This is a genomic window from Pseudomonas sp. GD04091 (genome assembly GCF_029836165.1).
In the GTDB taxonomy this organism is placed as follows: domain Bacteria; phylum Pseudomonadota; class Gammaproteobacteria; order Pseudomonadales; family Pseudomonadaceae; genus Aquipseudomonas.
Window position 1 is genome coordinate 169539 of sequence record NZ_JAOEBG010000004.1, and the last position, 56015, is coordinate 225553.

52 protein-coding genes and 1 riboswitch (2 of these 53 cut by a window edge) are annotated in these 56015 nt (G+C 67.0%); of the genes, 24 read left to right on the forward strand and 28 right to left on the reverse strand.

What is annotated here, in order from left to right; translation table 11 throughout:
• The 4 genes in view from N7422_RS07345 to N7422_RS07360 are tightly spaced (at most 32 nt apart) and all read right to left on the reverse strand, a layout consistent with a single transcriptional unit that may run on beyond the window.
• Nucleotides 1-85, reverse strand: partial view of a curlin gene (locus N7422_RS07345; protein WP_279805902.1) — the 5' portion only. 1361 nt of this gene lie to the left of the window's left edge; only the first 85 of its 1446 coding nucleotides appear in the window; its start codon is at nt 83-85; its stop codon lies beyond the left edge, outside the window.
• Between the two features lie 30 nt (nt 86-115).
• Nucleotides 116-586 (reverse strand): curlin, encoded by a 471-nt coding sequence (locus N7422_RS07350; RefSeq protein ID WP_279805903.1) that lies wholly within the window; start codon nt 584-586, stop codon nt 116-118.
• Nucleotides 587-601: 15 nt separating this feature from the next.
• Nucleotides 602-2842, reverse strand: a complete 2241-nt coding sequence (locus N7422_RS07355; protein WP_279805904.1) for an Ig-like domain-containing protein — start codon at nt 2840-2842, stop codon at nt 602-604.
• Between the two features lie 32 nt (nt 2843-2874).
• Nucleotides 2875-4221, reverse strand: a complete 1347-nt coding sequence (locus N7422_RS07360; protein ID WP_279805905.1) for a hypothetical protein — start codon at nt 4219-4221, stop codon at nt 2875-2877.
• Between the two features lie 338 nt (nt 4222-4559).
• Here N7422_RS07360 and N7422_RS07365 point away from each other — a divergent pair, with 338 nt between their 5' ends.
• The 3 genes from N7422_RS07365 to N7422_RS07375 all read left to right on the forward strand — a co-directional run bounded on the left by N7422_RS07365 (nt 4560) and on the right by N7422_RS07375 (nt 8372).
• A complete protein-coding gene (locus tag N7422_RS07365; protein ID WP_279805906.1) occupies nt 4560-5408 on the forward strand; it encodes a helix-turn-helix transcriptional regulator in 849 nt (282 codons plus the stop codon).
• Nucleotides 5409-5476: 68 nt separating this feature from the next.
• Nucleotides 5477-6967, forward strand: a complete 1491-nt coding sequence (locus N7422_RS07370; protein ID WP_279805907.1) for an aldehyde dehydrogenase — start codon at nt 5477-5479, stop codon at nt 6965-6967.
• A 22-nt stretch (nt 6968-6989) separates the two neighbouring features.
• The gene (locus tag N7422_RS07375) at nt 6990-8372 is read left to right on the forward strand and encodes an aspartate aminotransferase family protein (protein ID WP_279805908.1); all 1383 of its coding nucleotides are present in this window, start codon (nt 6990-6992) and stop codon (nt 8370-8372) included.
• A 57-nt stretch (nt 8373-8429) separates the two neighbouring features.
• Here N7422_RS07375 and N7422_RS07380 read toward each other — a convergent pair whose 3' ends face one another.
• Nucleotides 8430-9212, reverse strand: a complete 783-nt coding sequence (locus tag N7422_RS07380; protein WP_279805909.1) for a helix-turn-helix transcriptional regulator — start codon at nt 9210-9212, stop codon at nt 8430-8432.
• A 197-nt stretch (nt 9213-9409) separates the two neighbouring features.
• On the opposite strand from N7422_RS07380, the gene N7422_RS07385 reads away from it, so the two are divergent.
• Nucleotides 9410-10774 (forward strand): APC family permease, encoded by a 1365-nt coding sequence (locus tag N7422_RS07385; RefSeq protein ID WP_279805910.1) that lies wholly within the window; start codon nt 9410-9412, stop codon nt 10772-10774.
• Nucleotides 10775-10791: 17 nt separating this feature from the next.
• Entirely contained in the window at nt 10792-11901 is a 1110-nt protein-coding gene (locus tag N7422_RS07390) for a P1 family peptidase (protein WP_279805911.1), read from the forward strand.
• Between the two features lie 85 nt (nt 11902-11986).
• Here N7422_RS07390 and N7422_RS07395 read toward each other — a convergent pair whose 3' ends face one another.
• Complete coding sequence (locus N7422_RS07395) at nt 11987-13318, reverse strand: MFS transporter (RefSeq protein WP_279805912.1); 1332 nt, start codon at nt 13316-13318, stop codon at nt 11987-11989.
• Between the two features lie 154 nt (nt 13319-13472).
• Here N7422_RS07395 and N7422_RS07400 point away from each other — a divergent pair, with 154 nt between their 5' ends.
• Together N7422_RS07400 and N7422_RS07405 are read left to right on the forward strand one after the other, a co-directional pair.
• Nucleotides 13473-14570 (forward strand): sugar diacid recognition domain-containing protein, encoded by a 1098-nt coding sequence (locus N7422_RS07400; protein ID WP_279805913.1) that lies wholly within the window; start codon nt 13473-13475, stop codon nt 14568-14570.
• Between the two features lie 124 nt (nt 14571-14694).
• Complete coding sequence (locus tag N7422_RS07405) at nt 14695-15834, forward strand: glycerate kinase (protein ID WP_279805914.1); 1140 nt, start codon at nt 14695-14697, stop codon at nt 15832-15834.
• 3 nt (nt 15835-15837) lie between these two features.
• On the opposite strand, the gene N7422_RS07410 is transcribed toward N7422_RS07405, so the two are convergent.
• Both N7422_RS07410 and N7422_RS07415 read right to left on the reverse strand, forming a co-directional pair.
• Complete coding sequence (locus N7422_RS07410) at nt 15838-16701, reverse strand: phosphate/phosphite/phosphonate ABC transporter substrate-binding protein (RefSeq protein ID WP_279805915.1); 864 nt, start codon at nt 16699-16701, stop codon at nt 15838-15840.
• Nucleotides 16689-19016 carry an EAL domain-containing protein gene (locus N7422_RS07415; RefSeq protein ID WP_279805916.1) on the reverse strand — a complete coding sequence of 776 codons (2328 nt, stop codon included), beginning with the start codon at nt 19014-19016 and terminating at the stop codon, nt 16689-16691. The genes N7422_RS07410 and N7422_RS07415 overlap by 13 nt, the downstream gene beginning before the upstream one ends.
• A gap of 341 nt (nt 19017-19357) precedes the next feature.
• Between N7422_RS07415 and N7422_RS07420 the strand changes: the two genes are divergently transcribed.
• The 7 genes from N7422_RS07420 (at nt 19358) to N7422_RS07450 (ending at nt 27199) form a co-directional block, all read left to right on the forward strand.
• The gene (locus N7422_RS07420; RefSeq protein ID WP_279805917.1) at nt 19358-22189 is read left to right on the forward strand and encodes a xanthine dehydrogenase family protein molybdopterin-binding subunit; all 2832 of its coding nucleotides are present in this window, start codon (nt 19358-19360) and stop codon (nt 22187-22189) included.
• Nucleotides 22182-22721, forward strand: coding sequence for a 2Fe-2S iron-sulfur cluster-binding protein (locus N7422_RS07425; RefSeq protein ID WP_279805918.1), 540 nt, complete (start codon nt 22182-22184; stop codon nt 22719-22721). Before N7422_RS07420 ends, N7422_RS07425 begins: the two co-directional genes overlap by 8 nt.
• A gap of 2 nt (nt 22722-22723) precedes the next feature.
• Nucleotides 22724-23935 carry a cytochrome c gene (locus N7422_RS07430; protein ID WP_279805919.1) on the forward strand — a complete coding sequence of 404 codons (1212 nt, stop codon included), beginning with the start codon at nt 22724-22726 and terminating at the stop codon, nt 23933-23935.
• A 3-nt stretch (nt 23936-23938) separates the two neighbouring features.
• A complete protein-coding gene (locus N7422_RS07435; protein ID WP_279805920.1) occupies nt 23939-24910 on the forward strand; it encodes an XdhC family protein in 972 nt (323 codons plus the stop codon).
• On the forward strand, nt 24907-25470 hold the full coding sequence (locus tag N7422_RS07440) for a nucleotidyltransferase family protein (RefSeq protein ID WP_279805921.1): 564 nt from the start codon (nt 24907-24909) through the stop codon (nt 25468-25470). Before N7422_RS07435 ends, N7422_RS07440 begins: the two co-directional genes overlap by 4 nt.
• 161 nt (nt 25471-25631) lie before the next feature.
• The gene (hchA, locus tag N7422_RS07445) at nt 25632-26486 is read left to right on the forward strand and encodes a glyoxalase III HchA (protein ID WP_279805922.1); all 855 of its coding nucleotides are present in this window, start codon (nt 25632-25634) and stop codon (nt 26484-26486) included.
• Entirely contained in the window at nt 26483-27199 is a 717-nt protein-coding gene (locus tag N7422_RS07450; protein ID WP_279805923.1) for a PA1136 family autoinducer-binding transcriptional regulator, read from the forward strand. Before hchA ends, N7422_RS07450 begins: the two co-directional genes overlap by 4 nt.
• A gap of 5 nt (nt 27200-27204) precedes the next feature.
• On the opposite strand, the gene N7422_RS07455 is transcribed toward N7422_RS07450, so the two are convergent.
• Nucleotides 27205-28197: an NAD(P)H-quinone oxidoreductase gene (locus N7422_RS07455; RefSeq protein ID WP_279806069.1), complete on the reverse strand. Its 993-nt coding sequence runs from the start codon at nt 28195-28197 to the stop codon at nt 27205-27207.
• Nucleotides 28198-28399: 202 nt separating this feature from the next.
• Here N7422_RS07455 and N7422_RS07460 point away from each other — a divergent pair, with 202 nt between their 5' ends.
• Nucleotides 28400-29275 (forward strand): LysR family transcriptional regulator, encoded by an 876-nt coding sequence (locus tag N7422_RS07460; RefSeq protein ID WP_279805924.1) that lies wholly within the window; start codon nt 28400-28402, stop codon nt 29273-29275.
• Here the strand turns inward: N7422_RS07460 and cydB are convergent.
• Both cydB and N7422_RS07470 read right to left on the reverse strand, forming a co-directional pair.
• Nucleotides 29269-30276: a cytochrome d ubiquinol oxidase subunit II gene (gene cydB / locus N7422_RS07465; RefSeq protein WP_279805925.1), complete on the reverse strand. Its 1008-nt coding sequence runs from the start codon at nt 30274-30276 to the stop codon at nt 29269-29271. The two genes, N7422_RS07460 and cydB, sit on opposite strands and share 7 nt — an antisense overlap.
• Nucleotides 30277-30313: 37 nt before the next feature.
• Nucleotides 30314-31720 (reverse strand): cytochrome ubiquinol oxidase subunit I, encoded by a 1407-nt coding sequence (locus tag N7422_RS07470; protein WP_279805926.1) that lies wholly within the window; start codon nt 31718-31720, stop codon nt 30314-30316.
• Nucleotides 31721-32046: 326 nt separating this feature from the next.
• On the opposite strand from N7422_RS07470, the gene N7422_RS07475 reads away from it, so the two are divergent.
• Nucleotides 32047-34320: an FdhF/YdeP family oxidoreductase gene (locus N7422_RS07475; protein ID WP_279805928.1), complete on the forward strand. Its 2274-nt coding sequence runs from the start codon at nt 32047-32049 to the stop codon at nt 34318-34320.
• A 334-nt stretch (nt 34321-34654) separates the two neighbouring features.
• Nucleotides 34655-37336 carry an AAA family ATPase gene (locus tag N7422_RS07480; RefSeq protein WP_347815260.1) on the forward strand — a complete coding sequence of 894 codons (2682 nt, stop codon included), beginning with the start codon at nt 34655-34657 and terminating at the stop codon, nt 37334-37336.
• Here N7422_RS07480 and N7422_RS07485 read toward each other — a convergent pair.
• The 3 genes from N7422_RS07485 to N7422_RS07495 are packed head-to-tail and all read right to left on the reverse strand — an operon-like array spanning nt 37333 to nt 38986.
• On the reverse strand, nt 37333-37584 hold the full coding sequence (locus N7422_RS07485) for a MoaD/ThiS family protein (protein WP_279805929.1): 252 nt from the start codon (nt 37582-37584) through the stop codon (nt 37333-37335). The two genes, N7422_RS07480 and N7422_RS07485, sit on opposite strands and share 4 nt — an antisense overlap.
• Entirely contained in the window at nt 37581-38069 is a 489-nt protein-coding gene (gene moaC / locus N7422_RS07490) for a cyclic pyranopterin monophosphate synthase MoaC (protein ID WP_279805930.1), read from the reverse strand. Before moaC ends, N7422_RS07485 begins: the two co-directional genes overlap by 4 nt.
• A complete protein-coding gene (locus tag N7422_RS07495; RefSeq protein WP_279805931.1) occupies nt 38066-38986 on the reverse strand; it encodes a LysR family transcriptional regulator in 921 nt (306 codons plus the stop codon). The genes moaC and N7422_RS07495 overlap by 4 nt, the downstream gene beginning before the upstream one ends.
• 243 nt (nt 38987-39229) lie before the next feature.
• On the opposite strand from N7422_RS07495, the gene moaB reads away from it, so the two are divergent.
• The gene (gene moaB, locus N7422_RS07500; protein ID WP_279805933.1) at nt 39230-39769 is read left to right on the forward strand and encodes a molybdenum cofactor biosynthesis protein B; all 540 of its coding nucleotides are present in this window, start codon (nt 39230-39232) and stop codon (nt 39767-39769) included.
• Nucleotides 39766-40962, forward strand: a complete 1197-nt coding sequence (gene glp / locus N7422_RS07505; RefSeq protein ID WP_279805934.1) for a gephyrin-like molybdotransferase Glp — start codon at nt 39766-39768, stop codon at nt 40960-40962. Before moaB ends, glp begins: the two co-directional genes overlap by 4 nt.
• A 187-nt stretch (nt 40963-41149) precedes the next feature.
• Here the strand turns inward: glp and N7422_RS07510 are convergent, their stop codons facing one another.
• From N7422_RS07510 to N7422_RS07530, 5 genes are read right to left on the reverse strand one after another with little or no spacing between them, the layout of a single operon-like run.
• Entirely contained in the window at nt 41150-41527 is a 378-nt protein-coding gene (locus N7422_RS07510; RefSeq protein WP_279805936.1) for a Rho termination factor N-terminal domain-containing protein, read from the reverse strand.
• 17 nt (nt 41528-41544) lie between these two features.
• Complete coding sequence (locus tag N7422_RS07515; protein WP_279805937.1) at nt 41545-41973, reverse strand: hypothetical protein; 429 nt, start codon at nt 41971-41973, stop codon at nt 41545-41547.
• 27 nt (nt 41974-42000) lie between these two features.
• Nucleotides 42001-42960: a lysylphosphatidylglycerol synthase domain-containing protein gene (locus N7422_RS07520; protein ID WP_279805939.1), complete on the reverse strand. Its 960-nt coding sequence runs from the start codon at nt 42958-42960 to the stop codon at nt 42001-42003.
• A complete protein-coding gene (clsB, locus tag N7422_RS07525) occupies nt 42960-44162 on the reverse strand; it encodes a cardiolipin synthase ClsB (protein WP_279805940.1) in 1203 nt (400 codons plus the stop codon). The genes N7422_RS07520 and clsB overlap by 1 nt, the downstream gene beginning before the upstream one ends.
• On the reverse strand, nt 44159-44932 hold the full coding sequence (locus N7422_RS07530) for an endonuclease/exonuclease/phosphatase family protein (RefSeq protein ID WP_279805942.1): 774 nt from the start codon (nt 44930-44932) through the stop codon (nt 44159-44161). Before N7422_RS07530 ends, clsB begins: the two co-directional genes overlap by 4 nt.
• 256 nt (nt 44933-45188) lie before the next feature.
• Here N7422_RS07530 and N7422_RS07535 point away from each other — a divergent pair, with 256 nt between their 5' ends.
• From N7422_RS07535 to N7422_RS07550, 4 genes are all read left to right on the forward strand, one after another.
• Nucleotides 45189-45569, forward strand: a complete 381-nt coding sequence (locus tag N7422_RS07535; RefSeq protein ID WP_279805943.1) for a low affinity iron permease family protein — start codon at nt 45189-45191, stop codon at nt 45567-45569.
• Nucleotides 45570-45583: 14 nt separating this feature from the next.
• Nucleotides 45584-46135, forward strand: a complete 552-nt coding sequence (locus N7422_RS07540) for an ATP-dependent Clp protease proteolytic subunit (RefSeq protein WP_279805944.1) — start codon at nt 45584-45586, stop codon at nt 46133-46135.
• Between the two features lie 171 nt (nt 46136-46306).
• Nucleotides 46307-46513, forward strand: a complete 207-nt coding sequence (locus N7422_RS07545; RefSeq protein WP_279805945.1) for a general stress protein — start codon at nt 46307-46309, stop codon at nt 46511-46513.
• Between the two features lie 103 nt (nt 46514-46616).
• Complete coding sequence (locus N7422_RS07550) at nt 46617-46838, forward strand: DUF6555 family protein (RefSeq protein ID WP_279805946.1); 222 nt, start codon at nt 46617-46619, stop codon at nt 46836-46838.
• Nucleotides 46839-46897: 59 nt separating this feature from the next.
• Here the strand turns inward: N7422_RS07550 and N7422_RS07555 are convergent, their stop codons facing one another.
• Together N7422_RS07555 and N7422_RS07560 are read right to left on the reverse strand one after the other, a co-directional pair.
• Nucleotides 46898-47065: a hypothetical protein gene (locus N7422_RS07555; RefSeq protein ID WP_279805947.1), complete on the reverse strand. Its 168-nt coding sequence runs from the start codon at nt 47063-47065 to the stop codon at nt 46898-46900.
• A 144-nt stretch (nt 47066-47209) separates the two neighbouring features.
• Nucleotides 47210-47824: a response regulator transcription factor gene (locus N7422_RS07560; protein WP_279805948.1), complete on the reverse strand. Its 615-nt coding sequence runs from the start codon at nt 47822-47824 to the stop codon at nt 47210-47212.
• A 107-nt stretch (nt 47825-47931) separates the two neighbouring features.
• Between N7422_RS07560 and N7422_RS07565 the strand changes: the two genes are divergently transcribed.
• The gene (locus N7422_RS07565) at nt 47932-49545 is read left to right on the forward strand and encodes a hybrid sensor histidine kinase/response regulator (protein WP_279805949.1); all 1614 of its coding nucleotides are present in this window, start codon (nt 47932-47934) and stop codon (nt 49543-49545) included.
• Nucleotides 49546-49562: 17 nt separating this feature from the next.
• On the opposite strand, the gene N7422_RS07570 is transcribed toward N7422_RS07565, so the two are convergent.
• The 7 genes from N7422_RS07570 to N7422_RS07600 form a co-directional block, all read right to left on the reverse strand.
• On the reverse strand, nt 49563-49874 hold the full coding sequence (locus N7422_RS07570; protein WP_279805950.1) for a hypothetical protein: 312 nt from the start codon (nt 49872-49874) through the stop codon (nt 49563-49565).
• Nucleotides 49875-50021: 147 nt separating this feature from the next.
• Nucleotides 50022-50750: a (2Fe-2S) ferredoxin domain-containing protein gene (locus N7422_RS07575; RefSeq protein ID WP_279805951.1), complete on the reverse strand. Its 729-nt coding sequence runs from the start codon at nt 50748-50750 to the stop codon at nt 50022-50024.
• 1 nt (nt 50751) lies between these two features.
• Nucleotides 50752-51774 carry an iron ABC transporter permease gene (locus N7422_RS07580; protein WP_279805952.1) on the reverse strand — a complete coding sequence of 341 codons (1023 nt, stop codon included), beginning with the start codon at nt 51772-51774 and terminating at the stop codon, nt 50752-50754.
• Nucleotides 51774-52736 (reverse strand): ABC transporter substrate-binding protein, encoded by a 963-nt coding sequence (locus tag N7422_RS07585; protein ID WP_279805954.1) that lies wholly within the window; start codon nt 52734-52736, stop codon nt 51774-51776. The genes N7422_RS07580 and N7422_RS07585 overlap by 1 nt, the downstream gene beginning before the upstream one ends.
• Complete coding sequence (locus N7422_RS07590; protein ID WP_279805955.1) at nt 52733-53509, reverse strand: ABC transporter ATP-binding protein; 777 nt, start codon at nt 53507-53509, stop codon at nt 52733-52735. The genes N7422_RS07585 and N7422_RS07590 overlap by 4 nt, the downstream gene beginning before the upstream one ends.
• A gap of 108 nt (nt 53510-53617) precedes the next feature.
• Nucleotides 53618-53825, reverse strand: a riboswitch (cobalamin riboswitch).
• A gap of 65 nt (nt 53826-53890) precedes the next feature.
• Nucleotides 53891-55954, reverse strand: coding sequence for a phenylacetic acid degradation bifunctional protein PaaZ (gene paaZ / locus N7422_RS07595; RefSeq protein ID WP_279805956.1), 2064 nt, complete (start codon nt 55952-55954; stop codon nt 53891-53893).
• Nucleotides 55955-55991: 37 nt separating this feature from the next.
• On the reverse strand, nt 55992-56015 hold the end of the coding sequence (locus N7422_RS07600) for an OprD family porin (protein ID WP_279805957.1). It continues 1209 nt past the right edge of the window; the window shows 24 of its 1233 coding nt (coding positions 1210-1233); its start codon lies beyond the right edge, outside the window; its stop codon occupies nt 55992-55994.

Below are 56015 nucleotides of genomic sequence, written 5' to 3' on the forward strand. Positions count from 1 at the left end.
TCTGGGTCGAGGTGCTGTCGTCGGCCATGGCCTGACCGGCAAGGGCCAGGACAATGGCGGCGCTCAGGGGGGCGAGCTTGTGCATGGTGGTGCCTCCAGGTTTGTCGGTACGGGTCTAGCGGTACTGGGTGATATGGACTTGCTGGCCATTGCCGGCTTGGGTCACGGCGCTGTTGAGCCCCGTGCCGCGCTGGTCGATGGTGGCGTTGTTGTAGTTGCCGATCTGCTCGATGGTGGCGCTGTTGCCGCTGCCGGCCTGGCGGATCGTCGCGTTGTTGCCATGGCCCTGCTGGCTGATCGCGGCCATCAGGTCGCTGCCTTCCTGCAGGATGTACGCCTCCTGCGCGCCCCCGGCCTGGACGATCCGGCCCAGCAGGGCCTGGCCGTTCTGGTCGAGGGCGGCGCGGTTGCCCGTGCCTTGCTGCTCGATCACCGCCACCTGGCCATTGCCCGCCGGGAGCAGGCGCAGCACCAGGGGATCACCCAGGTCGCTGCCGGCGGCGAGGTCGGCGTTGTCCATCAGGTCGTCGGCGCTGGCCCGACCGACGAGGGCCAGGCACAGCAGCAGCGGATACAGGCGTTTCATGGCGTCCTCCCAGGGCTATTGCACGGCCACGTTGCTGGTGCGAGTGGTACCTCGGCTGCTGGTCACGGTCACCGTCGGGCTGGCGGTCGGGATCGCCGTGGTGCTGTTGCTCACCGCCAGGCGCCAGCGTCCGGTCACCGGCACGGTGGTGGTGCCCAGGGTCTGCACGCCGCTGGTGGTGGTGACCCGCACGGTGATGGTGTTGCCGGTGGTCACCGAGGACGTGCCACTGATGTCCCAGTTGTACCGGTTGTTCGAGCGGGCGGTGACCGTCGCCGCGGTGATGGCGAAAGTCTCCTGGGCCGGCCGTGGCGACACCTGCACGGTGACCGTGCCTGGCGTCGACAATCCGCCGACCGAATCACGAGCGATATAGGTGAAGCTGGTGCTGAATGCCGAGCTGACCGTGGCCGGTGGCGTGTAGGTGATCAGGTTGCCGTCGGTGCTGACCGTGCCACGCCCGGCCGGGGTCGGCTGGGTGACGCTGGCGATGGTCAGCGGCAGGTTGCCTTCCGGATCGGTGTCGTTGGCCAGGGCGCTGATGGTCACCGGCACGCCGAGGGTGGCGACACTGTCGGCCACGGCGGTCGGCGGCTGGTTGGGCGCGACGTTGACGGTCACCGTGGCAATCGCCGACTTCAGACCCTTGGCGTCCTGCGCGCGGTAGCTGAACGTGGCCGCCAGCGGCGAGGTGGCGCCGGCCGGCGGGGTGTAGGTCACCGCCGTGGTGCCGTTGAGGACCACACCGCCCAGGCCGGTGCCGGGCTGGGTGAGGTCGGTTATCGCCAATGGCACGTGGCCGTCGGGGTCGCTGTCGTTGGCCAGCAGGTTGAGGGTCACGGGCACGCCGACACTGGTGCTGCCGGTGTCGGCCTGGGCCAGCGGTGGCTGGTTGTCGGCTTGCACCGGCGCGCTGCCGAGCACCACCACCGGCTCTTCGTCGCTGCCGCCGTGGGCGGACTTGACGGTGATGGTGGCCGGTGGCTGAGTCAGGTCGTTGACCGTCAGGCTTTGCAGCACGCCGGCCTTGGACATGCGACCGAAACCTTGCACCAGCAGATCGGGCACCAGCACTTCGTCGCTGGAGCGGGCCTCGATCACCAGCCGCTTCGCGGCCCAGTCGTAACGTGCCGTACTGACCTTCACCACATCGCTGAGCTTGCTCGACAGCGCGGTCGGCCGGGTGGTACCGGTGGGGCTGCTGGCCGTGACCACCACCACCGCCGGTGGCACTGCCTGGCTCAGCTGCTGGCTGAAGAACAACCCGTTGTTGTCGGCGAGCATGCTGAACTGGCAGGGCGACGGCGGCGTGCCGACCAGCGCCAGGCCGTTGCGCAGGCACAGGCTGGCGCTGTTCGGCGCCTTGGCGAAGACCTCGACGCGGGTGCCGGCGGCATTGCGCTGGTAAGTGGCGCGTTCGAGGGTCACCGAGGTCTGCTGGCGCTGATCGAGCAGCTTGCCGGACACGGTGAATGCGTTGGTCTGGATAGTGCCCGCCGGGCCCTGGATGCGTACGAAGTTGGTGTTGTTCGGGCTGCCGGTCACCGCCTCGGTGATGTTCGGGTCGCCGATGAAGGTCTCGGTGGCGCCGGTGTCCGGGTTGACCGCGGTGTATGGGGCGCCGACACCGCGCAGGAACGGGCCGAGGTCACCGGTCAGCGCGCCGCTGAAGTTGCCGGGGGCGCCGATGCCGATGTCACGGGTGATGTTGATGGCGCGCCGACCGACCTGGTTGGCCGCCACGGTGACCGTTTCCACGCCGTAGGGGTGAGTGACGGTGTAGGTACCGGCACGTGGCACCGAGGCACGGATGCGGATACGGGCGAAGGCCTGCTGGTCGCCGTCGACTGGGTTCTCGGCGGCGAAGGCCGCTTCCAGCGCGGCCACGTAGACTTCCAGTTCGTAGCCACTGTTGCCGGTCTCGGGGATCGCGGTCTCGGCGAGGAACCAGAACATCTCCGGCGGCCAGTTGTCCGGGAACACCAGGGGCAGGGCGTCGTCGTAGACCCCGGGTTCGGGCAGCAGGGTGCACAGGTAGGCCGGCGCCCCCGGCGCGCCCGGGGCGCGGCTGCTGGTGGCGCGTGACTGGCACAGCTCCAGGGCGAGGTTGTTGGCGTCCTTGTACCACATGGGGTAGCCCCCGGTGGCGAAGGTATAGGGGCCAGGGTCGACCTCCGACAGCGCGGCCCAGGCCGCGCTGGTCACGGTGAGGGTGAAACCGGCGGCGCACAGCGCCCGGCGGGACCACGTGTTCATGCTGCCTCCTTGAAGGCGGAGCCTTTGTCTGTTCATGGCACCAGCACCACGTCTTCGCTGTCGCTGCCGCCATTGGCGCTGGTGACGCGCACCTGCGCCGGTGGAATCGGCGACAGCCCGGTGCTGAGGGTCTTCACCGCGCCGTTGCCGCTCAGGCCGCCGATCAGCGTGCCGTTGCCGGTGTGGGCGGTGAGGGCCGGCGGGCTGGTCTCGTCGCTGGAGCTGGCGACCAGGCTCAACTGGCCGCTGGCCAGGCTGTATTCGGCGCGGCTGATGGTCACCAGATCGACCAGGGGCAGCGGTGCGCTGGTCGGCGTGCTGGTGGCGATGGCCAGGCTGTTGTCGGCGGTCACCTGCAGGGTCAGCGGCAAGGTGGGATTGAGCGCCGACTGGGCATACCAGGCGCCGGTGCCGTTGGCTTCAGTCAAAGGCAGGGTGGGTGTCTGGCTGGACAGCGTGACCGTGGCCGGCGCCGGTGGCGCCATGACGAACACGTCCTGCTGGGCGCGCAGGTCACCGTTCACGCTGTGTCGCGAATAGGTGCTGCGCAGCGGGATCAGCGGGGTCGGGCGGTTGACCGTGGACAGTTTGCCGGAGATGGCGAACAGCTCGGTGCGCAGGTCGATGCCGTTGGGGCCTTCGATACGCACGAAGTTGGTGTTGAACGGGCTGCCGGTGACCGGCTCTTCCAGGTTCGGGTCGCCGACGAAACGCTCGCTGGCGCCGGACACCGGGTTGGTCTCGGTATACGGGCCGTTGACGCTGCGCAGGAACGGCCCGACGTCGCCCTTGAGCGCGCCGCTGTGGTCGCCCGGTGCGCCGATGCCGATGTCGCGGGTCATGTTGATCGCCCGACGGCCGGCGGCAGGCACGTCGAACACCTCGACGCCGTAGGGGTGGGTGATCACGTAGGTGCCTGCCGTCGGCACATCGACGCGAATGCGTACCCGGGCGAAGCTGACCTGGTCGCCGTCGATCGGCTCCTCGGCGCTGAACGCCGCCTCGATGGCCGAGCCGAAGCTCAGGTCGATACCGCGGGCGGCATCGACGATGGCGGCATCTGCGGTGAACCAGAACGCCTCATCGGGGAAGTTGCTGGGGAAGACGATCGGCTGGGTGTCGTCGAACACCCCCGGCGTCGGCAGCAGCGTGCACATGTAGGACGGCGCGCCCGGGGCACCGGCGACCCGTGAGCTGACGGCCTTGGACAGGCACAGGTCAAGGACCCGGCCATGGCTGTCCTGGTACCAGGCCGGGAACTTGCCGGTGGGCAAGGTGTAGGGGCCGGTATCGACCGCGTACAGCGCGGCCTGGGCGGGTAGATGGAGCAGGCCGGCGAAGATGGCCACGGCCAGCGGGTGGGGTGTCGGTCGGTGCATGAGTCGATTCCTCCTGCAAACGGGCCCATGGGTTGGGGCGTCTGGGGAGGGATCGGCAACTGTTGTGCCAGGTTTGTCGGGGAGGTGAGCAGGGGCTTTGGGACGCAGGTTTCAGCGAACCGAGGAAATGTTCGGCGGGGTGTCATGGGTGGGCGGGTGGCCCCAGCATTGGGGAATGGGGTGAGTCTGTCGGCAAGCTGCAGAGGTTCAGGATGCATGAGATCAGCTGCGAGGAACTGGTCGGTGCCGACGAAGGCTCTCACCCCGAAGGGTGATGGCCGGCGTACTCCCCCCATGAAACAATCCGCCCAGTACTTGCCCTGGCGCGGACGACGACAATGAGCAAAGCCCAACTGAACTCACCCGACTGGTACGCGCACATGGCCCGCGTGGTCGATGCCATCGGCACGCCCGGCTTCGTCGATCTGCTGTTCGCCGCGCTCAACACCCTGGCACCGTGCCAGGCGATCAGCGTGTTCCTTTACCCGCGCAAGGGTCTGCCATCGGCGTTGTTCGCCAAGGATGACGAGGGCCCCTGGTTGCCCGAGGGCAATGTGCAGAAGTACCTCGAGGGCTACTACCTGCTGTGCCCGTTCTACCGCGCCTGCCTGGATGGCGTGGCCGCCGGCTGCTACCGGCTGAGCGACGTCGCCCCTGACCATTTCAAGCGCAGCGAGTACTACACCGCGTTCTACCAGCACGCCCACCTGGAAGACGAGCTCAACTACCTGGTGCCGCTGGACGACCAGGTGGCCATCGCCGTGGCCCTGGGCAGCACCCGGCGCCTGGGCAGCCGCCAGGTGGCCGAGCTCAAGTGCATCGCCGCCTGGGTGGTGGCGGTGGTGCGCCGACACTGGGCTCATCTTGGCGTGGATGCGCTGGGCGGGCGCTTCGAGAGCGCGTTGGGCCGGCAGATCAACGCGGCATTGAACAACTTCGGCGCCTCGCTGCTCACCGAGCGCGAGTGTCATGTCGCCCAGTACCTGCTGCGCGGCCACTCCACGCGCTCGCTGGCCGAACGCCTGGGGATCAGCGAAGACACGGTCAAGACCCACCGCAAGAACCTCTACGCCAAGCTGGACATCGCCACCCAGGCCGAACTGTTCTCGCTGTTCATCGCCTCCCTGGCCCAGGCCCAGGAAGGCCTGGGCAAGGACCCGCTGGAAAGCTACCTGCGAAGGCGTTGAGCCAACGCTTCACCTCATTCCGACAACGACAATGACCGGCCCCGCGTGTGGCCGGCGGGGAGACCTGCGTGCATACGAAAAGCGATTGGCAGCAGCGCGCTGCACGGCAAAGCTTCATCACCACCGCGTTGATCGACGGACGCCCGGTGGCGGCCTTCGATGGCGCGACATTCGATGCGCTCAATCCGGCGACCGGGCAACGCCTGGCGCAGGTGGCCGCCTGCGCCGACCACGAGATCGACCAGGCGGTGCGGGCGGCCCGGCGCGCCTTCGAGCACGGTCCCTGGGCGCGGATGGCGCCGACCGAGCGCAAGCGCGTGCTGCTGCGCCTGGCCGAGCTGATGCTGGCCCACCGTGAAGAACTGGCCTTGCTCGACTCGCTGAACATGGGCAAGCCGGTGATGGACGCCTACAACATCGACGTGCCCGGCGCGGCGCAGGTGTTCGCCTGGTACGGCGAGGCGCTGGACAAGCTCTACGACCAGGTGGCGCCCACCGCCGGCAGCACCGTGGCCATGATCACCCGCGAGGCGCTAGGGGTGGTCGGTGCCGTGGTGCCATGGAATTTCCCGCTGGACATGGCCGCCTGGAAAGTGGCGCCGGCCCTGGCGGCCGGCAACAGCGTGGTGCTCAAGCCCGCCGAGCAGTCGCCGTTCTCGGCCTTGCGCCTGGCCGAGCTGGCCCTTGAGGCCGGGCTGCCGGAAGGTGTGCTCAACGTCGTGCCCGGCCTGGGCGAAACCGCCGGTCGCGCCCTGGGGCTGCATCCGGACGTGGACTGCCTGGTGTTCACCGGCTCGACCCAGGTGGGCAAGTACTTCATGCAGTATTCGGCGCAGTCGAACCTCAAGCAGGTGTGGCTGGAATGCGGCGGCAAGAGCCCGAACCTGGTGTTCGACGACTGCCGCGACCTGGACCTGGCGGCCGAGAAGGCGGCGTTCGGCATCTTCTTCAACCAGGGCGAGGTGTGCTCGGCCAACTCGCGGTTGTATGTGCAGCGCTCGATTCACGACGAATTCGTCGAGCGCCTGATGGGCAAGGCCCGTGAATGGCTGCCGGGCGATCCGCTGGACCCGGCCAGCCGCGCCGGCGCCATCGTCGACGCGAGCCAGACCGCGCGCATCGAGGCGGCCATCGCCCAGGGCCGGGCGCAGGGCGCGCGCCTGCTGTGCGGCGGCGAGCGCCTGAGCGTGAACGGCTCGCAGAACTTCATCACGCCGACGATCTTCACCGAAGTGCGTCCGGACATGGCCCTGTCCCGCGAAGAGATCTTCGGCCCGGTGCTGGCGGTCACTGCCTTCGACGACGAAGCGCAGGCCATCGCACTGGCCAATGACAGCGTCTACGGCCTGGCCGCATCGGTGTGGAGCGACGACCTCAACCGCGCCCATCGTGTGGCCCGGCGCCTGAAGGCCGGCACCGTCTCGGTCAACACCGTCGATGCCCTCGACGTGACCGTGCCTTTCGGCGGTGGTCGCCAGTCCGGTTTCGGCCGCGACCTGTCGCTGCATTCGTTCGACAAGTACACCCAGCTCAAGACCACCTGGATCCAGCTGCGCTGACCTTCACCCGAGGAGAACAACAATGAACGCACCTTTCACCGCCAAGCGCGACACCCGCGACTACCAGGCCAGCGACGCGGCCCACCACATCCACGCCTTCCTCGACCAGAAGGCGCTCAACGCCGAAGGGCCACGGGTGATCACCCGTGGCGAAGGCCTCTATCTGTGGGACAACGACGGGCGTCGCTACCTGGACGGCATGTCCGGCCTGTGGTGCACCCAGCTCGGCTACGGCCGCAAGGACCTGACCGCCGCCGCCGCCGCGCAGATGGACCAGCTGGCCTACTACAACATGTTCTTCCACACCACCCACCCGGCGGTGATCGAGCTGTCCGAACTGCTGTTCAGCCTGCTGCCTGGGCACTACAGCCACGCCATCTACACCAACTCCGGTTCCGAGGCCAACGAGGTGCTGATCCGCACCGTGCGCCGCTACTGGCAGGTGGCCGGCAAGCCGCGCAAGAAGGTCATGATCGGCCGCTGGAACGGCTACCACGGCTCGACCCTGGCCGCCACGGCACTGGGCGGGATGAAGTTCATGCACGAGATGGGCGGGCTGATCCCGGATGTGGCGCACATCGACGAGCCGTACTGGTTCGCCGAGGGCGGCGCGCTGACCCCGGCCGAATTCGGCCGTCGCTGCGCCCTGCAGCTGGAGGAGAAGATCCTCGAACTGGGCGCCGAGAACGTTGCCGGCTTCATCGCTGAACCGTTCCAGGGCGCCGGGGGCATGATCTTCCCGCCCGAGAGCTACTGGCCAGAGATCCAGCGCATCTGCCGCCAGTACGACGTGCTGCTGTGCGCCGACGAAGTGATCGGCGGTTTCGGCCGCACCGGCGAGTGGTTCGCTCACCAGCACTTCGGCTTCGAGCCTGACACCTTGTCCATCGCCAAGGGGCTGACCAGCGGCTATGTGCCCATGGGCGGCCTGGTGCTGAGCAAGCGCATCGCCGAGGCACTGGTGGAGCGGGGCGGGGTGTTCGCTCACGGCCTGACCTATTCCGGGCACCCGGTGGCGGCGGCGGTGGCCATCGCCAACCTCAAGGCACTGCGCGACGAAGGCATCGTGCGCCGGGTCAAGGACGACACCGGTCCGTACCTGCAGCGCATCCTGCGCGAGGTGTTCGCCGATCACCCGCTGATCGGCGAGGTCCAGGGCGCCGGCCTGGTGGCGGCGCTGCAGTTCGCCGAGGACAAGACCACGCGCAAGCGCTTCGCCAATGAGAACGACCTGGCCTGGCAGTGCCGCACGTTCGGTTTCGAGGAGGGAGTGATCATCCGCTCGACGCTGGGGCGGATGATCATGGCGCCGGCGCTGGTGGCCAGTCGCTCGGAACTGGACGAGCTGGTGGAGAAGACGCGGATCGCGGTGGATCGCGTGGCAGGGATGGTCGGCAAGCGCTGATGGCCCCCAGCCCGCTCCCACAAGACCCGTGGGAGCGGGCTTGCCCCGCGATGGCGCTCAAGGATCCTGCGGATCATGCCCCAGCGATTGCAGGAACAGCGAGAACAGCTCCGGCTGCGACGAGATGTCCAGCTTGGCGTACAGATGCCGGCGATGCACCTTGATGGTCTCCGGCGAAATGGCCAGCCGCTCGGCCATGGCCTTCGACGAATAGCCGCGCAGGATCAGCCGGGCAATCTCCAGCTCGCGCTCCGACAACACCTTGGCGCCGAACAGGCTCATGGCATCGCGCACCATGGCCGGCGCCGGACGCTGGTCATGGCGCTGCCAATGCTGGTCCATCAGCGCCAGTACCCAGGGGCAGATCACCGTCAACAGGCCATGGCGCGCCGCGTCGAAGCGTTCGCGCGTGCCCAGTGACAGCGACAGCGCGCCCGCATCGCCGCGCTGCAGGATGAACTGCACCTCATCCTCCAGCACATGGTCGTGGAAATACTTCAGGTAGTACTCGCTCTGGCGGAACTGGTCCGGCGCGATTTCCTCCAGCCGATGCAGGCCGTCGTCGATCCGTTCCTGGCAGGCCTGGTAGAACGGATCGAGCTGGTACAGGCCACTGAGGTACAGGGCCATGGCCTGCGGATTGCCTTCGCCACGGGCGTCGAAGATCTCCAGCGCTCTGGGCAAACCGTCGCGGGGGTAGAACATCGCCAGGGCGTTGTCGAACGCCAGCCATTGCTGCAGCAGGAGGATCAACTGCCGCCAGAAGCGCGGTTGGCCGACCTGCTCGATGGTGCGGGCCAGGCCTGCGTGGGCGCTGGTCTCGGTGAACAGCTTGTGCATGCGAGGGCTCGTGTGGGAGCGGGTTCATCCGCGAAAAGGGCCTGGCAGTCTTGGAGCGTTTTCGCCGCCCCGTCAAGGGGCGTACCCCCATTGGGTAATTGGCCACCTGGGCTTCTGGGCCTACAGTCCAGCCCAGGTCCAGCGGCCGCGCGACCGGTTTTCCCCTCACAACCAATAACAATCAGAGGAAAAACGCCATGAGCTCCAGCGAAGAGCCCGCGAGCGCACTCAAGCAGCGCCTGGGCGTGTTCGATGTGGTCGCCATCACCGTGTCGGCGGTCACCCCGGCCAGTTCCGTGTTCGTCATCGCCCCGTTCGCCATTCAGCAGGCCGGCAGCGGCGCCTTCCTCTCCTTCATCATGGCCGCGGCCCTGGCGCTGATGTTCGCCTGGTGCTACGCCGAGCTCGGGCGTGCCCACAGCTCGGCTGGCGGCGAGTATGTATATGCCAAGCGGGTGTTCGGCGGGCTGGCCGGCTATGCGACCTTCCTCACCGTACTGGCATCGATGCTGTTCATCCCGCCGGTGCTCGCCGGCGGCGCGGCTACCTACCTGAACAACGCGCTGGGTACGCGCTTCGACACCCAGACGGTGGCCCTGGTGATCGTGGTCTCGAGTTATGCACTGGGCATCCTCAACATCCGCCTGAATGCCTGGATCACCGGGCTGTTCCTGTTCTGCGAGGTCGCCGCGCTGCTGGTGATCGTGGTGCTGGGCTTCGGCAACGCCAGCCAGCCGGTGGCCAGCCTGCTGCAGCCACAGATGCTCGAACAGGGCACGCTCGGCGCCGCGCCCTGGGCGCTGGTGCTGGGCGCGGTGGGCATGGCTTTGTTCGCCTTCAACGGCTACGGCGGCGCAGTGCTGCTGGCCGAGGACATGAAAGACCGTGGGCGCACCGTGCACCGGGCCGTGCTGTGGTCGCTGCTGGTGGTGGTGGCCATCGAGGTGGTTCCGCTGGCGGCGCTGCTGATCGGCGCGCCATCGCTGCAGGCGATGCTGGCCAGCGGTGACCCGATCGGCTACCTGCTGACCAGCCATGGCAACCAGACCTTGGCCCGGCTGGTCAGCGCGGGGATCTTCCTGTCGGTGTTCAATGCCATCGTCGCCATCGTCATCCAGGTTGGCCGGGTGGTGTACAGCAGTGGCCGCGACGCGGTCTGGACGCCGGCGCTCAACCGCGCGTTCACGCTGATCCATCCACGCTGGGAGTCGCCATGGCTGGCGACCCTGTTCCTGGCCATCCCCTCGGCGCTGCTGAGCCTGTCCGGCAGCCTGGAGGAACTGACCTCGTTCACCGTGCTGCTGTTGCTGCTGATCTACCTGGTGGTGGCGTCCTGCGCCCTGTGCAGCCGGGTGCTGCGCCGCGACCGCGAACACCCGTACCGCATGCCGCTGTGGCCGTTGCCGGCGCTGCTGGCGGTCAGTGGTGCCGGCTGGCTGCTGGTGACCCTGCTGCGCGAGGCGTCATTGCGTGACCTGTTGATCATCTTCGGGCTGCTGGCGGTGTCGGTGACGCTGTACAGCACCCACGGTCGGCTCAGCCCGACCTTCCAGAAATTGTGAGAAACGAAGGAGTACACATGCGTGCGCGTCAACTGGGCATCACCCTCGGCCACGGCACCCCGGGCCCGTTCAATGCCATCACCGATGTACCGGGAGTGCGGGTCGGCCACGGCACCCTGATCGACGAACAGCGTTCGGTGCCGGTCCGTACCGGGGTCACCGTCATCGAGCCTCGGGCGGGTGCGGCCCGGCTGCAGCCTTGTTTCGCCGGCTGCCATGTGCTCAACGGCAACGGCGATGCCACGGGGCTGGAGTGGATCCGCGAGGCTGGCCTGCTGACCACGCCGATCGCCATCACCAACACCCACAGCGTCGGCGTGGTGCGCGATGCGTTGATCGCCGCCGAGCGCGAGCGCCTGGCGGACGATGCGGTGTACTGGTGCATGCCGGTGGTGATGGAGACCTACGACGGCCTGCTCAACGACATCTGGGGCCAGCACGTGACGCCGGCGCAGGTTCGCCAGGCGCTGGACAGCGCGGTTTCAGGCGCGGTCGAGGAGGGGCCGGTGGGCGGCGGCACGGGGATGATCTGCCACGAGTTCAAGGGGGGTATCGGCACGGCTTCTCGCCGGCTGACGAGCGAGCAGGGGGGCTGGACCGTCGGCGCCCTGGTCCAGGCCAACCATGGCCAGCGGCGCGAGTTGCGGGTGGACGGTTATCCGGTCGGGCGGCAACTGGGTCACCTGCCATCGCCGTTCGCCGAACCTGCGTGCGGCACACCGGGCATGGGTTCGATCGTGGTGGTGATCGCCACTGACGCGCCGCTGTTGCCGCACCAGTGCCAGCGCCTGGCCCAGCGGGCGTCGATCGGCATCGCGCGGACCGGCGGCGGTACCGAGGACTCCAGTGGCGATATCTTCCTGGCGTTTTCCACCGGCAATCAGGACCTGCCGCCCGCGGACTATGCACGCAAGGGGCTTGGACAGTGCTCGCAAGTGCGCATGCTCAACAACGACGCTATCTCGGGGTTGTTCCTGGCGGCGGCGGAGGTGGTGGAGGAGGCGATCGTCAATGCCTTGCTGGCGGGACGCGAGATGGTGGGCAGGGGCGGGGTGGTGGTGCCGGCGCTGGATGGGGATACGCTGCTGACAGCGCTGCACGAGGCGGGGTGGAAACCGCGCAACTAACGCCAGGGCCATTGCCCAACTGCAAACCTGTGGCAGCGGCCTTGCCTCGCGCAAGGCCGCTGCCACTGGACTCCAGCGTCAACTCTTACGAGCGGGCACTTGCCAGCGCAGCGCTTGCGCTGCGCGAAACCCGCAGCGCCACCAGGCTGCCGACCACGATCAACCCGGCCAGCGCATACAGCGCCGCATCGGTCGAACCGGTCTGGTCCTTGATGAACCCCACCAGGTACGGGCTGAGGAAGCCCGCCATCTGCCCCACCGAGTTGATGATCGCCAGGCCCGCCACGGCAGCACCGGCGCTCAGCAATACGGTCGGCATCGGCCAGAACATCGGCAGGCCGGTCAGCGCGCCCATGGTGGCGATGGACAGGCCGAGGATGGCGATGGTCGGGCTGGCGGCGAAGTTCACCGCGATCAGCAGCCCCAGGGCGCCCATCAGCATCGGCACCACAAGATGCCAGCGGCGCTCGTTGCGCAGGTCCGCCGAGCGGCCGACGACGATCATGAACACCCCGGCAAGCAGGTACGGAATGGCGCTCAGCCAGCCGATCAGCAGCGGGCTGTCGAAGCCCATGCTCTTGATGATCGACGGCAGCCAGAAGTTGATGGCGTAGACCCCGCTCTGGATGCAGAAGTAGACGAAGCCGAAGGTCCAGATCAGCGGATTGGTCAACACCGAGACCAGGCTGTCGCCGCGGGTGGCCGGCTTGCCGGCGGCATCGGCCTTGAGATCGGTCTCGATCAGCCGGCGTTCGGCCGGGCTCAGCCAGGCGGCTGTCTGGTAGCCATCGCTGAGCAGCACCACGGCCAGCATACCGAGGACCACGGTGGGCAGCCCCTGGATCAGGAACATCCACTGCCAGCCGGCCAGGCCGTGCTGGCCGGCGGCGAAGTGATCGAGGATCCAGCCGGAGAACGGCCCGCCGAGCAGGCCGGACACCGGGATCGCCGACATGAACAGCGCCATGATGCGGCCCCGGCGATCCGCCGGGAACCAGCGCGAGAGGTACAGCACCACACCGGGGAAGAAGCCCGCCTCGGCGGCGCCGGTCAGCAGGCGCAGGGTGTAGAACTCGGTGGGGGTGGTGACGAACAGCAGGCAGGTAGACAGGCTGCCCCAGGCGATCATCATCAGCGCGATCCAGCGCCGCGGCCCGAAGCGGTTGAGCGCCAGGTTGCTGGGCAGGCCGCAGAGCACGTAGCCGATGAAGAAGATGCCGGCGCCGAGGCCGTACACGGTTTCGCTGAACTTCAGGGCGTCGAGCATCTGCAGCTTGGCGAAGCCGACGTTGACGCGGTCCAGGTAGTTGAACAGGTAGCAGATGAAAATGAACGGGATCAGCCGCAGGGTGATGCGCCGGTACAGCGCGTCACGGGTGATCTCGTTGCCTTGGTCAGGGGCGGGGCTGTGTGCCATGATCGGGTTCTCTGTTGTTATGGTTGTCACCGCGTCGCCTGTGCCGGCGCTCGCCTGGAAAAGTCTCGGGGAGTGTAGCGCGGCTGTCTTTGTGCTTTTGCACAGCGTCAGGGGCGGGGCGCTGTGCCACCGAACAAAGCCTAAGGATCCTTGCATGTTCGAGCTCGACCACGACCTCGCCCAGGACATCGTCGACCGGGCGATGGCCATCCTGCCCTGCAACGTCAACGTGATGGACAGCCAGGGGCTGATCCTCGGCAGTGGCGAGCCCGAACGCATCAATACCCGCCACGAAGGCGCCCAACTGGTGCTGGCCAACGGGCGCATCGTCGAACTGGATGGGGAGGCGGCCAAATGCCTCAAGGGTGTGCAGCCGGGCGTCAACCTGCCACTGCTGCTCGACGGTCGCCTGATCGGCGTGCTCGGGCTGACCGGCGACCCGCAGCAACTGCGCACCTACGGCGAGCTGGTGCGCATGACCGCCGAGATGCTCCTGGCCCAGCGGCACCTGCAGGTGGAACAGCAATGGCGCCGCCAGCGCTGCGACGACCTGCTGGCGCTGCTGCTCGGCGGCAGCGGCGAATCGCCGCGCCTGGTCGATGAAGCCCAGCAATTGGGCCTCAAGCCGAACCTGCCGCGTATTCCCTGTCTCTTCGAGCTGCGCAGCGGGCCGCCCGCCGAGGCCCTGTCGGCCTGGTTGATGAACCGTTACCCGGACAGCTGGTGCGTGAGCCCGGCGCGCCAGTCGTTGCTGTGGTGTCGGCCGATCGGCGGCGTGCTGGACGAAGCCCGGCTGCTCGAACGCCTGCGGCGTCATGGCTGGGAGGTCGAGCGCCTGGCGCTGGGCAGCCCGGCACAGAGCCTCGAGCAGCTGCGCCGCGGCTACCGGCGGGTGCGTGACTTGCAGGCGTATGGCCGTGAAGTGCTGCCGGCCGAACGCCTGCTGTCGCTGGCCCGCTACCGCCTGCCCGCGCTGCTCTGGCGGCATCGCAACGACGACGCATTGGACGAGTTGCTGGAGCCCCTGCAGCGCATTCGCGCCAAGGATGCCAGCGGCCAGCTGCTCGCCACCTTGCGCGCCTGGTGCGCGCATGACGGGCAGAGCCAGGCCTGCGCCGATGCCTTAGGTATCCATCGCAACAGCCTGCGATATCGGCTGGAGCGGATTGCCGAGGTGGGCGAGGTGGATCCGCTGCGCATGGAGGGGATGCTCAGCCTGTACCTGGGACTGCAGTTGCTGCCGGCGGATTGAGGTCTGGAGAGGCCCACCTTGAAGGCATCCGCCCAAACAACCCGCCCGCGCTTTTGTGCATCCGACCGAGGCTGCTGCGCCGCCCACCTGTCAGCATGCGCCCTGACAGGACAGGAGATTCCCCATGAAAGTCGTCATTGCCCCCGATTCGTTCAAGGACAGCCTCGATGCCGCCGCTGTCGCCCAGGCCATCGCCACCGGTCTGGCCGAAGTATGGCCGCAGGCCGAGCTGGTCGAGTGCCCCATGGCCGATGGCGGCGAGGGCACCATGGCGGCGATCGTCGCCGCCAGTCACGGCGAGTTGCGCCATCAGGTGGTGCGTGGCCCGCTGGGCGAGCGGGTGGAGGCGGGCTGGGGCTGGCTGGCGGACAGCCGCACGGCGGTGATCGAGATGGCCCAGGCCAGCGGCATCCAGCTGGTGCCCAGCGGCCAACGTGATGCTTGCCGCAGCAGCACCAGGGGCACCGGCGAGCTGATCGCCGCGGCGTTGGCGGCCGGGGCCTCGCGCATCGTCCTGGCTATCGGCGGCAGCGCCACCAACGACGGCGGCAGCGGCATGCTGCGGGCATTGGGGCTGCGCCTGCTGGATGCCGCGGGCCAGCCGCTGGCGGAGGGCGGCCTGGCCCTGGCGCGACTGGCCCGGATCGACGCCGCTGACCTGGACCCGCGCCTGGCCGAGGTGCAGGTGGAAGTCGCCGCCGATGTCGACAATCCGTTGTGCGGCAGCCATGGCGCTTCGGCGATCTTCGGTCCGCAGAAAGGCGCCAACCCCGAGCAGGTACAGGCGCTGGACCAGGCCCTGGGACATTTTGCCGACCACTGTGCCAGCCTGCTGGGCCGGGACGTGCGCGACGAGCCGGGCAGCGGCGCCGCTGGTGGCATGGGCTTCGCCGCCAAGGCCTTCATGGGCGCGAGGTTCCGCCCTGGGGTCGAGGTGGTGGCTGAACTGACCGGGCTGGATGCCTTGGTGCGGGGCGCGGATCTGGTGATCACCGGCGAAGGGCGTTTCGACGCCCAGACCCTGCGTGGCAAGACGCCGCTGGGCGTGGCGCGGGTGGCCAAGCGCCATGGCGTGCCGGTGGTGGTGCTGGCCGGGACCCTCGGCGCTGGCTACACCCAGCTGTACCAGCATGGGATCGATGCCGCCTTCGCCCTGGCCAGTGGACCGATGACCCTGGAGCAGGCCTGCGCCGAGGCACCAGCGTTGCTCGGCGCGCGGGCGGCGGATATCGCCCGGTTGTGGCAACTCGCCCGCACCTGTTGAGCCTCAGCGCGCGTCCATCAGCTGCTCCAGGCCTGCGTAGTCCTTGTGCGCCACCGGCACCAGCCCGGTGGCATGCTGCGAGGCCACGAACGCCGCCAACCCTTGCGGATCCGCGAGCATCGCCTTGCGCAAGCGCTGCTTGAGCGCCGGGCACAGGCTGGCACTGAACACGTACGGGTCGTAGTGGATGGGCGCCGAGCGCCATAGCACCTGGAGCCGGGCCGGATCGATGCCGTGGCTGGCCAGGTAGGCGTCGGCGCGCTCGCTGGCGACGAACGCCGCATCGACCCGTCCCTCGAGCAAGGCCGCCAGCGCCTTGTCATGGTTGCCGGCATAGACCAGCGCACGAAAATAGCGAGGCAGCGGCGTGCCGACCTGGGCGGCGAACTCGACGCTGGGCACCAGGCTGCCGGATGTGCTGGCCGGATCGCTCAGGGCGACCCGGGCACCACGCACGGCCTCCAGGCTGGCAGGGCCGTCGGCGCGGGTCAGCAGCAGCGCCTGGTAATGGTTGCCCGCGGGCGTATAGGTGCCGGCACTCAGGGTGAAGGTGGCGAAGGCCTCGATACGCCGGTCGCGGCGGTGGGCGAGGAGGTATGACGCCGGCCCCAGCCGGGCGATATCGGCGCCACCGGAGACGATGGCATCCACCACGCTCTCGTAGGAGGCGCTGACCACCAGTTCCACCGGCACCCCGGCGGCCTTGCCCAGGCGTTCGAGCAACGGCTGGTGCTCCCGGGTCATGGCTTCGACGTTCTCGATTGGAATCACCGCCAGGCGCAGGCTGTGCGGGGTGCAACCGGCCTGCGCCTGACTGGCCAGCAGCGGGGCCAGTGCCAGCAGGGCGATGCTTCTCAGTAGACCCATGCCTTTTCCTCGGCGCCGTTGAACGGGGGGTAGTCATGCAGTTGGCTGGGCGACAGTGGCCGGCTGAAGTGGTAGCCCTGGGCGATGTCGCAACCGGCGAGCTTCAGGCACACCACCTGCTCGCGGGTTTCGACACCTTCGGCGACCACCTCCAGGCCCAGGCGCTTGGCCAGGATGATGGTCGAGGACACGATCGGGCTGTCGTCATAGGCGTTGGACAGCGGGGCGATCAGGGCGCGGTCGATCTTGAGCTTGGACAGCGGCAGCGATTGCAGGTGGGCGAAGCCTGCATAGCCCCGCCCGAAATCGTCCAGGCTGATGCCCAGCCCGGCTCTGCGCAGGCGATGCAGGTGCTCCAGGGCGGTGCCTTCGGGGTCGAGCACGGTGGTCTCGGTGATCTCCAGTTCCAGGCGCTGCGCCGCGATGCCGTGGTAGTCGAGCTCGGCCAGCAGACGCTCGCTGAAGTCGGCCTGGCGCAATTGCAGGGCCGACACATTGACGGCCAGCCGCGCGCCGTGATCGCGCGCGTTCCAGCGGGCGAGCTCCTCGCAGGCCAGGCGCAGGACCTCCCAGCCCAGGTCGACGATGAAACCGCTGCGCTCGGCCACGCCGATGAAGCGGTCCGGGTAAAGCAGGCCGAACTGTGGATGATCCCAGCGCACCAAGGCTTCGTAGCCCAGCACCTGAAGGGTGTCGAGGCGGATCTGCGGCTGGTAGTGGAGGACGAACTGGCGCTCGGCCAGGGCGCTGCCAAACGCCTGTTCCAGGGTGAAGGCCTGGATATCGGTAAGGTTCAGCGACGGGTCGAAGAAGCGGTACTGGGCCCGGCCGGCCTGCTTGGCCGAGTACATGGCGGCGTCGGCGAAACGGATCAGCGCATCGATGTCCTGGCCGTCACGCGGGCAGATGCTCACGCCGACGCTGGGGCTGGTGTTGACCTCCTGGCCGTCCAGGGCATAGGTGGCGGACAGCTTCTCCACCAGGCCGCGGACCCAGCTGTCGATCTGCTCCTCGCTGCGCTCGCCGGCCAGCAGCACCACGAACTCGTCGCCGCCGAAGCGCGAGGCTTCGTCGCCCGGCTCGAGCAGGCGCTGGATGCGCCCGGCCACGGCTTGCAGCAGCAAGTCGCCGATCTTGTGGCCGAGCGAGTCGTTGATCGACTTGAAGCGATCCATGTCGATGAACAGGATCGCCAGCAGGCGGCGTTTGCCGCGTTGCTGGGTGAGGGCGCGGGCCGCCACTTCGACGAACTGGCGGCGGTTGTGCAAGCCACTGAGGTGGTCGGTGGCGGCGGCGTGGCTGCTGCGCCGGTGTTCGTCCTCGAGGCGGCCGATCAACTGCTGGTTGACCTGCTGGGCATACTCCAGCTCGCGAAACGCTTCCTGGCGCTTGTGCAACAGGCGCAGGCCCCAGGCCAGGCTGGCAAGGATCATCAGGGTCATGCTCAGGTTCAGCCAGAGCTGGCGGCTGGCGGTGAGCATGGCGGGGGCGAGGATTTCGTCATGGGCCTGGCTGACCACCACGCTGAAACCTCGATCGCTCACCCGTCGATACAGGCTCTGGTAGGGGCCGTCGAGGGTGTACTGGGTCAATTGCCCTGCTTCTTCGCCGCTGCCCGGCAGGCCGGGGACCAGGGTCGGCCCGGCCACCAGCACACCGCTGGTGTCGATGCGCAGGCGTTCCCGACCGTCGTCCTGAAGCAGGCGCACCAGCCCGGTGCGGCCCAGTTCGATGTGCTGGAACAGCACCGCCAGGTAGCCGATGTCCAGCTGCACCACGAGGATGTTGTCGATCTCGCGGCCGGGCAGGTCGGTCAGGGGCAGGAGGAACGGCAGGCGCCAGTTGGGCAGCGCGGCATTCGCGGTGTCGGCTTGGGCATGGGGCATGAAGGCCTTGAAGCCGAACCGTGAGACGTGACTCTTGAGCTGGTCGAGCCAGGCCTGCGGCAGCTGCGCGGGTTCGTCACCGTGGCTGGAGGAGAGCAGGCGGCCTTGATGGTCGTACAGGCTCATGCGCTTGAACACCGGGTCTTCGGCGAGAATCCGCGCCAGGTTCAGGTTGCCCTGGCGCAGGCTCTTCATGTCGTCCTGGGTGACCCGACCCACGGCCTGGGCGCGGTCCACCAGCTGGCGCAGGTTCTCGGCGACGATGCTGGCCAGGTTCAGGTGCTCGGCGGCCTTGGCGGCCAGGGCGTCCTGTCGGGAGGCGGTCTTCTGGCTGATGTGCGAGCCCCAGAGGAAGGTGAGGGTGACGGCGCACAGCATCAGCAGCAGCAGGGGCAAGAGGCCTGCGGAGGAGAGAGAACGGCGGATCACGGCTGGTTTTCCCCGGCCCTGGGTGATCGGGGAAAAATACGACAGATAGATGACAGCGTGATGACTGGTGGCTTTTTGCCTTTAGTGGGTGTTCACAGCTTTGTGCGCATTCAACTTGTCAGTAACCGCCCAACAACCCACTTCAAAATCGCTGCACAGACAAACATCAAAACCAACGCCCAGGCCCCAACCCCCGCGACAAGTTGTCTGCTTGACTTACCAAACCGCAGCGCAATCCTTAACTTGACTTAAAGGTCAGATTTTGTGATCGTGCGCGCCCTCCGTGTATCTCAGCACCAGAACAAAGCATGGGCAGCGCCTGACTGCCCAGAGGATCAACCATGTCCAACCGTGATATTTCCCGGCGTTCATTCCTGCAAGGCGGGCTGATCGCCGGTGTCGGCGTGACCCTGGCGCCGCTCGGCAGCCAGGCGTTCGCCGCCCTGATGGAAAACAAGGTCACCACTTCGCCGCAGAAGTGGATGAACCACGACGGCAAGGCGCGTTTCCGTAACGACGCGTTGTCCAAGGTCTGTGGCAACAAGGTGTTCGCTCGCGACATCCGCGCCAAGGACATGCCCGGCTGGCCGCAGCAGCAAGGCCACGCGATGCTGCTCAAGGCCACCAAGGCCGACCGCATCTATGCCGGCTACGACCTGTCGCTGCTGGGCGCCAAATTGCAGCCTGATCGCATCGTCACCGCCGACGACCTGAAGAAGGACGGCATTGCCTGGCCCGAGGCCCACTCGCCGGACCCACTGCTGCCGCCAGGCCAGGTGCCGATGTTCATCGGCCACCCGGTGGCGATCCTGATCTGGAACGACTTCGAGCGTTTCCGCAAGGCCAAGCTCAAGCTGCAGTTCAACGACCAGGCGATCCGCTACGGCGCCCCGGCGCCGCTGTATCAGCGCGACCCCTACGGCAGCTTCCGTTTCGTGCGCGTGGGCGGCAAGACGCCGTTCGACGAGGACGAATACTCGAGCCTGAAGAACACCATGCTGTTCCCCACCATCCTCGCCCGCAAACCGGTGTGGACCGCCGAGCCCAAGCAGCACGGCAATCTCACCGAGCAGGGCATGTTCTACGCCCAGCGCATCGACGAGCAGCTCAAGCAGCCGCCCGAGGACTGGCTGCTGTTCGACGAACGCTACAAGACCCCGTCCATCGAGCCGGCGGCGCTGGAGCCGGACAACGGCAACGGCTGGTACGACCCGGCCACCGGCACCCTGCATTTCGTCGTGGCCACCCAGTGCCCGTTCGAAGTCGCGCAGGAATGCGTGCACATGATCAAGCCGTCGCGTTTCGGCCTGAAGCACCTGAACATGCACCCGGGCTACACCGTCGGCTACGGCTCCAAGGACAACAACATCTTCGTGTTCTACGCCGCCGTTGCCGCCCTGTACGGCGCCGGTGTGCCGATCCGCCTGGCCAACGACCGCTACGAGCAGTTCCAGAGCGGTATCAAGCGCCACCCGTTCGACATCCGCTACCAGCTGGCAGTGGACAAGAAGGACATGAGCTTCCAGATCTTCCGCGCCGACATGACCGTCGATGGTGGCGGGCGCATCAACTACAGCCCCTCGGTGGCGGCCGTGGGCGCCACCGCGGCGCAATCGATCTACTACATGCCGCAGAACGACCTGTCGGTGACCGCCTACCATTCGCGTGGCGTCGAGGCCGGCTCCATGCGCGGCTATGGCACCCTGCAGAGCATGGCCGCCACCGAGATGATGGTCGACGAGATCGCCGACCGCCTGGGGGTGGATGCCATCGAGCTGCGGCGCAAGAACGCGCTCAAGTCCGGCATGAAGAACACCCAGGGCGCGGTGCCCGCCGGGGCCCTGCGCCTTCACGAGATCCTCGACAAGGCCGCCGAGCACGAATGGTGGAAGCACCGCCATGCGCGCAAGCAGGCCGAGGACGCCAAGGATCACGACAACTGGTACGGCGTGGGCTTCGCCATCACCCAGAAGGACTTCGGCACCGGCTCCGAAGCGCCGATGGCGGCGGTGGAGTTCACGGCTGACGGGCGCATCACCCTGCGCCATATCGGCACTGAGCTGGGCACCGGCATGTCCACCTCCCAGGCCCTGGTGGTCAGCGACTTCCTCGGCCGCGTCGCCGACGAGGTCAAGACCGCGCAGACCGAATGGCCCGAGCTGCAACTGAGCACCAGCGGCAACCCGTACCTGATCAGCCAGGCCGAACAGGACGCCGCACTGCGTAACCCGCGTTGGGTCGGCAAGCTGGCTTCGCCGTCGTCGGCGACCAACTCGGCGTTCTACTTCAGCCATGCCACCCGCGAAGCGGCACGCGTGCTGTTCAACCACGGCCTGTGGCCGGCGGCCATGGCCCTGTGGAGCCAGGGCCCGTTCGGCGGCCAGGCCAACCCGCTGGTGGTGCGCCGCGAGAACGCGGTGTGGGTCAACGGCGAGCTGACCGGCAACGGCCTGGCGCCGATCCCCTTCGCCACGCTGGCCAGGAAGGCCCACGAGATGGGCCTGGTCACCGGCGTCAGCGTGCACGGTTTCAACCGCTGGAGCTGGGCCGAGGCTGACTTCGTCATCGATGGCGTGCGCGAGCGCCTGCCGCTCGATGCCGTTGCGGTCAAGTACGGCGACGGCGCGGTGAACGCGAAGAAGGCGCAGATGAACAGCGCCGGCTTCCACCTGCTGGACCGGCAGAACGCCGAGTACCCGGCCACCCAGCTGAACAACGCCATGGTCACCTACTACAGCCCGGTGGCGACCATCGTCGAGGTCAAGGTCAACAAGGGCAGTGGCGAGGTTCACGTGCTCAACCACCACAGCTGGGTCGAGTGCGGCCGGGTGTTGGTGCCCGAACTGGTCAAGGGCCAGCTCGAAGGCGGTATCGCCATGGGCATCGGCCACGCCTTGCTGGAAGAAATGCCGCTGTACGAGGGTGGTCCGGGCGAGGGCGACTGGAACTTCAACCGTTACCGCCTGCCGATGGCCCGGCACGTGGCGGTGTGGAAGCAGACCTCGGAGATCCTGCCGCCGCTGTCGCCCACAGACCCGTCCAAGGGCATCGCCGAAGTGGTGATGATCCCGGTGGTCGGCGCCATCGGCAACGCCGTGGCCCACGCCATCGGCAAGCGCGTGCGCGACCTGCCCATCACCCCCGCCCGAGTCAAGGAGGCCCTCAATGGCTGACCGCAAGTTGCAACTGACCCTCAACGGTCAATCTGTCGTCACCGAAGTGGTCCCCGATGACCTGGCGATGATCGACTACCTGCACGAATACCAGAACCTCACAGGCTCCCGCCTGGGCTGCGGCCAGGGCATCTGCCATGCCTGCGTGGTGATCGTCGACAACCCCGACGGCACCAGCGAGGAAGTGCGCACCTGCATCACCGGCGCGCACTACTTCGAGGGCAAGAAGGTGCGGACCATCGAAGGCCACGCCAAGCTGGACGAAGCCGGCAACCCCGGCGAGCTGAACCCGATCCAGCAGAAATTCGTCGACCGCTTCGCCTTCCAGTGCAGCTACTGCGCGCCGGGCTTCGTCAACGCCGCCACGGTGCTGGTGGAAAAGGCCCAGCGCAAGGCGCTGAAGAAAAGCGAGCTCGAGGATGCCATCGAGGCCAGCCTCGGCCACCACGTGTGCCGCTGCACCGGTTACGTACGCTACTACGAGGCTACCCGCGAAGTGCTGGGCGACCTCGGCCTGGTCAAGGAGGGTTGAGCATGACGCGTGTTCTCAACGGTCTGGCCCTGGCCATTGGCGCCGTGCTGGCGTTCAGTGCCCAGGCCGATGACCAGGCACTGGTCAAGCGCGGCGAGTACCTCGCCCGCGCCGCCGACTGCATGGCCTGCCACACCGCCGAAGGTGGCGCGCCCTATGCCGGCGGCCTGCCGATCCATTCGCCGTTCGGCACCATCTACGGCACCAACATCACCCCGGACAAGCAGTACGGCATCGGCAACTACAGCAGCGACGAGTTCTTCGCCGCCCTCACCGAAGGCAAGCGCAAGGACGGTGCCAACCTGTACCCGGCCATGCCCTACACCTCGTACCACCTGGTCAAGCGCGAGGACTCCGATGCGATCCACGCCTACCTGATGACCGTGGCGCCGATCAACCGCCCGGCGCCGGAAACCAGCCTGAGCTTCCCGTTCAACGTGCGCACCGGCCTGATGGGCTGGAACATGCTGTACGGCAAGAGCGTGCAGCTGGAGGAAGGCAAGGGCAACAGCGAAGCCTGGAAGCGCGGGCAGTACATGGTCGAAGTGCTCGGCCACTGCGGCGAGTGCCACACCCCGCGCAACCCCATCGGCGCGCTGCAGCAGGACAAGCGCCTGACCGGCGGCCTGCTGCTCGGCTACCTGGCGCCGAGCCTGCTGGCCCAGGACCTGGCCGACCGTGGCTGGACCCACGCCGACCTGGCGACTTTCCTCAAGCACGGCATCAGCGCCCAGGGCAGCATGTTCAACGAGATGTACCCCGTGGTGCACCACAGCACCCAGCATCTGGAGGACAGCGACCTGTCGGCGATGGCCACCTACCTGCTGGGCGACCAGCCACCGGCGGCGAAGATCGTCCAGACCGTGGCCCACGAGACCCTCGGCGCAAGCGCCAAGCGTGGCCGTCAGCAGTACCTCAACGTCTGCGCCGGCTGCCATGGCGGCGAGGGCGAGGGCAAGCCGCATATCGCCGTGGCCATGGCGGGCAACACCGTTCTGCGCCAGGCCGACTCGCGCAACCTGGTCAAGGCGATCGTCGACGGCATCCGCGAACAGCAGTTCACCGGCTTCGAGCGCATGCAGCCGATGCCAGGGTTCGCCGACAAGCTCGACGATCAGCAGCTGACCGACATGGTCAACTACCTGCGCGAGACCTGGGGCGGCCTGCCGGGCGACCTGACCACCGAGCAGCTGGCGCAGCTGAAGGCGGACTGAGCCGTGCAGCATCTGGACCTGCAAGTGGTGCGACAGGCGGCGCAATGGTCGCGCGATGGCCTGCGTGTCTGGCTGTGCACCGTGCTCTGCACCTATGGCTCGGCGCCTCGCGCGCCGGGCTCGCTGCTGGCGGTCAACGACCAGGGGCACTGGGTCGGCTCGCTGTCCGGTGGTTGCGTCGAGGAGGATTTCCTCGAACGCGTCGGCGCGGGCGAGTTCAGCGATGCGGTGGCCGTGGTGCGCTATGGCGATGGCAGCGACAGCCGGTCGAACATCCGTCTGCCCTGTGGCGGCATCCTCGATGTGCTGGTGGAGAACCTGCCGGGCGACTGCGCCACCCAGGCGCACCTGGGCGAGCTGGAGGCGGCGCTGCTGGGCCGTCGTCGGCTGCTGCGCGAAGTCGACCTGCGCACGGGCGAGCGCCGGGTGCGGGACGACCAGCATCAGGGGCCACGGGTGGAGCAGGGCAGCGACAGCGTGCGCCTGCGCGTCGGCGCCGCCCAGCGCCTGCTGCTGGCGGGCTACTCCAGCGTCGCGCACTTCTGCGCCGAGTTCGGCAAGGGCCTCGGCTTCGAGGTGGTGCTGTGCGATCCCCGTGACGAGGTGATGGACAACGTGGTGCTCGACGGGATAGAAATCCGCCGTGAACTGCCTTCGCGGTTCATCGCCAACGGCGGCTGCCACCGTGACACCGCGGTGGTGGCGCTCACCCACGACCCGAAGATCGACGACCTGGCCATGCTCGAAGCGGTACACACCGAAGCTTTCTACATAGGCGTGATGGGCTCGCGAGCCACCTCGGAAAAGCGCCGTGAACGCCTGCGCCGCATCGGCGGGCTCGGCGACGCCGAGATGGCGCGCATCCATGCGCCCATCGGCCTCAACCTGGGCAGCAAGACCCCGGCGGAAATCGCCCTGGCGGTGCTGGCCGACATCCTCCGGACCCGCAGCGGCATCGCCCGCGAGGCCTTGTGAGCGTCGTCGCGCTGGTGCTGGCGGCGGGCCAGGGTTCGCGTTTCGGTGCGGACAAGCGGCGGGCATTGCTGGGCGATGGCCGCAGCCTGCTGCAGCACAGCGTCGAGCGTGCCCTGGCGGTGTTCGGCGAGGTGCGCGTGGTGCTGCGTGACGGCGAACGGGCCGAGGACCTGCGGCTGCCCGGTGGCTGTCGCATTGTCGCCAGCCCCGATGCTCGGCTGGGCATGGGCCATAGCCTGGCGGCCGGTGTCGCTTCGCTGGCCGACAGCGAGGCGCTGGCGGTGGCCATCGTGCTGGGCGACATGCCCTGGATCGAGCCGGGGACGCTGCGCCAACTGGTTGCGACGGCCAGGGCTTCGGCCATCGTGGTGCCACGCCACCAGGGGCAGAACGGGCATCCTGTGCTGTTCGGCCGCGACTTCTGGCCCGAACTGACGGCGCTGGCCGGCGACGAAGGTGCGCGCTCGCTGCTGCAACGGCATCGCGAGCGGATGGTGGTGCTCGAAGTGAGCGACCCAGGTGTGTTGCGGGACGTCGATACGCCCGGTGCACTCGACTAGACTCCCCGGGGCCGCTTTGCCGCCCATTTGCGGGTAAACCCGCGAAGCGGTCGTGCAGGGCGCCACTGACGACCCGTGTTGAGGGAAAACCCTCATTGCCGCTCATCCAGTGGCCTCCTAGCATGGACCCGGTCAACTACCCCAGGCACAGGAGAGCGACCATGAACACTTCCACCGATGACAAGCGACCCACCCCCGACCCGGCCGAAGACAACGCCTTCTTTCCCTCGCCGTATTCCCTCAGCCAGTTCACCTCGCGCAAGTCCGACCTCAGCGGCGCCGACTATCCAGACGCCTACCAGGGCGGGCGCTGGAAAGTCCTGATGATCGGCGCCGACGAGCGCTACCTGCTCACCGACAACGGCACGATGTTCTCCACCGGCAACCACCCGGTGGAAACCCTGTTGCCCATGTATCACCTGGACAAGGCCGGTTTCGGTTTCGACGTGGCGACCCTGTCGGGCAACCCGGTCAAGTTCGAGTACTGGGCCATGCCAGGCGAGGATGCCGAGGTGCTCGGCCTGTTCGAGCGCTACCGAAAGGCGTTCAAGCAGCCACGCAAACTCGCGGATGTGCTTGAACAGGCCCTGGGCAAGGACTCCGACTACATTGGCGTGTTCATCCCCGGTGGCCATGGTGCCTTGATCGGCCTGCCGGAAAGCGAGGAGGTCGCAAAGGTACTGAAATGGGCGGCGGACAACGACAAGTTCGTCATCACCCTCTGCCATGGCCCGGCGGCGCTGCTGGCCGGTGGCAGGCTCTACGATGGCTACAAGATCTGCGCGTTTCCTGATGAGCTGGACGCCAAGACCCCGGACATCGGCTACATGCCCGGCCACCTGACCTGGAAGTTCGGTGAGCGCCTGCAGGCCCAGGGCGTGCAGATCATCAACGACGGGATCTCCGGTGCCGTCCACCAGGACCGCAAGCTGCTCACCGGCGACAGTCCGCTGGCCGGCAATGCGCTGGGCAAGCTGGCCGCGGCGGCGCTGCTCAAGGCGACCAACGCAGGGTGAGCGGCCTAGCGTTCGACAAAGTGGTGCAGGCGATCCAGCAGATCGAGCAGGCCAGCACCCTCGCGGTGATCCAGACGGCGGTGCGCCATGTCGCGCTGCCGCTGGGCTACGACCGTTTCGTGCTGTTCAGCGCCAGCGCCGCGCGGGATGAAGTGGTCGAACGCATCCATTGGGTGGAGGGAGACTGGTTCGGTGACGGCCAGTTGGTCGATGCGCAGACCTACGTACGTCATTGCCCGGTGACTCGTCACCTGCTGGCGGCACGCGCGCCATTCTTCTGGAGCAAGCAGGTGGTCGACGGCGGCGAACGTTATCGGGTGGTGCGTCAGCCGAGCGGGCCAGGCATCCATGGCCTGCAGGTGCCGGTGTTCGGCCCGGCCGGTCTGGAAGGCGCCATGAGCCTGGGTGGCTTGCGTATCGATGCCACGCCTGCCACGCGTCTTTCCTTGGCCTTGCTGGTCAATGCCGCCTTCATCAACGCGCGTCGCTTGCTGGAAGCGCCTGTCGAGCAGGGCGCAGGGTCGCTGTCGGCACGCGAGCGCCAGGTGCTCGCCTGGACCGCCGCCGGGCAACGCCAGGCCGACATCGCCGCCACTCTGGGGCTGTCGGTACGCACGGTGGAAAACCACCTGCGCGCGGCCCGGCGTCGCCTGGGCGTGACCACCACCGCCCAGGCGATTCGCATCGCCCTGGGCAGTGGTGCGCTGGACTGAACCGCTCAGGCCGGATGCGCCACGCTCAGCACCACCTTGCCGATATGCCGGCCAGACTCCATCAAGGCATGGGCCTGGCTGGCCGCCGCCAGCGGGAAGGTGGCGTGGATCAGCGGCTTGACCGCGCCATTGCGCACATAAGGCCAGGCCTTGGCCTGCAGTTCGCCGAGAATCGCCGCCTTGTCGTCGGCACTGCGCGCGCGCAGCGTCGAGCCGATATGGGTCAGGCGCTTGGTCAGCAGCGGGAACAGGTCGACCTCGGTGGCCGGGCCCTTGACCACGCCGATCTGCACGATGCGTCCGTCCATGGCGGCGGCCTTGAAGTTTCGCGCCACGTAGTCGCCGGCGATGATGTCGACGATCACATCGACGCCCTTGCCCTCGGTGTGCAGCATCACCTGTTCGACGAAATCCTCGCGGGTATAGTCGATGGCGACGTCGGCGCCCAGCTCCAGGCTGGCGGCCTGTTGGCCGGCGCCCTTGACCGTGGTGAAGATCTTCGCCGCGCCGAAGGCCCGGGCCAGTTGCGTGGCGGTGGTGCCGATGCCGGACGCGCCGCCGTGGATCAACACGCTTTCGCCGGCCTTGAAAGCACCGCGCTGGAACAGGTTGACCCAGACGGTCATGAAGGTCTCCGGCAAGGCCGCGCCCTCGATCATCGACAGGTTTTCGGGCAGGTGCGCGGTAGTGCGTTCGTCGGCCACGGCGTATTCGGCGTAGCCGCCGCCGGCGACCAGGGCGATGACCGCATCGCCCACGGCAAAGCCTTGGACCTGTTCACCGAGGGCCACGACCTTGCCGGCGATTTCCAGCCCCGGAATGTCCGGCGCGCCGATAGGCGGGTCGTACAGCCCTTTGCGTTGCAGCAGGTCCGGGCCGTTGACGCCGGCCGCGTGGACCTGGATCAGCAGCTCCCGTGGGCCTGGTCGTGGCGTGGCGTGGGTGGCGGGTTGCAGGACCTCGGGTTCACCTGGCCGGGTGATGTCGATGGCAGTCATGTGAGTGGGAATGTGACGCATGCGGACCTCTGTCATTCACAGGAAGGGCCGTTTCGGCCCGTTGCGTCACAGGGTATGAAACAAGCGCGGCACGGTCGCGCGGCGATTTTGCGCCGCCCCTTTGCAGATTTTCTTCAGGTGCGCCGTGGTTGCGTTGCCACGGATCCGATGAAGGCGTTTTCTGGCCGATGGAGGACACCGATTGAACTGGGATGACGCACGCATGCTGCTGGCCTTGAGCCGTGAACAGACCCTGCGCCGCGCCGCGCGGGTGCTGCGGGTCGACCAGGCCACCGTGGGCCGGCGAGTGGCGGCGCTGGAGGCGGACCTGGGCTCGACCCTGTTCCTGCGCACGCCGGCGGGCTACCAGCTGACGGCGATCGGCGAGGTGGCGGTGGAAATGGCGCGCAAGATGGAGCAGGCGGCGCTGGAACTGGCCCGCCGTACCCGCGGTACGGACAACGAGCAGGCTGGCGAAGTGCGCATCGCCACCACCGATTCCCTGGCCCTGGAGTTCGTCATTCCGGCGCTGCGCCAACTGCACGATGAACACCCCGAAGTGCGCGTGGTACTCAGTGGCAGCTCGGAGATCGTCAACCTGTCCCAACGGGAAACCGACATCGCCATCCGCAACCAGCGTCCGGACAGCCCCGACCTGGTGCTGCGCAAGCTGGCCAGTTGGCAGATGGGCCTGTTCGCCTCGGCGGACTACCTGCGGCGCCGGGGCGAGCCGCAGGAGGGCAGTTTCGCCGGCCACGACCTGGTGGTGTACGAGCCCTACTGGCGCGACCGCGCCGAGCCGACCCTGGTGGACGTGCCCATGGGCGAGGGCAGGGTGGTGCTGGCGGCCAATGCCAGCATGATGCTGCGCCGGGGCATCGCCGAAGGGCTGGGCCTGGGCGAGATCCCCGTGGAGCTGGGGCAGCGTGACGGTTTGCAGCGGGTCTGGCCGCGGCGCGTGCGCAGCCAGCCCTACGAAGTGTGGATGGTCACCCACCAGGACTTGCGTCATACGGCGCGGGTGCGTGCGGTGATCGAGCAGCTGGTGCGGGCGTTTGCCGGGAGCAGTGCTCAGTGATAGCCGTCGCCCACCTTCACCTTGCCGCGGAACACGTAGTAGCTCCACGCGGTGTACACCAGGATGAACGGCAGGATGAACAGCGCGCCGATCAGGGCGAACAGCTGGCTGGCCACCGGGGAGGCCGCCTGCCAGATGGAAATCGACGGCGGGATGATGTTCGGCCAGATGCTGATGCCCAGGCCGCTGTAACCCAGGAAGATGACCAGCAAGGTCAGCAGGAACGGTGACGCGGTGGCCCGGTGCGCCAGGGTGGTCAGGGTGCTGATGAAGCAGAACAGCAGCAACAGCGGCACCGGCAGGAAATAGAACAGGTTGGGCAGGCTGAACCAGCGCTGGGCGATTTCCGGGTGGGCCAGCGGCGTCCACACGCTGATCACGGCGATGGCGCCCAGCAGGCCCCAGATGAAGTAGGACGAGTAGCGGTACATCTCTTCCTGCAGGCGGCCTTCGGTCTTCATGATCAGCCAGGTGCTGCCCAGTTGCGCGTAGGCCAGCAGCAGGGCGAAGCCGCAGAACAGTGGGAACGGTCGCAACCAGTCGAGCGGGCCGCCGGCGTACATGTTGTTCGCCACCGGTATGCCATCGAGGAACGCCCCCAGGGCGACCCCCTGGGTGAAGGTGGCGACGATCGAACCACCGATGAAGGCCTTGTCCCACCAGTGGCGGTTGCGTTCGCTGGCCTTGAAGCGGAACTCGAAGGCCACGCCGCGAAAGATCAGGCCCAGCAGCATGAGTATCAGCGGCAGGTACAGGGCGCTGAGGATCACCGAGTAGGCCAGCGGGAAGGCGCCGAACAGCCCCGCGCCGCCCAGCACCAGCCAGGTCTCGTTGCCGTCCCAGACCGGCGCCACGGTGTTCATCATCACATCGCGTTCTTCCTTGTCCTTGATCGCCAGGAAGAGAATGCCGATCCCCAGGTCGAAGCCGTCCATGATGACGTACATCATGACGCCAAAGATGATGATCAATGCCCAGATCAGCGTGATATCGACGCCCATGGCAATCGCTCCTCAGGTTGCAAACGCTTCGACGCGGTCAATGATCGTCCGCCGCCGACATCGGACGCGCGGGGGTTTTCGACTGGCCAGCGCCGCCTTCGACCGGGTGCTCCCCTTCGTGGGGCTGTGGGCCTTTGTGCACCAGCTTGAGCATGTAGGCGATGCCGGTGCCGAACAGCACGAAATACACCAGCACGAACGCCACCAGGCTGATGCTCATCTGTGCGGTGGTCAGCGGCGACACCGCATGCTCGGTGCGCATCAACCCGTACACCACCCAGGGCTGGCGGCCCATCTCGGTGGTCATCCAGCCGGCCAGCAGGGCGATCAGCCCCGAGGGGCCCATGCACAGCATGAACCTCAGGAACAGCGGCGAGCTGTGCAGCCGGTCGCCGCGGCGCAGCCACAGGCTCCAGAACCCGGCGAGGATCATCAGCAGGCCCATGCACACCATCAGCCGGAAGGTCCAGAAGATCACCGTCGAATTGGGTCGGTCCTGCGGCGGGAAGGATTTCAGCGCCGGGATCTGGCGATCGAGGCTATGGGTCAGGATCAGGCTGCCCAAGTAGGGCACCTCGAGGGCGAAGTGGGTCTTCTCGGCTTCCATGTCTGGCCAGCCGGCGAGGATCAGCGGCGATGGCTCGCCGGGGATGTTCTCCCAGTGGCCTTCGATGGCGGCGATCTTCGCCGGCTGGTGCTCCAGGGTGTTCAGACCGTGGGCGTCGCCGACCACGGCCTGGATCGGCGCCACCACCAGCGCCATCCAGCAGGCCATCGACAGCATCGTGCGCGCCGCCTCGGTGTGCTTGCCGCGCAGCAGGTGCCAGGCGCCCGAGGCACCGACGAAGAACGCGGTGGCGAGGAAGGCGGCAATCGCCATGTGCGCCAGGCGGAAGGGGAACGACGGGTTGAAGATGATCGCCAGCCAGTCCACCGGTACCGCGCGGCCATCGATGATTGCGTGCCCCTGAGGGGTATGCATCCAGCTGTTGGAGGAGAGGATCCAGAAGGTCGAAATCAGCGTGCCGATAGCCACCATGGCGGTGGCGAACAAGTGCAGGCCGCGCCCAACGCGATCCCAGCCGAACAGCATGACACCGAGAAAACCGGCCTCGAGAAAGAAGGCGGTGAGTACTTCATAAGTCAGTAACGGGCCGGTAATGCCGCCGGCAAAATAGGAGAACTGCGACCAGTTGGTGCCGAACTGATAGGCCATGACCAGGCCGGAAACCACGCCCATGCCGAAGTTCAAGGCGAAGACCTTTACCCAGAACGCGTAAAGATCGCGATACACCCCCCGGCCGGTTTTTAGCCATAACGCTTCCAATACCGTCAGGTAACTGGCGAGACCAATGGTTATTGCCGGGAATATGATATGCACGGCGACCGTGAAGGCGAACTGCAGGCGAGCAAGATCAAGGGCTGTAGTACTTATTGTGTCCATGCTTTGTCTGCCTCGCGTAATGGGGCAACTTCGCCGATGGTGCGAATGAGAAGCAACAAGTGGAAGTGCGCCTGCCACGTATTGCCTTGACATGCAGAACGTTGTCGCTAGATTCTAGATCACGATTGGCCAGGGCAATCAAAGATTATCCGCAGATAAATCCTTGGGCTGTGGATCCAACTTCCACGGTATTCAGAGTTGGGCAGGCAATAGGCTATTGAATAGCCAGAACTCACAACTTCCCGACCAGCGGCCCGCTAGAGCAGCGGCTTATTACGCCACCAACGATATATATCCAATTCCTATATTTCGTGTGAGGAGCGACCATGGCGACTCGACGCAAGGTACCCGGTGTACGCAACTACGATGGCCCCGCAGGTGGCTGGGGCGCGCTGAAGGCGACCGCCACGGCGGTGCGCGAGCAGATGGACACGCTGCAGGCGCCTATCACGCTGATGCGCACCAACCAGCCCGATGGTTTCGACTGTCCAGGTTGCGCCTGGCCCGACAAGGAACACCGATCAACCTTCCAGTTCTGCGAGAACGGCGCCAAGGCCGTCACCTGGGAGGCGACCAACAAGCGCGTGCCACCTGAGTTCTTCGCCAACCACCCGGTGGCCACGCTGCTGCATCGCACCGATTACGAGCTCGAAGACCTTGGCCGGCTGACCCACCCGATGGTCTATGACCACGCCAGCGGCACCTACAAGCCGGTCGAGTGGGAACAGGCCTTCGCCCGCATCGGTGAAATCCTCCGCGCCCTGGAACCGAATCAGGTCGAGTTCTACACCTCCGGTCGCGCCTCCAACGAGGCGGCCTACCTGTACCAGCTGTTCGCCCGGGCGCTGGGCACCAACAACTTCCCCGACTGTTCCAACATGTGCCACGAGCCCACCAGCGTCGGCCTGCCACGCTCCATCGGCATGGGCAAGGGGTCGGTGTCGCTGGACGACTTCGATGCGTGCGAGCTGGTGATCTCCATCGGGCACAACCCCGGCACCAACCACCCGCGGATGATGGGCACGCTGCATGAGATCTCACGGCGCAAGGTGCCGATCATGGTCCTCAACCCGCTGCGCGAGCGGGCGCTGGAGCGCTTCGCCGACCCGCAGGACATGATCGAGATGGCCACCTACGGCTCGACCCGCATCGCCTCGACCTACCTGCAAGTCAAGGCCGGAGGTGACGCGGCGGCGATCAAGGGGGTCATGAAATCGCTGCTGGAAATGGAGGACTCGATCGGCCAGGTTCTTGACTTCGAGTTCATCGCCCAGCACACCAACGGCTTCGAGGCGCTCAAGGCCGACCTGGTGGCTACCGCGTGGCCCGACATCGAACACGCCAGCGGCCTGACCCAGGCCGAAATGGAGAAGGTCGCGGCGGCCTACGCCAAGTCCAATGCCACCATCGTCACCTACGGCATGGGCATCACCCAGCACAACGAGGGCACCGCCAACGTCCGGCTGATCTGCGACCTGCTGATGCTGCGTGGCAACCTTGGCAAACCCGGCGCCGGCATCTGCCCGCTGCGCGGCCATTCCAACGTGCAGGGCAACCGCACGGTGGGGATCACCGAGAAGCCCTCTGCCGAATTCCTGAAAAAGATCGAGCAGGTACTGGGCTTCAAGCCACCGACCGAGCACGGGCACGACTCGGTGCAGGCCATGCAGGCGATGATCGCCGGCACCTCGAAGGCGCTGATCTGCCTGGGCGGCAATTTCGCCGTGGCGCTGCCCGACCCCGGCCAGTGCTTCCCCGCCATGGGCAAGCTGGAGCTGAGCGTGCATATCGGCACCAAGCTCAACCGCACCCACTTGCTGGTAGGCAAGCAGACCTACCTGTTCCCGTGCCTGGGGCGCACCGAACTGGATGTGCAGGAAGGCGCGCGGCAATCGATCACCGTCGAGGACTCCATGTCGATGGTGCATGCCTCGGCGGGCAAGCTGACCCCGGCGTCGGAGTTCCTGCGCTCGGAACCGGCGATCGTCGCCGGCATGGCCAACGCGACCTTGCCGGACAGCCCCGTGCCCTGGCTGGAGCTGGCCGCCGACTACGACAAGATTCGCGATCTGATCGAGAAGACCATACCGGGCTTCGAGGACTACAACGCGCGCATCCGGGTGCCAGGTGGCTTCCGCATGCCGTTGCCGGCCACCGAGCGCATCTGGATGACGCCCTCGGGCAAGGCCGAATTCTTCGTGTTCCCGGGGCTGCACGAGGACAAGGAAGTCGAGGGCGACGATGTCCTGCGCCTGATCACCCTGCGCAGCCATGACCAGTACAACACCACCATCTACGCGCTGGACGATCGCTACCGGGGCGTGTTCGGTCGGCGCGACGTGCTGTTCATGAATCCGGCCGACCTGCAGGCGCGTGGCCTGGCCCATGGCGACCTGGTGGACATCGAGACCGTGACCCATGGCCGCAAGATACGCTACGAGCGGATCACCGCCATCGAGTACAAAATCTCCCCCGGCTCGGTCGGCGCCTATTACCCGGAGGCCAACCAGCTGGTGCCGCTGGACTACATCGATGTGGACAGCGGCACGCCGTCGTACAAGTCGGTGCCGGTGCGGGTCATGCGTTCCGAGCTCAACTGAACGACCTGTCAAGGCAGGCAGGGCCGCTTTGCGGCCCTTCACGGGGCTGCGTGTTTGCTCGCACCGGCGCAGTCCCTGTGGCTGGGGCTTGTCCGCGAAGCGGCGCCATCTCAGCGGTCATTCGTCGGTTGGGCGTTGCGATGACGGAACGGGATCCAGGGTTCGCGGCTAAGGTGAACTGTTGCCACGGCAATGCAGCCTCCCGCACGCATTGCCTACCTGCGCATCGCGTTTCTGCGCGCCTGGCGTGCAAGCCGGGTGAAGGCAAGGAGCCTCCCGTCAGTCGTTGCTCGACGTCAACCGGCCTGCCCCACACATCCGGAGACTCCCGACCATGGCTACGCTCTGTGAGATCTGCAACGCAAGACCCGCCACCGCACGGGTGACGGTGTCGCAAAACGGCCAGCGCAAGACCATGTCCATCTGCGACCACGACTACCGTCAGCTGCTGCGCCACCAGAACATGCTCAATCCCTTCGACTCGCTGCTTGGCGGCGGCGGCCTGTCCAGCCTCTTCGGCGGCATGGGCGGCTTGCCGGAGCACTTCGCCGACGGCGCAGGGCTGTCCGCGGAAGTGCAGCGCGACTCGGTCGACCCGACGGATGCGTTCAGCGAACAGACCCTGGAGATCCTCCAGCGCGCGGCCGAGAAGGCCCATGAACTCAATCGCAGCGAAGTGGACTCGGAACACCTGCTGTACGTGCTGGCCGACACCGACGTCGGCATGGCGCTGCTCAAGGAGCTGAAGCTGTCCGCGGACGACATCAAGGGCTACATCGACCAGCATGCCCAGAAGGGCAGCGAGGAGGTGGCGGCCGACAAGATGACCATTTCCCCACGCCTGAAGAAGGCCTTCAATTTCGCCTTCCAGGCCTCGCGCGACCTCGGCCACTCCTATGTGGGCCCCGAGCACCTGCTGATCGGCCTGGCGGCGGTGCCGGACAGCATCGCCGGTACCCTGCTCAAGAAGTACGGCGTCTCCCCCGAGGCCCTGCGCCAGAAAGTGCTCAAGGTGGTCGGCAAGGGCGCGGAGGATGGCCGTGTGGACACCCCCACCGGCACCCCGACCCTGGACAAGTTCGGCCGCGACCTGACCGCCATGGCCCGGGAAGGCAAGCTCGACCCGGTGCTGGGTCGGGCCCAGGAAATCGAGAGCACCATCGAAGTGCTGGCCCGGCGCAAGAAGAACAACCCGGTGCTGATCGGCGAGCCCGGCGTGGGCAAGACCGCCATCGTCGAGGGACTCGCCCAGCGCATCGTCAAGGGCGACGTGCCCGAAGTGCTGCGCGGGCGGCGCCTGGTCGAGGTCAACCTCAATTCGATGGTGGCCGGCGCCAAGTACCGGGGTGAATTCGAAGAGCGCGCCCAGCAGCTGATCGAGGAAGTCACCGCCAAGCACGACGAGCTGATCCTGTTCATCGACGAGCTGCACACCATCGTCGGTGCCGGACAAGGAGGTGGGGAAGGTGGGCTGGACATCGCCAACGTGCTCAAGCCAGCGCTGGCCCGCGGCGAGCTGAGCCTGATCGGCGCCACCACGCTCAACGAGTACCAGAAGTACATCGAGAAGGACGCCGCGCTGGAGCGGCGCTTCCAGCCGGTCCTGGTGCCCGAGCCGACGGTCGAGCAGACGATCGTGATCCTCCGTGGCCTGCGCGACAGCCTGGAGGCTCACCACCAGGTGACCTTCGCCGACGAGGCCTTCGTCGCCGCCGCCGAGTTGTCGGACCGCTACATCACCACGCGCTTCCTGCCCGACAAGGCCATCGACCTGATCGATCAGGCCGCCGCCCGTGTGCGCATCGGTGCCACTTCGCGACCGGCCGCGATCCAGGAGCTGGAAGCGGAAATCGCCCAGCTCAAGCGCGAGCAGGACTATGCCTCGTCACGCAAGCGCTTCGATGAAGCCAAGGATTTCGAGGCGCGCATCAAGGCCAAGAACGCCGACCTGGAGGAACAGACCGAAGCCTGGCAGCGCAAGACCGGCTCCGAGACCCTGGAGGTCACCCTGGCCTCGATTGCCGAAGTGGTCTCGCGGCTGACTGGCGTGCCGGTGGCCGAACTGACCCAGGAAGAGCGGCAGAAACTGCTCAAGCTCGAAGACACCCTGCGCGAGCGCCTGATCGGCCAGGGCGACGCGGTGCAGGCGGTGAGCGACGCCGTGCGCCTGTCGCGGGCCGGCCTTGGGCAAGCCCACCGACCGATCGCCACCTTCCTGTTCCTCGGCCCGACCGGCGTCGGCAAGACCGAGCTGGCCAAGGCCCTGGCCGAAGCGGTGTTCGGCGACGAGCAGGCGATCATTCGCATCGACATGTCCGAATACATGGAACGCCATGCGGTCGCCCGCCTGATCGGGGCGCCGCCCGGCTATGTGGGCTACGACGAGGGTGGTCAACTGACCGAGCGGGTCCGGCGCCGGCCTTACAGCGTGATCCTGCTGGACGAGATCGAGAAGGCTCACCCGGACGTCAACAACGTGCTGCTGCAGGTGTTCGACGACGGCCGCCTCACCGATGGCAAAGGCCGGGTGGTGGACTTCAGCAACACCATCATCATCGCCACCAGCAACCTGGGCGCGCCGCTGATCATGGCCAACCTGGAACGACCAGAGGATGAGCGCACCGACGAGAAGACCCTGAAGGACGAGCTGATGGGCGTGCTCAAGGGGCATTTCCGTCCCGAGTTTCTCAACCGGATCGACGACATCATCGTGTTCCACGCGCTGTCGCGCGACGATATTCGCGCGATCGTCAAGATCCAGCTGGAGCGGGTGGTGCGCACCGCGTCGGCGCAGGATATCCACCTGACGGTGGACGACTCGCTGGTCGAGCACCTGGTGGAGGTCGGCTACCAGCCGGAGTTCGGCGCGCGGGAGCTCAAGCGCCAGATTCGCCAGGCGGTGGAGACGCGCCTGGCCAAGGAAATCCTCGGCGATCAGATCAAGTCCGGCGACCATGTGGCCTTGGGCTATGACCATGGCAACGGCAAGGTGACGCTGACCTCGGCGGCTGCCTAGCCGCCGGTCACGGGAGGGAAGAAGGCGATGTCGTCGCCGTCGGACAGCGGCTCGTCCAGGGTGCACAGTTCCTGGTTGCGCGCGCACATCAGGTTGGCCTGGCCCAGGGCCTGCGCCCATGGGCCGCCGCGGCTGACCAGCAGCCCGCGCAGGTCGCGCAGGCTGGCCAGGGCCGGTGTCCACGGCAGCGACTCGCCATCGCAGTCGAGCAGCTCGCGGTAGCGGGCGAAGTAGTTGACCCGAATCATTGTGCGTCCTCGGCCTGGTACAGCCCGGAGCGGCCGCCGGATTTGTGCAGCAGGCGCATCCAGTCGATCTGCAGGCTGCGATCGACGGCCTTGCACATGTCGTACAGGGTCAGGGCGGCGACACTGGCGGCAGTCAGGGCCTCCATTTCCACACCGGTGACGCCCTTGAGGGTGCAGCGGGCGATGACCCGTACCGAATCCGGCGGCACGGCCTTGAGCTCCACACTGACCGCACTGAGCAGCAGCGGATGACACAGCGGGATGAGCTCGTGGGTACGCTTGGCGGCCATGATCCCGGCAATGCGCGAGACCGCGAAGACATCGCCCTTGGGGTGGCCCCCGGCATTGATCAGGGCGAGGGTTTCCGGCTTCATGCGTATCCAGGCTTCGGCGACCGCTTCGCGGCGGGTGTCGGTCTTGTCGGTGACATCGACCATGTGCGCGTGGCCGCGGCTGTCCAGGTGGGTCAGTGGGGTGTCGTTCATGGCGTCTCCAGGGGCAGGCGGTTGGCGGCGGCGTCCGGGCAGAGCAGGGCGCGGGCTTCGGCGAAGCATTGTTCGGCCAGGGCCGAGCGGGGCTCGCTGCGTCGCAGCAGCAGGCCGACCGGCGCATGGATGCTGGCGCCGCTGATCGGCAGGATGCGGATGTGCTCGCTCAGCCCCTCCAGCCCGTGATCCAGTGGCATGATCGCGCAGCACAGGCCGGCGCAGACGCCCTGGATCAGTTGGTAGGTCGAATCGCTTTCGAGGATCGACTGTGGGTGCAGGCCGCGACTGCGCAAACTCAGGTCGATCGCCTGGCGGTAGTGCATGCCCTGGGACAGCAATCCCAGCGGCAGCTTTTCCAGCGCCTCCCAGCTCAGGTCGGGCGTGGAAAACTGAAAATGCCGGGTGTCGAACAGCAAGCCCATGCGCGTGGCGCCCAGTTCGATAACCTCGAAGTAGTTGCGGTTGATCCGGTCGAGGTAGCAGATGCCCAGGTCCAGCTGGTTGCGGCTCAACGCGTCGGTCACCTGTTCCGAGCTCAGCGAGGTCAACTGCACCTGCAGTTGCGCATAGCGCTGGATCAGCGGCTTGAGCAAGTCCATCAGTTGGAAGCTCGACAACGGCACCATGCCGATACGCAGGCTGCCGACCAGCCGCCCACGACAATTGGCGGCTTCGGCCTGGAGGCCGTCGTAGGCGGCGAGCAGGGTGCGGGTCCAGGCCAGGATGCGTTCACCGGCCTCGGTGAAACCTTCGAAGCGCTGGCCACGGGTCACCAGCATCAGGCCCAGCTCTTCCTCCAGATTGCGCAGGCGCATGGACAGGGTCGGCTGGGTGATATGGCACAAGGCGGCGGCCTGACCGAAGTGACGCGTCTGGTCCAGCGCGATCAGGAACTTGAGTTGTTTGATATCCATGGTGCGCCTTGCCGGTAAGTTGCAATCGGGAACACGGCGCGGATGCCATGTTTCAAGGCAGCGAAAAGTAAAGTGAAGATTAAATAGCGTCCAATGGGAAATAACGAATAACTGATAGAGCGGGCTGATGATGATCCCCTGATAGAGCTGGCTTATTATGCGGTTCGTATTATCGATTGGACGCGCTGTGCTGCCCGCTCTAGTTTTCTCGTCAGTTTTGTTGAATATCAGAGTGCCGAGAAAATGAGTGTCAAAGTCGACGCCGTATTTGTTCCGCTGAATGTCGCCGTGTTGACCGTCAGCGATACCCGCACGTTCGAAACGGATACCTCTGGCGAGTTGCTGGCGACCCGGGCGGTGGACATGGGCCATCGCCTGGTGGCCAGGGCGTTGCTCAAGGACGACCTGTACCGGATTCGCGCTCAGGTGGCGAACTGGATCGCCGACGATGGCGTGCAGGTGGTGCTGATCACCGGCGGCACAGGTTTTACCGGGCGCGACAGCACCCCGGAGGCGGTCAGCTGCCTGCTGGACAAGGTTATCGATGGCTTCGGCGAGTTGTTCCGCGCCCTGTCGATCCTCGACATCGGCACGTCGACCGTGCAGTCCCGCGCCCTGGCAGGCCTGGCCAACGGCACCCTGGTGTGCTGCCTGCCGGGCTCGACCGGGGCCTGCCGTACCGCCTGGGAGGGCATCCTGGTCGAGCAGCTCGACGCCCGCCACCGTCCTTGCAACTTCGTGCCGCACCTGAAGGCCGCGCCACTCTGCGAGCCACGGCCATGAGCGCTCTGATGGCCGTCGACGACGCCCTGGCGCAGCTGCTGGCGTTGGCCAGGGCGGCGCCGCTGGAGGGCGTGGAGCAGCTACCCCTGCGCCAGGCCGATGGGCGCGTGCTGGCCGAAGGGCTGCGGGCGGGGATCGATCTGCCGCCCTGGGCCAACAGTGCCATGGACGGCTACGCCATGCGGCTCGACGACCTGGCGACGGGCCCGTTGCCGGTGTCGCAGACCGTGTTTGCCGGGCAGGCACCGGAGCCGCTGCGGCCGGGCACCTGCGCGCGGCTGTTCACCGGGGCGCCGGTGCCCGCCGGCGCCGACTGCGTGCAGTTGCAGGAAAACTGCGAGGTGGACGGGCAAGGGCGAGTGAGTTCGCTGACGCTGCTGCGCAGAGGCGACAACATTCGTGCGCAGGGCAACGAGATCCGCGCCGGCGCTGCGTTGCTGGCGGCCGGGACAGTGCTGGACCCCATCGCCCTTGGGGTGCTGGCGTCCCAGGGCATCACCCAGGTGCCGGTGCTGCGCCGGCCGCGAGTGGCCTTGCTGTCCAGCGGTGACGAACTGGCTGCACAGGGCGCGCGCCTGGCGCCCGGACAGATCCACGACAGCAACCGGGTGCTGCTGTCGGCGCTGCTCGCACGCCTGGGTTGCGAGGTGATCGACCTGGGCTGCCTGCCCGACGATCCGCAGCACATCCGCGCGGCGCTGCTCCAGGCAGCGGGGGCGGATCTGATCGTCAGCAGCGCGGGGGTATCGGTGGGCGATGCCGACTGCATCGGCACGCTGCTGCGCGAGTCTGGCGAAGTGCGACTGTGGAAGCTTGCCATCAAGCCTGGCAAGCCCTTCACCTTCGGCTATATCGACCGCGTGCCGTTTCTGGGCCTGCCCGGCAATCCGGGCTCGGCGCTGGTCACCTTCCTGCTGCTGGCGCGGCCGTATCTGCTGGCGCGCATGGGGGTGGCGCGGGTTCAGCCCATGCGCATGCCGGTCGTGGCAGGGTTTGCCTGGCCGAAGCCCGGCAAGCGCCAGGAGTATCTGCGGGTACGGCTTGACGGGGGGCGGGCGCGGTTGCTGGAGAACCAGAGCTCGGCGACCTTGCTCAGTGCCGTCGAGGCCGATGGGCTGCTGGAGGTGCCGGCGGGGGAGACGTTCGAGGCGGGTGATGTGTTGGACTTTATTGCTTTTGCCGGGGTGTTTTAGTGGCGGGTCAGTTCGCGAGTGTTTTTGCCAGCGAAGTTGCGGGCGGCGACGGGGCAGGTGCAACTGACGCGCGTGGCCGCTGCGTGATCTTCTGACCCTTTCGCGGGCTTGCCCGCGAAAGGGTCGGAACAATCAACTTATAGCTAACTGTCAAACAAGCAACTTCAGACTTCGCCGGCGCAACGGCTCACGCCGCCTTGCGCAACGCCTCGATCAGTTCGCCCTTGCGCATGTTCGAGCGGCCCGCGATGTCCTGCTTGCGCGCCCGGTCCATCAGTTCGCGCTTGGTCATGTCTTCCAGCCGCTGCCCCGGCCGCGGCACGCCATGTCGGGTCGCCACCGCGCGCCGGGCCGAGGACGCGCGCGCCTTGGCCTTCGCCGCCTGGCTGGTCTTCTGCCCAGACCCGCCTTTGCGCTCGCCGCCGCCTGACTGCTTGTTGACCGTCGCCCAGGCGCGGGCCTCGGCTTCGTCCTTGGGAACCCCCTTGGCTTGGTAGCTTTCTTCGATATGGTCGGCCTTGCGCTTCTGCTTGTCGGTGTACTTGTCTTTGTCTCCACGGGGCATGGGGGTTCTCCTTGGGGTCAATGGGTCTGCCAGATGCCATTGTTGCGCTCGCAGTCGCTGCGCGCCTGGCCCAGGCTCGGGGTGTCGTAGTAGTAGGTGATGATCCGCGCATCCTTGGCCAGCGCCGGGCGGGTCGAGGGTTGATCGCGCCCGGCGGCGTCGGGGTTGGCCAGGGTCTCCTGGGTCAATGGCGCGATGCAGCTGCCCACGCTGCCGTCGGCGCAGCGTTCGACCTTGCGTTTCTGGCTATTGAGCATTTCCTTGCTTTCATTGCTGCAGGACCAGGCGATCGCGTCGGCGGGCATGTTGCCGAAGCTGTAGCAGGTATGCCGCTGCACCGGCTTTACCGCATCGCTGGACGAGCGGGTGACCACGTCGCAGCCTTGCGCCATGGCCTGTCCGCTTGCCAGGCCGGCCAATAGCGCCACGCACAGAACGAACCGCATGATGTACCTCCCGGGCCAGAAGGCCCTTCAGCGCTTGTCGAGGACCGGCCCAGCCTGTTGGCGCAGAGCCTTGGCGCGCTTTTCCAGAATCACGTAGGTGATCACCGCCAGCAACAGCGGGATCAGGTAGTACAGCGTTCGATAGCCCAGCAGCGCGGCGACCAGGGTGCCCTGGCCCAGCTGACCGTGGAGCAGGGCGAGGAACACCGCCTCCAGCACGCCTAGCCCGGCGGGAATATGCGCCACCACGCCAGCCACGCAGCTGATCAGCAACACCCCCAGCACGGACGGGTAGAACAGGTCCTGGGGCAGCAGCACGTGGATCAGCGCCGCCATCAAGGCCCAGTTGCTCGCACCGAGCACCACCTGGCACAGCGCCAGGCGCAGCGAGGGCAAGGTGATTTCATGTCCGCGCAGATGCCAGGTGCGGCGCCGGGCAAAGGCGCAGGCCAGCAGATAGGCCAGCGCGACCGCCACCATCAGCACGCCGACCAGGCGCAGGCCGCTTGCTCCCAGCGCCCAGTTTTCCGGCAACTTGACCAAGCCCAGCGCGAACACCGTGCCGGCCAGCAGCAGGTAGCCCATCCAGTTGGTCAGCAGGCCCAGGGTGAGGATGCGGGTAATGGTCGCGGTATCCAGCCCCAGGCGACCGTACAGGCGGTAGCGCAGCGCGACGCCACCGACCCAGGTGGTGAAATTGAGGTTGAACGCGTAGCAGACGAACGCCACCGGCAGCACCTGCCGGGCCGGCAGGCGGTGGCCGGTATAGGCGCGGGCGAGCAGGTCGTAGCTGGCGAACACCAGGTAGCTGCCCAGGGCCAGCAGCAGGCCGAGCACCAGGGTGGTGGGCTTGTAGGCGAGCAGGGACTGGCGCACTTCGTGCCAGTCCAGGTTGCGCGCCAGGGTGAACAGCAGCACCGGGATCAGCACCAGGAACAGCACGGTGAGCAAGCGCTTGCCCCAGGTCTTCCAGCCGTGGTTGGCCATCAGGTCTTGCCCTCGTGGTAGTCGACCGGGGCATCGCTGTCTGGTTGCAGCGACCGCAGCCGTTGCCGATGCGCCGGAAACCAGCCGGCGATACGCGGGAAATAGCGGGTGATGTGGAAGCCCAGGAAGATCAGTGGCGCGCGCCACCAGTAGCCGCGAACCATGCGCTCCAGGGTCACCGCCTTGCATTGCGTGCTGGCCAGCTCGCTCAGGTGCTGGTACAGGCCCAGATTGAAGGCGCGGTCGCGGATCAGCAGGTTGGCTTCCAGGTTGAACGACAGGCTCAGCGGGTCGAGGTTGCTCGAGCCCACGGTGGCCCAGTCTTCGTCGACCAGCGCCACCTTGCCGTGCAGCGGGCGCTGGCAGTACTCGTGGATGCGCACGTTGTCGCGCAACAGGTAGTTGTAGAGCAGCCGCGACAGGGCGCGAACCCAGCGCATGTCTGGTTGGCCCTGGAGAATCAGGGTCACCGCCACGCCACGTCGGGCGGCGTTGCGCAGCTCGCGCAGCAGGCGATAGCCGGGGAAGAAGTAGGCGTTGGCGACGACGATGCGCTGGCGGGCCTGGCGGAACGCCTCGAGATAGCGTTCCTCGATGTCGTTGCGATGGCGACGGTTGTCGCGCTCGACCAGCAGGGCGCTCGCCGTGCCGGCGGGTGTCGTGGCCGGATCGACCCGGCTGGCGGTGTCCAGCACCGGCGCGAGCATCCGGCAGCTGGAGGCATGCACCTGGGCCACCACCGGGCCTGCGACCGCCACGGCATAGTCCTGCTTGGCCTGGGGGCCGAAGTCGCCCAGGTGGTCGGCGCTGTAGTTGATCCCGCCGATGAAGGCCAGTCGGCCGTCGATCACCACGATCTTGCGGTGCAGGCGGCGGAACAGGTTGGTGCGCATGCCGGCCAGCCGCGGCTGTGGATCGAAGGCGTGGAAACGCACGCCGGCGTCGGTCATTGCACGGATGAAGCCATCCGGCAGATCGGCGGTGCCGTAGCCGTCCACCACCACCTCCACCCGCACGCCACGCCGGGCGGCGTCGATCAGCGTCTGACGCAAGGGCTGGCCGACCTTGTCGTCGAAGATGATGAAGGTTTCCAGGAGGATTTCCTCCCGCGCCTGGGCCATGGCCTCGAACACGCGCGGGTAGTACTGCTCGCCGTTGATCAGCAGTTCGACATGGTTGCCGTCGCTCCAGGGCTGCTTCACAGGGTTACCTCCGCCACCAGCGGCGCATGATCGGACAAGTGCGACCATGGGTACCTGGTGAGCACCCGGGCGTCGCTGGCGTGCGCATTGCGCAGGTAGATGCGGTCAAGGCGCAGCAGCGGCAGGCGGGCGGGGAAGCTGCGGGCGGGCTTGCCGAATGCTTCCCGCAGATGCCCGCAGAGCCGCGCGTCGGCCTTCAGGCGCCAGTCGTTGAAGTCGCCGGCGACGATGACGGGTTCATCCGCTGGCAGGCTGTCGAGCAGCGCCAGCAGCAGCCCGACCTGGCGCTGGCGATGGGCTTCGCGAAGCCCCAGGTGCACGCAGATGGCGTGTACCTGGTGGTGGCCGGGCACTTCCAGCTGGCAATGCAGCAGGCCACGCTCCTCGTTGCCGTGGATCGACACGTCCAGGTTGTCATGGGCGCGGATAGGAAACTTCGACAGCAACGCGTTGCCATGGTCGCCATGGGGGTAGACCGCGTTGCGACCATAGGCGAACTGCGGCCACATGCTGTCGGCGAGAAACTCGTACTGCGGCGCCTGCGGCCAGGCCGGATGGCGCTGGGCATGATGCCGGTGGCTGCCGTGCACTTCCTGCAGGAACACCAGGTCGGCACCGGTGGTCCGCACCGCCTCGCGCAGCTCCGGCAGGATGAAGCGGCGATTGAACAGGGTGAAACCCTTGTGCACGTTGAGGGTCAGCACGGTCAGGCGATGCACCGTGGTGACCTCGTCGATGACGCGGTGCGGGGTGGGCAGGGGCCTGTTCATCGATGCCCCTGCGCACGACCAATGCCCCGCGGGTCTGCATCACGCCGCGGGTTACGGCGATCCAGGGGCGCAGCAAGGCGGATCTCGCTCATGGCAGCTTCCACTCCGTCCATGTACCTATTCAGTAGCGACCGGCAGTGGCTCGCCAGGGTTCAGCGGGATTGACGAATGGGAACCTGAGCCGGCGAAAGCCGGAACTTTGCCCCACCCCCGGCCCTCCACCGGATGTTGGGTCGGAAAACTGGAGGGGCAGGGCATGAAGTTCGATCGTTTCGCCCAATGGCTGGCCAACTGCAGCGGTCGCCCGCTGGCCTTTGCCATCGCACTGTTGCTGATCGTCGTCTGGGCCGTGACGGGTCCCTTGTTCCACTTCAACGACACCTGGCAACTGGTGATCAACACCTCGACCACCATCATCACCTTCCTGATGGTGTTCCTCATCCAGAACACCCAGAACCGCGACAACGACGAGCTGCACATCAAGATCGACGAACTGCTGCGCACCACCCAGCGGGCCCACAAGGCCTTGCTCGACCTCGAGGACATGGACCCGGCCGAGCTGCACGCATTGCGCAAGCAGTATCAGCGGATGGGCGGACACGATGAGCAGGCACCGTCCAAAGACACCCCTGACTGACCCTGGAGGACGGCATGGCCAGACACATCATCCACTACACCGGCCCCATCAATTCATCGACCTGCGGCAACCTGATCAACACCTGTTCCCGGGCCTTGCAACAGGGCGCCGAGGTGCTGCAGATCAATGTCGCCACCATGGGTGGCGAGTGCAGCTATGGGTTCACCCTGTACAACTTCCTGCGGGCACTGCCGGTGCCGGTGCACACGCACAACCTGGGCACGGTCGAGTCGATGGGCAATATCCTGTTCCTGGCAGGCTCGCAGCGTACCGCCTGTGCCTGCAGCAAGTTCCTGTTCCATCCGTTCCACTGGACCTTGCATGGCTCGGTGGACCATGCGCGCATGGCCGAATACGCCATGAGCCTGGACTACGACCTGCGTCTGTATGCGCAGATTGTCGCCGAGCGCACCGAAGGCGCCAGCGAGGTGCTCGATGTGCCCCGCTACCTGATGGCCTTCCCGCGGATCCTGGGCCCCAAGGAGGCGCTGGCCACGGGGATGATCCAGGCCATCGACGAGCTGCCGATCCAAGCGGATGCCGTCCAGTGGAGCGTGCATGCCTGAGCGAGGCGGTGGATGACGGCGCGATGGAGATTGCTGTCGTGGCCTGTGCTGCCACCGGTCCGAAAGCGCCGATCAAGGCTGAGCACTCCTGGCCGGCGAAGGCTCTGAACTACTGCACGGTTGCCCGGTGCATGCCGTGCCACGTCAACCATCAAGTGAAGGAGATACGACATGGCTCGTGATCAACAGAGCGGCCAGCGCGGCGGCAACAAGGAAACCAACCCAGGCAACTTCGCCAACGACCGCGAGCGAGCGTCCCGCGCCGGTCAAAAGGGTGGCCAGGTCTCGGGGGGCAATTTTGCCAATGACCGCGAACGGGCCGCCGACGCTGGGCGCAAGGGTGGCCGCAACAGCCACGGTGGCGGGCGCAAAGCCTGAGCCGCGGGCCCTCCTTTCACCGTGCCTGACAATCTTTTGAATTTTCATGCCCCGGCGCGATCAGTCAAAGAGTCATCCATGGAAAAGAGGAGGGCCTGCGTCAATGCCAAGTCCACAGCTGTATACCATCGACTATCTCCTGCACGGAGAGCCGCGGCGCTTCATCATCCGCCTGGAGCGCATGGACAATGCCGAGGCCTGGCATTGGGCCAGTTGCGATGCGGGATTGGGGATCATTCCCAAGTTCGGGCGGGAAAAGATCAGAAAGGTCAGCCGGCCGATAGCCGAACGGCATGGCATCACTGACGTGCGCTGGCGCGTGTGATCGACCTTAACAGCGCTGCGTCCTGGCGTCGCAACGCCGGGACGCAGCGGCGCTGCGGGTCAGGCGCCGGACTCCGGATCGCTCGCCGGCACGCCGGGCGGCTCCTGCTCCTCGGTCAGGTTGGGGTCGGCATCCGGGTCATCGGCACGGTCGTTGCGTTTTCCGGGCTCCAGCTCCGGCCAGTCGCTCTGGGCGTCGCCACCGCCCATCCAGAGGTTCTCGTTCATGACGGTATCCTCGCCAGTGAGGAAAAGGCCCACCTGTGGGTGAGTCGAACACAGGACCGAGGGCAATCGCGGCCCCTCATGCATTGAGAGTCCTCGTGCGGGAGTGGGGTCGATTCGATCCAGGTCGTTGCCGACCAACGGCTCTCAGTTGCCGGAATACTTCACCGCCGCCGCGGTGCGGGTCGGCACGTTGAGCGTCTTGAGCAGCGAGGAGACGTGGATGCGTACGGTGAAGGGCGAGATATCCAGTGCCCGGGCGATCTCCTTGTTGGTCTTGCCCTGAGCGATCAGGCGCAACACGTCCTGCTGGCGGTGGGTGAGCTGCTCGAGCTCGCTGGCGGCACCGGGCGCTGGCAGCAGCCCGCTGGGCAGGTACCTGACCAGCACGTCCCCCTCGCGAATGGCAAGGATGCTCGCGCCGAACTCCTCGGGGCTGACGCTCTTGCCGATGAAACCGTCCACGCCGGTGGCCATGACCTGGCCGATCACGTCTGGTTCGTCGACCATCGACACGACGATCAGGGTGGTACGCCGAAATTGCTGGCGCAATTCGGCCAGGCGGCCGATGCAGGTCAGGCCTGGGAAACGCAGGTCGAGGATCAGCGTGTCGGGAGGATCGCCGTCGCCGGCCAGCCTGAGCACGTCCTGCAGGGTACCGGCCTGCTCCAGGCAGGCTTCGGGCAGGATACGCTTCACGGTGCTGACCATGGCTTCCCTGAACAGCGGATGGTCATCCGCCACGATGATGCGACAACTCACGTCGTGTAACTCCCTGTCCTGCGACACATGCTAATTTAGCAGCCAGCTGTGGCCGTTTCTCCGGCCAGATACGGAAAATGCCTACTGGCGCACAAGGACGTTACCCCATGAAGTTCGAGAAGAACAACGAACTGGATCAAGCCAATCTGCGCATCATCGTCGCCTCGTGCGCGATCTCGTACGTGGCGCTGCTGGGTTTCCTGCCGGGGCGTTCGCCCACCACCTATCTGCCAGTCCTGCTCTACTACGCCGCCTTCGTGGTGGTTTCGATCGCCATGCGTCAGGCCATCAAGCGCTGGCCAGGGCATTATCCGGCGCGGCGCATCTTCGGCATGCTGGGCGACTACACCGGCACCAGTTTCGGACTGGTGGTCGGTGGCGAGACGGCGTTGCCGCTGTATGCGGTGATGGTGTGGATCAACCTGGGCAACGGCATGCGCTTCGGCTCGCGCTACCTGGCCATCGCCACGGTGCTGGCCCTGGCGGCGCTGCTGGTGGTGTGGCGGTTGACACCGTACTGGCAGGAGCAGCCGTTTCTGCTGCCGATGCTGTTGACCACCAGCACGCTGATTCCGTTCTACGCCCACCTGTTGCTGGAGCGCACGCGCAAGGCCACGGCCCTGGCCGAGGCGGCGACCCGCGAGAAATCGCGTTTCCTGGCCCAGGCCAGCCACGACCTGCGCCAACCCATCCACTCCATCGGCCTGTTCACCGCCTGCCTGCGTGAAGCGCGCCTGGGCGAGGAAGAGCGGCGCCTGGTGGACAGCATCGACCGATCGCTGCACAACGTATCGCAGCTGTTCCGTTCGATTCTCGACCTCTACACCCTGGACAACGGTCGGGTGCAACCCAAGTGCGAGACCTTCGCCGTGGATGGTCTGCTGCGCGAGTTGCTGCGCCAGAACAGCGAGGCGGCGCGCTGGGCCGGGGTGGAAATGCGCCTGGTACCGAGCCGGCACTGGACCCGCAGCGACCCCGCCATGCTGGCGACCATGGTGCAGAACGTGCTGTCCAACAGCTTCAAGTACGCTGCCGGGCGGCCCTTGCTGATCGGCGTGCGGCCGCGTGGCACGGGCCTGGCCATCGTCGTCTGCGACCAGGGCCGTGGTATCGCCGAGGAGCATCAGGGCAAGGTGTTCGAGGAGTTCTATCGGGTGCGCGAGACCCGTGACAAGGATGTCGAAGGCGTTGGCCTGGGCCTGGCCATCGTCAAGCGCTTGGGTCACCTGCTGGGGCTCGAGGTGAGTTTGTGCTCGCGTCCCGGGCATGGCACGACCGTGACGCTGCAGGGCTTGCCCCAGGTGCCCGCGCACGCGCCACGAGCGGGCAACGAACCGGCGCAGCAGGCCGGGCTGCTGACCGGCCTGCGGGTGTGCCTGGTCGAGGATGATCGCAACGTGTTGCAGGCCACCACGGCCTTGTTGCGGCGCTGGGGATGCGAGGTGCAGGCTGCCGAGTCGCCCCATGGGCTGACCAGCGACTGTGACGTGATCGTCGCGGATTACGACCTCGGACCGCAGGCGACAGGCATCGACTGTATCGACAACCTGCGAGCCCAACGCGGGCGGGCGGTACCGGCGTTGATCATGACCGGGCACGACACCGACCGGCTGCAGGCGGCGCTGCAGGCCCGTGGCATCGAGGTGCTGAGCAAGCCGGTGCGACCGGCGGAACTGCGTGCGGCCTTGCGCGGCCTCAGGGAAGCGGCGCCGGTCAGTTAGCCCGGCGCTGGCGGGTATCACTGGAATACCGGGGCCTGGCCTTCCTTCCAGCAAGTGGGCGACGGGGTGATGAGCCCCATGCCGGCCACCGCGACCATGCCACCGCTGGCCACTTGGCAGTCGTAGGCGCCTTTGGCGGTGATGGCGGTGAAGTAGGTGGTGCTGGAGTCACTGCGCACGTTGCTGACCTTGCTCACCGGCACGCCGAGGGTGACCTGCGAGCGTTGCTTGAGGGTGTCGGCGTTGGGGCTGGCGGTCTGGCAGGCGACCAGCCCAGCGGCCACGGCGAGCACGGCCAGTGGCTTGAGGGTACGGAGCATGGATTTCATCGTGAAGCTTCCTTGGCATTGTTTGAATGCACCGCCGTGGCCGCCAGGAAGGGGATGGACTGGCGACGCAGGCGGTGAGGGCGACTATAGCGCCGGGGCCTCGGGAAGCGCTGTAGGGCAGGTGTACGAGGTGGCCATTTGCCTTCTTCAGGGTTGCCGGGCAATCAGGATCGACCCAGCCGAGCGATGAGCGAGCAGCTGTTCATCCACCAGGCGGTCGGCGTCGGCCAGGCTGGCGACCTGGTACCAGTGGCCGGCGGGATGCACGGTGGCGATCGGGCCACGGTTGCACGGGTACTGGCAGTGGGTGCGGGTAATCAGCACGCCGTCAGCCGTTTCGATCGCCGCCGCCGCGGCCAGGCGCTGGCGTACATGCTTCCACAGGGGCAGGGCGCCGCGCCGCACGCAACGCGCGCCGATGCACAGGAACAGTTGATGGCGGTGCGCTGGAATTCGTGACCAGTCCGGCTTGGCCGCCACTTCGGCGACGCCGTCGCAGCTCAGTTGCTCGTCGCGCTGCTCGATCAGCGCGCAGGCCTTGGCCGCCGACAAAGGCTGGCGCCCCAGCAGCGGCGTGCTGACGAACAGGCGCCGGGCAGCCTCGGTCGAGCCGGCAAGCTGTGCCAGCTCGCTGCGCAGCCAGTCGAGGTAGGCGCTGTCGGCGGTAGGGTCGAGGTCGACCAGCAGCAGCGTGCCGCTGGCCTGCGCGAGAAATTGGCGCACGGCCAGCCAAAGGCCATCGAAACCCGTCGCCGTGTCGATCAAGGCATCAGCGACCGCCGGGCCGCGCAGGGCCAGCAGTTGCCGGCGAAAGGCCTCGCTGGCGCTGCCGTTGGACAGGTCCGGGCCGACGAACAGCACCTGGTCATGGCTCATCTCAGGGTTTCCTGCGCAGCAGCATGATGAAGAACAACCCGCCGATCGCCGCCGTGGCGATACCGATCGGCAGGTCCTGGGGCGCGATCAGGGTACGTGCCGCCATGTCCACCCAGACCACGAACAGCGCCCCGAGCAGCGCACAGGCTGGCAGCAGCCGGCGATGTTCGGCGCCAACCAGGCGCCGTGCCATGTGCGGCAGCATCAGGCCGACGAAGCCGATGGCCCCGGACAACGACACCAGCACCCCGGTCAGCAAGGCGCAGCCGACGAACACCTGGGCGCGCACGCGGCGGGTGTCGAAACCCAGGCTCACGGCCGTCTGCTCGCCGCTCATCAGGGCGTTGAGGGCGCGCGCCAGGCTCATCAACAGGGCGAAACCGGCCAGCACGGCCAGCGCCGGCAGCCACAGCAGCGACCACTGGGCCAGGCCCAGGCCGCCGAGCATCCAGAACATCACCGAGCTGGCCGCGTGCGGGTCGCCGGTATACAGCAGCAGGTTGGCCAGCGCCATCACCACGAACGACACTGCCACTCCGGCCAGCAGCAGCCGGTCGCTGTCCAGCCGTCCTCGCCGGCTGGCCACGCCCATCACCAGCACCATGCAGCCCAGGGCGCCGAGGAAGGCCGCCAGCGGCAGGCTGAAAACCCCGGCGAACGGGCCGAGGAACACCACCACCAGCACCGCGCCAAGCACCGCGCCGGAACTCACGCCGAGCAGATGCGGGTCGGCCAGCGGATTGCGCGTCACGGCCTGCAGCGCGCCACCGACCAGGGCCAGCCCGGCGCCCACCAGCGCGCCGAGCAGCACCCGCGGCGCCCGCAGCTGCCAGACGATCTGCGTCTGGCCACGGCTGACCTCGCCACCCTGGAGGATCCCCAGCGCTTGCAGGACGATGTCCAGCACCTTGGCCAACGGCACCTGCGCGGCGCCAAAGCCCAGCGACAGCAGGCAGGAAAGCAGCAGGGCGATGAACAGGCCGGTCAACAGCAAGCGATAGGCCGCCGGGCTGCGCACCGGCATCACTGCTGGGCTCCGGCGAACAGCCGCGGATGCAGGGCGCTCGCCAGGCGCTCGATGGCTGCGGCGTTGTCCACCGAAGGGGTCACCTGCAGATAGGACAGCACCACGAAGCGCCGCTCACGAATGGCGGTGACGTCGCCCAGGGCCGGATGCTGGAGCAGGAAGTCGCGCTTGTGCTGCCAGGAGGTCGGTCCATAGTCGACGATCACGATGACCTCGGGATCGCGTTCGACCACGCTTTCCCAGCTGACTTCGGTCCAGCTGGCCCGTACATCGGCCATGACGTTGTCGCCACCCGCCGTCGTGATCAGGGCCTGGGGCATGCCCAGGCGACCGGAAGTGGTCGGGCGGTCTTCGCCGCTGTCGTAGAGAAAGACGCGGGGCCTGGCGTGCGCGCCGGCCAGTGACGTGGTGACGCGTGCCACCCGCTGGCGCAGTTGGTCGATCAGGGCCTCGGCCCGCGGGGTCACGGCGAAGATCCGGCCCAGGTTGGCCAGGTCGGTGTACAGGTCGTCGAGGCTCGCGGGCGGCCTGGGCATGATGCGCGAGCAGGACTCGCTGAGTTCGTACACCGGAATCCCGAAAGGCGCCAGGCGCTGCGGGGTGACCGGCCCGCCGACCTGCATGCCGTAGCTCCAGCCGGCGAACAGGAAGTCGACGTTCGCATCCAGCAGGTTCTCCACCGACGGGTAGCGCGGGGCAAGCTCCGGCAGGCCGCTCAAGGCCTGGTGCATCGACGGGTCGAGGCTTTTCCAGCCGCTGATGCCGCTGTAGCCGACCATGTGCTCGCGCAGCCCCAGGGCCAGGAGCATGCCGGTCAGGTTGACATCATGACTGACGGCCCGTTGCGGGGCATGCTCGAAGGTCACGTCGCGGTCGCAGCTGCGCACGGTCACGGGGTAGTCGCCGGCCAGCGCGCGCAGGGGCAGGGTGGCGAGCAGGGTCAAGAGAAGGCGTTTCATGCGTGGCTGATCCAGGTGATGCGTGGGTGCCGGCCCACGGGATGGCGGTCGACCAGGGCATGTACGCCGAACACCTCGGCCAGGCACTGTTCGGTCAGCACCTGATCGGGCGTGCCCTGGGCGACGATGCGCCCCTGTTCGATCACGTACAGCCGGTCGCAGAAAGTTGCCGCCAGGTTCAGGTCATGGAAGCTCGCCAGCAGGCTCAGGCCGGTGCCGCGCAGGTGGTGCAGCAGTGCCAGCTGATGGCGTGGGTCCAGGTGGTTGGTGGGCTCGTCCAGCACCAGCAGGTGCGGTTGCTGGGCCAGGGCGCGGGCCAGCAGCACGCGCTGCTTCTCGCCGCCGGACAGGCCACAGAAGCCTTGCCCGGCGCGCTCGCCAAGGCCCAGCTGGCGCAGGGCCTGGTCGACCGGTGCCGGATCGCCGTCGCCGTCCAGCCAGCCCAGGTGCGGGGTACGGCCCATGGCGACGACATCGCGCACGCTCAGGCCGAAGTCCTCGGGAAACTCCTGCTGCATGACCGCGATCCGCTGGGCCAGCCAGCGCGGCGTCTGCCGCCAGATATCCTGGCCGTCGAACAGCACCCGGCCCGATTGCGGGCGGCTGAAGCGGTAGGCACAACGCAGCAGGCTGGTCTTGCCGCTGCCGTTGGGGCCGATCAGGCCGACGCTCTCGCCGGGATGCACGTCGAGGTCGATGCCGTCGAGCAGCGAGGGCCCGCCGGGAGACGGCGACCAGTGCAGGCGTTCGATGCGCAGGAGAGGCGAAGCCATGGAAGAACCACCGTCACGGAGCGAATGAACCCCGACGGTGAGCGTGCGTGAAGGTGTTGCAGACAGCAGGAGGCCGCAAGACCGGCGCGCACCCGCCCACCGCGGGAGTAGCCAACAGGCGTTCCAGGCCGGTCTCCGGGCTTGCGAGGGTCGTGAGTCATTCACCTTCCCATGCCCGGGGCACAGTGGTCTGTCGAATGCCTTGCTCGCTTACCGTTGCGGGGGCAGCGCCGGACTACCCGCACGAGGCGAGGCACCGGCTTCCCGTTTAACCCCTGGCGCGGCGGCCAGGGACACCTGAAAACAAGGGGCGCATATGAGCATTTATGCGTGGACGAGTCAATGTGGGCGCGGGCGACCCCGCTCCCACCGGTCCACAAGCTATGCGCCGCTCTGGTCGCGCTTGGACACCAGCGTCAGGATGTCGTAGCTGGCCACCAGCTCACCCAGCTGGTTGGTCACTTCCACGTCCCAGGCCACCACACCCTGGGGCTGGCCCAGCGGGCTGGCCTTGCCCTGGTCGATCTTGCGCTTGCAGGTCAGCCGCGCTTGTATCGTGTCGCCGATCCCCACCGGGGTGATGAAGCGCAGGCTGTCCAGGCCGTAGTTGGCCAGCACCGGTCCTTCGCCGGGAGAGACGAACAACCCGGCCGCCGCCGACAGCACGAAGTAGCCATGGGCGATGCGCTTGCCGAACTGCGACTGTTTTGCCGCGATCTCGTCGAAGTGCATGTAGAAGTGGTCACCCGACAGGCAGCCGAAGCTGACCAGGTCGGCCTCGGTGACGGTGCGACGATGGGTGAGCAGCGACTCGCCGATGCGCAGGTCGTCGAAATGGCGGCGGAAGGGATGGACCTCGGTCTCGATCACCTCGGCGCCACGCACGTATTCGCCGGTCACGGCCATCAGCATGCTCGGCGAGCCCTGCACGGCGGCGCGCTGCAGGTAATGCTTCACCGCGCGCAGGCCGCCCAGTTCCTCGCCACCGCCCGCGCGGCCCGGGCCGCCGTGCTTGAGCTGCGGCAATGGCGAGCCATGCCCGGTGGACTCCCTGGCCGCCTCGCTGTCGAGCACCAGCAGCCGTCCGTGCCAGGCCGCCGCCTGTGGGATCGCCTTGGCCGCCACGGCGCGGTCGGCGGTCACCAGGGTCGCCACCAGGCTGCCTTTGCCACGGGCGGCCAGGGCCAGGGCTTCGTCCAGGTCGTCGTAGGCCATCAGCGTGCTCACCGGGCCGAACGCCTCGATATCGTGGGCACCTCCATCGGCGTGGGGATCGCGTGCCAGCAGCAGGGTCGGGGCGAAGAACGCGCCCTCGGCCACGTTGTCACCGACCGGGGCGAAGCCGTCGCTGGCGCCAAGCAGCTGGTCGCAACTGTCCAGCAACTGGCGCACGCGCTCGGCGACATCGCGCTGCTGGTCGTGGGAGGCCAGGGCGCCCATGCGCACGCCCTCGACCGACGGATCGCCCACCACCACCTTGCGCAGGCGCTCACGCAGCCGCGAGGCCACCGCGTCCACATGCCTGGCGGGAACGATGGCGCGGCGGATCGCCGTGCACTTTTGCCCGGCCTTGGTGGTCATCTCCCGCGCCACTTCCTTGATGTACAGCTCGAACGCCTCGCTGTCGGGGCTGACGTCCGGGCCGAGGATGGCGCAGTTGAGCGAGTCGGCCTCGGCGGTGAAAGGCACCGAGTTGCGCACCAGGTTCGGGGTGACGCGCAACCTGGCGGCAGTGTCGGCGGAGCCGGTGAAGGTGACCACGTCCTGGCCCTGCAGGCGGTCGAGCAGGTCGCCGGTGCCGCCGATCACCAGTTGCAGGCTGCCGGTCGGCAGCAGGCCCGATTCGTTCATCAGGCGCACCACGGCCTCGGTCAGGTAGCTGGTGGCCGTGGCCGGTTTGACGATGCACGGCATGCCGGCGAGGAAGGTCGGGGCGAACTTTTCCAGCATGCCCCAGATCGGGAAGTTGAAGGCGTTGATATGCACGGCCACGCCGGTGCGCGGCACCAGAATGTGACTGCCGACGAAATGGCCCTGCTTGCCCAGCGCAATCGCCGGGCCTTCATGTACCAGGTTGCCCGACGGCAGCTCACGGCGGCCCATGCTGGAATAGGCGAACAGCGTGGCATTGCCGCCCTCGATGTCGATCCAGCTGTCGGCGCGGGTGGCCCCGCTGTGGTGGGAGAGGGCGTACAGCTGTTCCTTGCGTTCGGCGAGGTACAGCGCCAGGGCTTTCAGGCGCGCGGCGCGCTGCTGGAAGTCCATGGCCAGCAGTTGTCGCAGGCCCTGGGCCCGGGCGAAGTCCACGGCCTCGGCAAAGTCCGGGCGTTCTTCATGGCTGTAGGCCAGGACATGGCCATCGAGGGCGCTGCGCAGGGCTTGGGCGCCGTGCTGGCCGATCCAGCGGCCGGCGATGAAGCTTTGCAGGGTAGGGGCGGCGGACATGCTGTTCTCCATGCGGTTCTAATGGACAGGCGCGCGATTACCACAGCGCCAGGGTGTAGCC

What these genes read in the sequence shown, in the direction of transcription:
- N7422_RS07540 (WP_279805944.1), top strand. Translation starts at nt 45,584, where the DNA reads ATGGCCAGACACATCATCCACTACACCGGCCCCATCAATTCATCGACC.
- N7422_RS07555 (WP_279805947.1), bottom strand. Translation starts at nt 47,065, where the DNA reads ATGAACGAGAACCTCTGGATGGGCGGTGGCGACGCCCAGAGCGACTGG.
- N7422_RS07350 (WP_279805903.1), bottom strand. Translation starts at nt 586, where the DNA reads ATGAAACGCCTGTATCCGCTGCTGCTGTGCCTGGCCCTCGTCGGTCGG.
- N7422_RS07580 (WP_279805952.1), bottom strand. Translation starts at nt 51,774, where the DNA reads ATGCCGGTGCGCAGCCCGGCGGCCTATCGCTTGCTGTTGACCGGCCTG.
- N7422_RS07420 (WP_279805917.1), top strand. Translation starts at nt 19,358, where the DNA reads ATGTCCAACCGTGATATTTCCCGGCGTTCATTCCTGCAAGGCGGGCTG.
- N7422_RS07390 (WP_279805911.1), top strand. Translation starts at nt 10,792, where the DNA reads ATGCGTGCGCGTCAACTGGGCATCACCCTCGGCCACGGCACCCCGGGC.
- N7422_RS07430 (WP_279805919.1), top strand. Translation starts at nt 22,724, where the DNA reads ATGACGCGTGTTCTCAACGGTCTGGCCCTGGCCATTGGCGCCGTGCTG.
- glp (WP_279805934.1), top strand. Translation starts at nt 39,766, where the DNA reads ATGAGCGCTCTGATGGCCGTCGACGACGCCCTGGCGCAGCTGCTGGCG.
- N7422_RS07530 (WP_279805942.1), bottom strand. Translation starts at nt 44,932, where the DNA reads ATGAACAGGCCCCTGCCCACCCCGCACCGCGTCATCGACGAGGTCACC.
- N7422_RS07495 (WP_279805931.1), bottom strand. Translation starts at nt 38,986, where the DNA reads ATGGATATCAAACAACTCAAGTTCCTGATCGCGCTGGACCAGACGCGT.
- hchA (WP_279805922.1), top strand. Translation starts at nt 25,632, where the DNA reads ATGAACACTTCCACCGATGACAAGCGACCCACCCCCGACCCGGCCGAA.
- N7422_RS07590 (WP_279805955.1), bottom strand. Translation starts at nt 53,509, where the DNA reads ATGGCTTCGCCTCTCCTGCGCATCGAACGCCTGCACTGGTCGCCGTCT.
- moaC (WP_279805930.1), bottom strand. Translation starts at nt 38,069, where the DNA reads ATGAACGACACCCCACTGACCCACCTGGACAGCCGCGGCCACGCGCAC.
- N7422_RS07510 (WP_279805936.1), bottom strand. Translation starts at nt 41,527, where the DNA reads ATGCCCCGTGGAGACAAAGACAAGTACACCGACAAGCAGAAGCGCAAG.
- cydB (WP_279805925.1), bottom strand. Translation starts at nt 30,276, where the DNA reads ATGGGCGTCGATATCACGCTGATCTGGGCATTGATCATCATCTTTGGC.
- N7422_RS07375 (WP_279805908.1), top strand. Translation starts at nt 6,990, where the DNA reads ATGAACGCACCTTTCACCGCCAAGCGCGACACCCGCGACTACCAGGCC.
- N7422_RS07565 (WP_279805949.1), top strand. Translation starts at nt 47,932, where the DNA reads ATGAAGTTCGAGAAGAACAACGAACTGGATCAAGCCAATCTGCGCATC.
- N7422_RS07405 (WP_279805914.1), top strand. Translation starts at nt 14,695, where the DNA reads ATGAAAGTCGTCATTGCCCCCGATTCGTTCAAGGACAGCCTCGATGCC.
- N7422_RS07470 (WP_279805926.1), bottom strand. Translation starts at nt 31,720, where the DNA reads ATGGACACAATAAGTACTACAGCCCTTGATCTTGCTCGCCTGCAGTTC.
- N7422_RS07520 (WP_279805939.1), bottom strand. Translation starts at nt 42,960, where the DNA reads ATGGCCAACCACGGCTGGAAGACCTGGGGCAAGCGCTTGCTCACCGTG.
- paaZ (WP_279805956.1), bottom strand. Translation starts at nt 55,954, where the DNA reads ATGTCCGCCGCCCCTACCCTGCAAAGCTTCATCGCCGGCCGCTGGATC.
- N7422_RS07585 (WP_279805954.1), bottom strand. Translation starts at nt 52,736, where the DNA reads ATGAAACGCCTTCTCTTGACCCTGCTCGCCACCCTGCCCCTGCGCGCG.
- N7422_RS07570 (WP_279805950.1), bottom strand. Translation starts at nt 49,874, where the DNA reads ATGAAATCCATGCTCCGTACCCTCAAGCCACTGGCCGTGCTCGCCGTG.
- N7422_RS07545 (WP_279805945.1), top strand. Translation starts at nt 46,307, where the DNA reads ATGGCTCGTGATCAACAGAGCGGCCAGCGCGGCGGCAACAAGGAAACC.
- N7422_RS07410 (WP_279805915.1), bottom strand. Translation starts at nt 16,701, where the DNA reads ATGGGTCTACTGAGAAGCATCGCCCTGCTGGCACTGGCCCCGCTGCTG.
- N7422_RS07380 (WP_279805909.1), bottom strand. Translation starts at nt 9,212, where the DNA reads ATGCACAAGCTGTTCACCGAGACCAGCGCCCACGCAGGCCTGGCCCGC.
- N7422_RS07355 (WP_279805904.1), bottom strand. Translation starts at nt 2,842, where the DNA reads ATGAACACGTGGTCCCGCCGGGCGCTGTGCGCCGCCGGTTTCACCCTC.
- N7422_RS07575 (WP_279805951.1), bottom strand. Translation starts at nt 50,750, where the DNA reads ATGAGCCATGACCAGGTGCTGTTCGTCGGCCCGGACCTGTCCAACGGC.
- N7422_RS07550 (WP_279805946.1), top strand. Translation starts at nt 46,617, where the DNA reads ATGCCAAGTCCACAGCTGTATACCATCGACTATCTCCTGCACGGAGAG.
- N7422_RS07425 (WP_279805918.1), top strand. Translation starts at nt 22,182, where the DNA reads ATGGCTGACCGCAAGTTGCAACTGACCCTCAACGGTCAATCTGTCGTC.
- N7422_RS07395 (WP_279805912.1), bottom strand. Translation starts at nt 13,318, where the DNA reads ATGGCACACAGCCCCGCCCCTGACCAAGGCAACGAGATCACCCGTGAC.
- N7422_RS07360 (WP_279805905.1), bottom strand. Translation starts at nt 4,221, where the DNA reads ATGCACCGACCGACACCCCACCCGCTGGCCGTGGCCATCTTCGCCGGC.
- N7422_RS07485 (WP_279805929.1), bottom strand. Translation starts at nt 37,584, where the DNA reads ATGATTCGGGTCAACTACTTCGCCCGCTACCGCGAGCTGCTCGACTGC.
- N7422_RS07515 (WP_279805937.1), bottom strand. Translation starts at nt 41,973, where the DNA reads ATGCGGTTCGTTCTGTGCGTGGCGCTATTGGCCGGCCTGGCAAGCGGA.
- N7422_RS07385 (WP_279805910.1), top strand. Translation starts at nt 9,410, where the DNA reads ATGAGCTCCAGCGAAGAGCCCGCGAGCGCACTCAAGCAGCGCCTGGGC.
- N7422_RS07480 (WP_347815260.1), top strand. Translation starts at nt 34,655, where the DNA reads ATGGCTACGCTCTGTGAGATCTGCAACGCAAGACCCGCCACCGCACGG.
- N7422_RS07400 (WP_279805913.1), top strand. Translation starts at nt 13,473, where the DNA reads ATGTTCGAGCTCGACCACGACCTCGCCCAGGACATCGTCGACCGGGCG.
- N7422_RS07365 (WP_279805906.1), top strand. Translation starts at nt 4,560, where the DNA reads ATGAGCAAAGCCCAACTGAACTCACCCGACTGGTACGCGCACATGGCC.
- N7422_RS07535 (WP_279805943.1), top strand. Translation starts at nt 45,189, where the DNA reads ATGAAGTTCGATCGTTTCGCCCAATGGCTGGCCAACTGCAGCGGTCGC.
- N7422_RS07475 (WP_279805928.1), top strand. Translation starts at nt 32,047, where the DNA reads ATGGCGACTCGACGCAAGGTACCCGGTGTACGCAACTACGATGGCCCC.
- N7422_RS07455 (WP_279806069.1), bottom strand. Translation starts at nt 28,197, where the DNA reads ATGACTGCCATCGACATCACCCGGCCAGGTGAACCCGAGGTCCTGCAA.
- moaB (WP_279805933.1), top strand. Translation starts at nt 39,230, where the DNA reads ATGAGTGTCAAAGTCGACGCCGTATTTGTTCCGCTGAATGTCGCCGTG.